Origin of the sequence: Actinoplanes sp. NPDC049598 (assembly GCF_040675435.1) — a bacterium.
In the GTDB taxonomy this organism is placed as follows: Bacteria; Actinomycetota; Actinomycetes; order Mycobacteriales; family Micromonosporaceae; genus Actinoplanes.
Genome location: NZ_JBFAOX010000003.1, coordinates 175,426 through 230,230, shown reverse-complemented (window position 1 = coordinate 230,230; position 54,805 = coordinate 175,426). Strand labels below are relative to the sequence as shown.

Here is a 54,805-nt window from a genome sequence, read left to right as displayed (position 1 = left end):
CGGGCATGGGCGCCTCCTCGCGACTCTGCGGGGCTGGTGAGTAACCCGATCCTCACATGTGCGGACGGGCAAAGTCCCGCGCCGGCGACATGGTTAACAATGGGTGGGTGGAACCAGCCTCGCCCGCACCCGCCTCGTCGGCCCCGTCCGCCTCCTCGGCCGCGCCAGACAAAGAGCCGCCCGCCGCCGCTTCCTCGGAGGCAGCGGCCGCCCCGGCGGCCGGCGCTGCTTCGGAAGATGGCGCGCCCGTCCGGCTCGCCCGGGGGCAGGAGCGGTCGCCCCGGGACATGGCGATGTCGCTGCTGGTCCTCCTGGTGCCGATCGCGCTGCTGCTGATCTTCTACCGGACCGTGCTGAACGGCGACGCGCCGATCACCGTCGACCCGGCCGGGTCCCTGCAGGAGGCCCAGAAGGCCAACGTCTTCACGGTGCTGCAGCCGACCGGCCTGGGCGACGACTGGCACGTGTCCAGCGCCAGCTTCCGCCGCGAGACCACCGGGGCCACGCTGCGGATCGGCTACGTCGACCCTGACAAGGACGCGCTGCAGCTGGTCGAGAGCAACGTGCCGTCGGCCACGCTGCTGCCCACCGAGCTCACCAAGGACGCCAAGCCGGCCGGCGAGTTCCGCTCGGACGCCGGCGTCTGGCGCCTTTACGACGCCCGCCCCGGCGAGAAGGCCCTCGTGCTGGCCGACCAGACCCGCACGGTCATCGTGATCGGCAAGAGCAGCGTCGACGATCTGGAGGATTTCGCCGGCGCGCTGCGCTGATCCGTCAGTCGCCGGCCCGTCTTTAGTCGCCGGCCCGGGCCGCGCGGGCCGCGTCGATGCGCTCGCGGGCGCCGTCGAGCCAGCGCTGGCAGACGTCGGCCAGTTTCTCCCCGCGCTCCCACAGGGCCAGCGACTCCTCCAGGGAGCTGCCGCCCTGCTCGAGCCGCTCCACCACGGTGGCCAGCTCGGTCCGCGCCTGCTCGTAGCTCAGCTTGTCGTCGCTCACTGTTTTTCCTTCACGGTTGCCTGCAGCTCGCCCTCGGCGAGCCGCACCCTCAACAGGTCATCGGTCTTGACGTCGTCGGCCGCGCGCACCACATGGCCGTCCTCGCGCTGCACGATCGCGTAGCCCCGCTGCAGGGTCGCGGCCGGCGACAGCGCGCGCAGCCGGGCCACCGTGTGCCGCAGGTCGTCGTCGGCTCGGCGCAGGCGGTGCTCCAGGTTGCGGACGGCCCGGTCCCGCAGGGCGGTCACGTCGGTCTCGCGCTGGTCGACCAGCAGCTCGGGCCGGGCCAGCGAGGGCCGCGACCGCCACGACTCGAGGCGGTGGGTCTCGCGGTCGACCAGGGTCAGCACCGCCCGCTCGAGCCGGCGGCGGGCCACGTCGATCAGCTGCCGCTCCTCGGCCAGGTCGGGCACGATGCGCTTGGCGGCGTCGGTCGGCGTCGAGGCGCGCAGGTCGGCCACGTAGTCGAGCAGCGGCGCGTCCGTCTCGTGGCCGATCGCGCTGACCACCGGGGTGCGGCAGGCGAAGACGGCCCGGCACAGCGCCTCGTCGCTGAACGGCAGCAGGTCTTCCACGCTGCCGCCACCGCGGGCGATCACGATGACGTCGATCGTGTCGTCGTTGTCGAGGACCTTGAGCGCCTCGATGATCTGCGGCACCGCGGTCGGGCCCTGCACGGGCACGTTGAGAACCTTGATGTCGACCGAGGGCCAGCGGCGGCGCGTGTTCATCAGGACGTCGCGCTCGGCGGCGCTGGCCCGGCCGGTGATCAGGCCGACGCGCCCGGGCAGGAACGGCAGGCGGCGCTTGCGCTCGCGGGCGAACAGCCCCTCGGCGGCCAGCAGCTTCTTGAGGCGCTCGAGCCGGGCCAGCAGCTCACCCAGGCCGACCTGGCGGATCTCGTCGGCCCGCAGGCTGAGCGTGCCCCGGGCCGGGTAGAACTCGGTCTTGGCGTGCAGCGTGACCCGGGCCCCCTCGGCCAGCTCGGGCGCGCCGGCGTCGAGCACGTCGCGGTGGGCGGTGACGGTGAGGCTCAGGTCGGCCGAGGGGTCGCGCAGGGTCAGGAAGACCACGGTCGAGCCGGGGCGGCGGCTGATCTGCGCGACCTGCCCGTCGACCCAGACCCAGCCCAGCTTGGCTATCCACGCGCCGATCTTCTGACTGACGACGCGCACCGGCCACGGCTCGTCGGCGGTGCTCTTGCCCCCTGCTGGCTCACTCACCCGGCCAGATTACGGAAGCCCTCTGACATTCTCCTCGTCCGTGGTCCGCAAGCCGCGGTCCTCGCCGTGGTGGCCGGTCCCCGGCGGCCGGTGGGCCGGAGCCGGCGCGGGCCCGGTCGGGGCCGGGGTCAGGCGGGCCACGGCGATCAGCACCAGCAGCCCGACCAGGGCCCAGAAGAGCAGGTCGATGACGATCCGGCCGCCGTCGGCGTGCCAGCCGCCGGGGTCGCGGGCCAGCATCGTGAAGGGAAAGCCGTGCCGGACCGCGTACGCCGGCGAACAGCACGCGACGGCCGCCGTGGGCACGGTCGAGACGACGAGGCCGAGCACGGCGACGGCCGAGCCGGCCAGCCAGGCGGCGCGCCGCGGGCGGCGGCCGACGCGCGGCAGGCCGAGCAGGGTCAGCCCGGCGATCAGCAGCACGCCGTGGAACAACGCGTACGACACCGAGTCGAGACCCATGGCGAGATTGAGCACGGCCAGGGCGGTGAAGGCCCAGCCGACGATCAGGCGCAGCGTGGTCGCCGCCCCTTCGAGGAGGCCGGGGTCCTCAGGCATGAACCCGAGTATTCCGGCTCGTCGCCCTCTTCATGGCCTTTTCTGCAGGCGGGCCCGCCGGACGAGCACGTAGATCACCGTGAGCAGCAGACCCACGTACGAGAAGAGCAGGAGATCGGCCGCCAGCGGGAGAAAGTTGGCCGACCAGCCCGCGCTGTCCGCGAGGCGGGTCGCGACATCCGGATCGTCGGCCACCGCGCCCTTGGTCGCCCAGGTGAACGGCCAGCCCCGGTCGACGATGAAGGCGAACATGCAGCAGAGCTGGGATTTCGAGACGACCAGGCCGGCCGCCGTCCCGGCCAGCGCGGTGCCGGTCATCGCGATCGCCGTGCCCCGGGGCGGGAGGCTGATGCGATGCGGCATGAGCAGCACCAGGCCGCCCGCGGCGAGCACGGCGCCGATCAGCAGATCCAGCCGGACGCTGGCCGAATGCAGGTTGAGCAGGATCCAGGTGATCCCGAGAACCAGCGACAACGCGCCCAGCGCGAAACGCAGCCCGCTGCCGGCCCTGGCCACTTCCTCCCGCAGAATCACCGGACGAGTATGACTGTGGTGCGGATCGCAGAAAAGCGTGGGTGAGAGGGATCCACGTACCATGGCCGGGTGACTGAGCCCCGGAAGCGTGTGTTGCTGGCCAAGCCGCGCGGCTACTGCGCCGGCGTCGACCGTGCGGTGCAGACCGTCGAGGAGGCGCTGAAGCTGTACGGCGCCCCGGTCTACGTGCGCAAGCAGATCGTGCACAACAAACACGTGGTCAGCACGCTCGAGGCGGCCGGCGCGATCTTCGTCGAGGAGAACGAGGAGGTGCCCGAGGGCTCCACCGTCGTCTTCTCCGCCCACGGCGTCGCCCCCGAGGTGCACGAGCAGGCCCGCCGCCGCAACCTCAAGGCCATCGACGCGACCTGCCCGCTGGTCACCAAGGTGCACCACGAGGCCAAGCGGTTCGCCGCCGACGACTACGACATCCTGCTCATCGGTCACGAGGGCCACGAGGAGGTCATCGGCACCTCCGGCGAGGCCCCCGAGCACATCCAGCTCGTCGACGGCCCCGACTCGGTCGACCAGGTCGTCGTCCGCGACCCGTCCAAGGTCGTCTGGCTGTCGCAGACCACGCTCTCGGTCGACGAGACGATGGAGACGGTGGCCCGCCTCAAGACCCGCCTGCCGCTGCTGCAGTCGCCGCCCAGCGACGACATCTGCTACGCCACGCAGAACAGGCAGCACGTGGTCAAGGAGATCGCCCCCGAGTGCGACGTGGTGATCGTCGTCGGCTCGACCAACTCGTCCAACTCCGTGCGCCTGGTCGAGGTCGCGGTGGACGCCGGGGCCCGCGCCGGCCACCTGGTCGACTTCGCCTCCGAGATCCAGGACGAATGGCTCGAGGGCGCGACCACGGTCGGCGTCTCCTCCGGCGCCAGCGTCCCCGAGGACCTGGTCATGGACGTCCTCGCCCACCTGGCATCCCGCGGCTTCGGCGAGGTGACTGAGTTCACCACCGCCGAAGAGCGCCTCACCTTCTCGCTTCCGCAGGAGCTCCGCCGCGACATGAAGGCAGCGGCCGCAGCTAAGGCCTAATCGACCATCTCTGGCGACTGCGGCTGCCGGGGCGCCACCTCGATCTGGGGTGGCGCCGGCAGCTCGTCGTCGGAGACGCCCATCTCGGCGAGCTTGCGGGCGCTGACCAGCACGCGGGCTTCCAAAGAGCCGACAGCCCGGTTGTACGCGGTGACGGCGCCCCCGAGCGCGGTGCCCACCTTGCCGACGTGGTCGCCCAGCGTGGAGAGCCGGGCGTACAGCTCGCGGGCCAGGCTGTGCACGGCGACCGCGTTGCGGGCCAGGGCCTCCTGCCGCCACGAGTAGGCCACCGTGCGCAGCATCGCGATCAGCGTGGCCGGGGTGGCCAGCACGACGTTGCGCCGGAAGGCGTGCTCCATCAGCGTCGGGTCGTGCCGCAGGGCCACGTCGAGGAACGGGTCGGCCGGCACGAAGAGCACCACGAAGTCGGGCGACTGCTCGAAGGCCGTCCAGTACTCCTTCGCCGCCAGCGCGTCGATGTGCGAGCGCAGGTGGCGTGCGTGCTGGTCCAGGTGGGCGTCCCGGCTGCGCTCGTCGCGGGCTTCCAGGGCCGAGAGGTACGCCTCCAGGGGCGCCTTGGCGTCGACGACGACCGTGCGGCCCCCGTGCATGCGGACCACCAGGTCCGGGCGTACCCCCGAATTGTCGGTCGTGGCCGTGACCTGCTCGGCGAAGTCGCAGTGCTCCAGCAGCCCGGCCGCCTCCACGATCCGCCGCAGCTGGTGCTCACCCCACCGGCCCCGCACCTGAGGCGTGCGCAGCGCCGCGACCAGCTGTTTCGTCTCGGTGCGGAGCTCGCCGGAGACCTCGCTCATCGAGCGCACCTGCTCGCGCAGCTCGGCGTACGCGTCGACGCGCTCGTGCTCGAGCTCGGCCACCCGCTGCTCGTAGCGGCGCAGCGTCTCATGCAGCGGGGCGACGGCCCGGGCGACGGCCTCCTGCGACTGGGCGGTCGCTTCGTACGACAGGGCCCGCATCGACTGCTCGAGGCGTTCCTCCCCGTCGGCGCGGGCCTGCAGGGTCGCCTCGAGACGGGCGATGTCGGTGGCCGCCCGCAGCCGCGCGGCGAACCAGCCGATCGCGGCCCCGGCGGCCAGACAGAGGAGCACCACGGCCAGCGTCGAGACAGTCACATACCGGAGATTGCCAGACCGGTACGACGTGATTCGCGAGGGTACCGTTGGAACATGAGCGTGTTGCTGATTCTGGCCATCATCGTCGTGGTCGCCCTCGTGGCCGTCATCGCGCGGCGTAACGGGGCGGCATCTCAGCAGACGCGTCTGGAGGACGCCAAGGCCGAGGCCCAGCGCTGGTACGAGCGACTGGGCGGGCAACTCATGAACCTGCACGGCAGTGACGCCGCCGCGCAGCAGGCCCTGGCCGACGCGGGCGAGCGGTACAACGCCGCCGGTGGTCAGCTCCAGCAAGCCAACACCATCCGGCAGTACGAGCTGGCCCGCGAGTCGGCCCTGGAGGGCCTGCAGTACGTCCGGGCCGCCCGCGTCGCCATGAACCTCGACCCCGGCCCCGACCTGCCGCCGCTGGCCAGCGCGCAGGGCGTCGGCCAGCTGACCAAGGAGCGCGAGGTCAGCGTGCAGGGCCACAGCTACAAGGCCGGCCCGCAGCCCGGCGCCGACACCCCGTACTACTACCCCGGCGGCCGCGTCCAGGGCCGCCCGGTCCCCGCCGGCTGGTATTCGACACCGGTCTGGAAGACCGCGCTCGGCGCCGGCGCCGGTGTCCTCGGCGGCATGCTCATCTTCGACGCCCTGTTCTCCCCCGGTTTCGGCGACATGGGCTACGGCGACGGCTTCCAGGACGGCTACGCCGACGCCGCCGGCGACTTCGGCGGCAACGACATGGGCGGCGACATGGGCGGCAACGACTTCGGCGGCGGCGACTGGGGTGGCGGCGACTTCGGTGGCGGCGATTTCGGCGGAGGCGACTTCTAGCCCCCCAGCCTCAGCCTTCGGTCTGGCGCAGGTGTTTGGCGAGCTCGCGGCGGAGTCGTCGCGGGCCCGGCCAGATCTCGCTGAGGTCGGCGGTGAACCCCGGCCCGTTCGGCGTCTCGGTCATGGTCGGCCACCCCACCCGCTCACCCTGCACGGGATGCACGGTGTCGAGATCGACCGGGGTGACGTCGAGAACGTTCCGCAGCCGGACCTTGCGAACCTGCACCGACGCGATGTCCTCCCAGGCCAGCAGGATCGGGTCACTGTCCTGCGCGGCCAGCTCGAGCCCACCCGACGACACCCGCACCCACGTCTTCAGCGACCCTCGAGCCGACCAGGCGAAGCAGCCGGCCCCGAGCACGGCCACGGCCCCCGCCTGCAGCGCCGAGTGCCACCACGGATTCCCGGTGCCACCCACCACCACCGCCATGATCGGCGACACCAGAGCAAACGACAGCATCAACAGCACAAAGACGGTGACAAACGTCCGCACCGGCGACGACCGGAACAACACAGCGTCGCGCGCGGGCGCCTCCACCTGATCAGGCGCGATCATGCCTCTCATGCTGCCCTGCCAACGGCCCTCGCTCCGGCTTTTCGCCAGAGCCGCTCCCAAGCGCCCGGCCCCGCCCCGCGCCGTGACGCCTATCGACAAGCCGCAGCCCGACCGCCGACACGATCGAGCGACAGGACTGGCAGCACATTGACCACCGTGACCGTGCGCCTCAAGTTGACTCCGCCGCCAAGCTTCAGAGCCCGAAACGGCAAGATCTTCGATCGATGTGGAGCCATGTCGTCACCGAAGAACGGAGGTTGGCGTGCGATTTCAGAGCAGCCAGGCCGTCATTGCCGAATGCTACGGTGACCCCATGACCACAGTGCCTGAGTGGATGCGTCCGCCTCGCCCTGAGGGTTGGTATGCCGACGACCTCGACCAGATCCCCGAGGCTCCTCGGCACACCGAGCTGATCGATGGAGCACTCGTCTTCATGATGTCCCCCCAGCGCATCTGGCACGCCCGGGTGATCAACGCATTGGTGAATGCCCTGACGGGCCAAGCGCCGGCGGGTATCACGGTGGACCCGGAGATCACCATTCGACTCGACAAATGGAATCGTCCGGAGCCGGACGTTCTGGTGACAACGGAGCCTTCCGACCTGTCCCGCACCTTCTACACGCCGGATGAGGTCCTCCTTGTCGTAGAGGTGGTCTCCCCGGAGTCCGCCCATCGCGATCGGATCGTCAAATCGCGCAAGTACGCGGAGGCCGGCATCGAGAACTACTGGCGCGTCGAAGAAGACGAGGGTGGCTCACCGGTCGTTCACGTCTATGCGCTCGAGGGGCCCACTCGGTTGTACGCACAAACCGGAGTCCACCGCAAGGAGCTGCGCACCACGAAGCCTTTCGAGATCAGCATCGATCTCGACAAGCTCGTGACACCCCGCCGCGAGAGCTGAGCGAGCGCCCACCTCGTCAGAGGTTGTGGCGGAACTTACTCCGGATCCTTGCGAACCAAATGATGCAGTCGTCACTGGGCGGAGCGGGAGCCGGCGGCGCGGCGCATGGCAAGCCAGAGGTGGCCCTGTTCGATCGCGTCGTCGAGGGCGACGTGGGTGTGCCGGGACGGTCCGAACCAGTCGCGTGGCATCGTGCGTTTGGTGGTGGCGCGGAAGTCGCTGCCGAGCACGGCCATCGCGTATGACTTCAGATCCAGGGCCGAGTGGGAGAACGGGCTGCCACCCGTGAACCGGACCAGGTACCAATAGACGAACATGAAGTCGAATGCGGCCGGGTAGCCGACGAACACCGGCTTGCCCGGCAGCGCTTCGAGCCAGCCGCGATAGTCGCTCATCGCCTCGCCCGGGTCGCGCGGGTCGGACCGGCAGTTCTGCCACGCCTCGGGGTTCCGGGCCCACCAGGCCATCGTGTCCGGATCCGCGCCGGCCCCGGGAAGGGTCGTGAGATTGGCGGTGTGGGTGCCGATCATCGTGCCGTCGGACCGGAAAGCCGCCGAACCGAAGCTCAGCAGCGAGTTGCGGCCCGGGATGGGACCGTCGGTCTCGACGTCCGTGCTCACGAAGATCTCGGTCATCCGCCGCCCCGCGGGCGCGGGGCGGCGGGGTGCGTCAGAAGGCACAGGCTATGACCAGCTCCGGAGTGCGGTCGGGCAGGGTGTCGAGCTTGGCGATGCGACCGGCTGACTTCAGGTCGCCTTCGATCTGGGCCAGCTTGTCGAGCAGGTCGGCCGGGCCGAGCGCCTCGGCCAGGGGCACGTCGGCCTTCATCGAGAGCTTGCGGTCGCTCTTGGCCCGCCGCACCTGGCGCAGCGCGTCGCCCGCCAGATCGAGCAGGCTCGCGTCACCCTCGGGGGCGACCCGGGTCAGCTCGTACGTGGTCGGCCAGGTTGCCTGGTGCACCGAGCCGTACCGCCACCACGACCAGACCTCCTCCGTCACATAGGGCAGGAACGGCGCGAACAACCGCAGCAGCACCGACAGCCCGGCCGCCAGCGCCGCCCGGGCCGAGTCGGCGCCCGGCCCGGAGGCGTAGGCGCGCTCCTTGACCAGCTCGATGTAGTCGTCGCAGAACGTCCAGAAGAACGACTCGGTCGCCTGCAGCGCGTCCGTGTGGTCGTACCGCTCGAACGCCTCGGTGGCCGTGGCGACTACCGAGGCCAGCCGGCTGAGCATCGCCCGGTCGAGCGGTTCGGTGACCGGCTGCCGCAACGCCTCGGCCGCGCCCAGCCCGAGCGCGAACTTGGACGCGTTGAGCAGCTTGGTCGCCAGCCGCCGGCCGACCTTGATCTGGGCCGGGTCGAAGGCCAGGTCGGCGCCGGGCCGCCCGTTGGCCGCCCAGTACCGGACGGCGTCGGAGCCGTTCTGCACGAGCAGGTCCATCGGGGTGACGACATTGCCTTTGGACTTGGACATCTTCTTGCGGTCGGGGTCGAGGATCCAGCCCGAGAGGACGGCCGTCTTCCACGGCAGGACGTCGCTCTCCAGGTCGGCCCGCAGGACCGAGGAGAACAGCCAGGTGCGGATGATCTCCTGCCCCTGGGGGCGCAGGTCCATCGGGAAGACCCGCTTGTGCAGGTCTTCGTCGTGCTGCCAGCCGGTGACGATCTGCGGGGTGAGCGACGACGTGGCCCAGGTGTCCATCACGTCGGGGTCGGCCGTGAAGCCGCCCGGGACGTCGCGCTGCGCCTCGTCGAAGCCGGGCGGACACTCCGAGGAGGGGTCGACTGGCAACGACGATTCGTCCGGTATGAGAAGCTGGTCGTAGTCCGGTTCGCCAGCGTTGTCGAGCCGGTACCAGATCGGGATGGGCACGCCGAAGAAGCGCTGACGGCTGATCAGCCAGTCACCGGTCAGCCCGTTCACCCAGTGGTCGTAGCGATGCCGCATGTGCTCGGGGAACCACTTCAGCTCCTGGCCCCGCGCGATCAGCCGCTGCCGTAGCTCCGGCTCGCGACCGCCGTTGCGGACGAACCACTGCCGGCTGGTGACGATCTCGAGCGGCGAGTCACCCCGCTCGTAGAACTTGACCGGATGCGTGATCGGCTTCGGCTCGCCGAGCAGGTCGCCCGACTCGGTGAGCAGCCGGACGATCTCGCGCCGGGCCGCGTTGACGGTCAGCCCGGCGAACTCCCGGTACGCCGCCTCGGAGACGCCGGCCGGGCGGTCGGCCAGGAACCGGCCGTCGCGCCCGAGCACGACCCGGGTCTCGAGCTGCAGGTCGCGCCACCAGGTGACGTCGGTAATGTCACCGAACGTGCAGACCATCGCGATGCCGGTGCCCTTGTCGGGCGCGGCCATCGGATGCGCCTTGACCGGGACCTCGACGTCGAAGAACGGCGTGCGGACGCTGGTCAGCCCCTCGTATCGCTCGTCGCCCGGGTGGTAGACGAGCGCGACGCAGGCCGGCAGCAGCTCGGGCCGGGTCGTGTCGACCTCGACCGGCCCGTCCGGGCTGTGGAAGCGCAGCCGGTGGTACGCGCCCGGGCGTTCCCGATCCTCGAGCTCGGCCTGGGCGACCGCCGTGCGGAACCCGATGTCCCACAGCGTCGGCGCCTCGGACGTGTACGCCTCGCCGCGGGCCAGGTTGTTGAGGAAGGCCCGCTGCGAGACGGCCTGCGAGTGACGCCCGATCGTCGTGTAGGTCAAACCCCAGTCGACCGAGAGACCGAGCGTGCGCCACAGCGCCTCGAACGCCTTCTCGTCCTCGGCGGTCAGCCGGCCGCAGAGCTCGACGAAGTTCCGCCGCGAGATGGAGATCGCCTGCTTGGGTGGGGTGGCCGGCGGCTCCCAGGCCGGGTCGTAGGGCAGCGCCGGGTCGCACCGGACGCCGTACACGTTCTGGACCCGCCGCTCGGTCGGCAGGCCGTTGTCGTCCCAGCCCATCGGATAGAAGACGACCTTGCCGCGCATTCGCTGGAACCGCGCGACCGTGTCGGTGTGCGTGTACGAGAAGACGTGCCCCATGTGCAGCTCGCCCGATACGGTCGGCGGAGGCGTGTCGATCGCGTATACATCCGCCCGCTCCTTCGAGCGGTCGAACGCATACGTGCCCTCCTCCTGCCAGGTGCGCGCCCACTTGTCCTCGAGCCCGTCCAGCGACGGTCGCTCGGGGAGACCGGCGCGCCCGGTCCGTCCCGTATCAGTCATGGCTGCATGCTACGGCGCGTCGCGACCCGGGGCCTGGCAATAAACATCACGCCGCGGCCTCGTGGTCGAGCAGGAACCGCTTGACCGGCAGGCCCCACCGGTAGCCGCCGAGCGAGCCGTCGAGCCGCAGCACCCGGTGGCACGGCGTGAACAGAGCCACCGGGTTGCGGGCGCAGGCGGCCGCCGCCCCGCGGATCGCGGCCGGCCGCCCGGCGAGGCGGGCGAACTCCGAATAGGTCACCGGCGCGCCCGGTTTGATCTCGCGCATGACCTCCCACGCGTGCCGGATGAACTCACCGCCGATGAACTGCTCGACCACCACCGCGTCGAGAGCCGAGCGGTCACCGTCGAGATAGGACCGGACATGGCCGGTGACCGGCCCGACGTCGTCGGCCGGCTCGGCGGCCGCGCGCAGGCTCGGATGGATCAGGCTCACGAGCTCGGCCACGTCGGTCGTGAAGCCGGCGGCGCGCACGGCGCCGGTGGGGCTCACGACGACGGTCAGCGGGCCGGTGGGGGTGTCGAGCGTGCGGTACTTCAGCATGGCGTCCTCCTGCGGTCGCGTTCCAGCCTGGCCCGTTCGGCCCGGCCGGGGGGAAAGATCTTGGTCGGCTGTGGATAACTCTCAGGCCGCTCTCCACAGCCGGATAAGTCCGTATGAGCGCCATGGGCGCCACTTCTCCGCGTGCGCGGCGAGCGCTTTCGGCGTGCTCGGAAGCCCGAGAGCTGCGGCTCCACGTCGGACGGCCAGATCCGTGGGAAGGAAGACGTCCGGATCGCCAATCGCCCGCATCGCCACATATCCGGCGGTCCACGCGCCGATCCCGGGAAGTTCCTGCAGGTGAGCGACGGTCTCGGTCCGATCCGCGCCCGGCTCGAGATCAATCTTGCCGTCGGCCACCGCCGCCGCCAGCCGGCGGATCGTCTCCCGCCGCGCCACCGGCATGCCGAACGCCTGGTCAGGCAGCTCGGCCACCACCGCGGCCGAGGGGAACGCAGAAAGAGGCGCGGTTGGCGAGGCCGTCAGAGATCCGTCCGGAGTGGGAGAGTCGGCCATCGCCGCCGAGGAGGAGAGGTCCGAATGCCCCAGCGTCTGAGCAGCCTTGATCATCCTGACCAGCGTCGTCCGAGCGCCGGCCACGGACACCTGTTGCCCCACGATCGCGCGTACCCCCATCTCGAAGCCGTCGACCGCGCGTGGCACGCGTACCCCCGGCTCCTGTGCGACAGCCGAAGCAAGAGCGACGTCCGCGCCCAGCGTGGCGTCGACGGCATCGGGGTCCGCGTCGAGGTCGAAGAGCCGGCGGCAGCGGGCCACGGCCGGCGCGAGGTCACGGACGTCGCTCAGCCGCAGCGTCGCCGAGACGAAGCGGTCGGCCGGGCTCAGCGCGACGGTCGCGCTTCCGTGCGGCAGGGCCAGACCCCGGCGGTACGTGTTCCCGTCGCGCTCCTCGACGCCGGGCAGCGCCCGCACCTCCAGGAAGTCGAGCAGCGCCGGGACGTGCAACGGCGAGCGGTAGGCCAACCGTACGGTGATGGTCCCGGCCTCGGCGCGCGTGACCTGATGCCGGGCGCGCAGCTGGCCGGGCGCCTGGGCGTAGACCTCTTGAATGGTGTCGTTGAACTGCCGCACGCTGCCGAAGCCGGCCGCGAAGGCGATCTCGGCCAGGCCCAGGCCGGTGGTCTCGATGAGGATGCGCGCGGTCTGCGCCCGCTGGGCCCGGGCCAGGGCGAGCGGGCCGGCCCCGAGCTCCGCGGTGAGCAGCCGGTTGAGGTGACGCTCGGTGTAACCGAGCCGGCTGGCCAGGCCCGGCACGCCCTCGCGGTCGACCACGCCGTCGCCGATCAGCCGCATCGCGCGCCCGACCAGATCGGCCCGCACGTCCCACTCGGGGGAGCCGGGCGCGGCGTCCGGGCGGCAGCGCTTGCAGGCGCGGAAACCGGAGCGCTGGGCGGCGGCGGCGCTCGGGTAGAAGCGCACGTTCTCGCGCTTCGGGGTGATCGCCGGGCAGGACGGCCGGCAGTAGATGCCGGTGCTGGTGACGGCGGTGAAGAACCAGCCGTCGAAGCGCTGGTCCCGGCTGTCCACGGCGCGGTAACACCGTTCGAAGTCGAGTTCCATGCCGATAAGTCTGCGCGCTGGAGGTTCCGAAAAGCTGGCGGGATTCGGACATGGCCATGGTCGTGTCAACTTTGGTTGACGAAGCCGGAAGTGTCAACTACGGTTGACGTCATGAGAACGCAGACGGACATCAGGCATCTGACCGTCGGCGCCGGCGGCCCCAAAGTGGTGCTGCTGCACGGCGGCCTGCAGACCTCGGTCAACTTCACGCGGCTCGCGATCGCGCTCGCGAGCGACTTCCAGGTGTACGTCCCCGATCGGCGCGGCCGGGGGATGGGCGGGCCGGTCGGCGCCGACTACGGGCTGCGCACGGAGATCGACGACCTGGCGGTGTTGCTCGACCAGACGGGGGCGAGCAACGTTTTCGGGTTGAGCTCGGGGGCGGTGGTGGCGCTCCATGCGGCGCTTGAGCTGCCTCGGATCGAGCGGCTGGCCCTCTACGAGCCGCCGCTGCGCCACGGCACGCACGACCCGGTGGCGTGGCGGCCCCGTTACGAGAAAGAGCTGGCCGCAGGCCGGACAGCGGCGGCGATGATCACCGCTACCAAGGGCACGGGCGAGTTCCGGCATGTGCCCCGGCTCGCGCTCAATCCGGTCGTACGGCTGTGGATGCGATCCGACAGCGGCATGCGCGACCTGGTGCCCACCATGCGGCAGGACGCGACCCTGGTCGAGGACGCGACCGGGTCGCTCGGCCGCTATGCGGCCGTGACGGCGGAGACGCTGCTGCTCGGCGGGTCACGCTCACCCGCGTACCTCTCCCGGGTCTTGACCGGTCTGGAACCGGTGCTGCCGAAGGCGCGCCGCGTGACCCTGGACGGGATGGGCCACACCGCGGCCGACAACAGCGGCCACCCCGAGGCGGTGGCGGCCGAACTGCGGAAGTTCTTCCGGTGACGGCTGCGTAGACTGACGTTCCGTGAGCCTCACCATCGGAATCGTCGGCCTGCCCAACGTCGGCAAGAGCACCCTGTTCAACGCCCTGACCAAGAACGACGTGCTCGCCGCGAACTACCCGTTCGCGACGATCGAGCCGAACGTCGGGGTCGTCGGGCTGCCCGACGAGCGACTGGAGAAGCTCGCCGAGCTGTTCAACAGCGAGAAGGTCATCCCGGCGCCGGTCAGCTTCGTCGACATCGCCGGCCTGGTCCGGGGCGCCTCCAAGGGCCAGGGCCGGGGCAACGCCTTCCTCGCGAACATCCGCGACGCCTCGGCCATCTGCCAGGTCGTGCGGGCCTTCTCCGACCCGAACGTGCTGCACGTCGACGGCAAGGTCTCACCCGCCGACGACATCGAGACGATCAACACCGAGCTCATCCTGGCCGACCTGCAGACGGTGGAGAAGGCCCTGCCCCGCCTGCAGAAAGAGGCCAAGCTCAAGAAGGACCGGGCCCCCGCCGTGGCCGCCGCCGAGGCCGCGTTCAAGCTGCTCAACGACGGCGTCACCCTGCACGCGGGCGCGGCCGCGGCCGGCATCGACGTGGAGCTGCTGGGCGAGCTGCACCTGCTCACCACCAAGCCCTTCCTCTACGTGTTCAACGTCGACGAGGACGAGCTCGGCAACGCCGCGTTCCTCGACGAGCTGCGCGCCCTGGTCGCCCCGGCCGAGGCCGTCTTCATGGACGCGAAGATCGAGTCCGAGCTGATCGATCTCTCGCCCGAGGACGCCCAGGAGCTCCTCGAGTCGACCGGCCAGACCGAGCCCGGCCTCAACCAACTGATCCGGGTCGGCTTCAACACCCTGGGCCTGCAGACCTACCTGACCGCCGGCCCCAAAGAGGCCCGCGCCTGGGTCATCCCGGTCAACGCGACCGCCCCCGAGGCCGCCGGCGTCATCCACAGCGACTTCCAGCGCGGCTTCATCAAGGCCGAGATCGTCAGCTACGACGACCTGATGGCCGCCGGCTCCATGTCCGCCGCCAAGGCCGCCGGCAAGGTCCGCATGGAAGGCAAGGACTACATCATGAAAGACGGCGACGTGGTGGAGTTCCGCTTCAACGTGTAATCGATCTTTCGTGGATAGAAGGCCGCCCCGACCCTGATGGTCGCGGGGCGGCCTTCTTGCGTTAGATGGAGACGTACCGGGCGGGGACGCCTACCCGTGCTCCGCGGGCTGAGCATTGACTCTGAGGTGCCATGCCTTGACCTCCGTGGGAATCACATAGTCGGGGAACGGCTCCTCCGCCGGGTCGCTGCCGACCATGGCGCCCATGGCCTAGGCGAGGAGGAGCATCGTTGTCCCGTCGGCGCACGTGATCGAGATGTCGAACGGGCGGCGAGCCACGTTCCGTCGCCGGAGGTTCGCTGCTAGCCGACCCTTCACCTCAGCGGCTATACGCGCGAATACCCCGTGCGTATGCGCGCGTCTACCAGATCACCCAGCGGCGCAACTTCCCGGAGCCCATCGCGCAGCTGGAGATGGGCAACGTCTGGCTGGCGGAGGACGTCGAGGCGTGGATCAAGACGCACCGGCCCGAGATCGCCGAAAGCGCCGAGGGTGAATAGCGAGCGGCCGGCTTAGGGGTTCCGGCCGACGTCGGCGACCGGGAACCGCGGCTTACTTCCTCGCCGCGAGTTCGCGGATCGAGCAGAAGTAGCGAGCGCAAGCAGCAGGAGCGACCCGTCGATGAGTTCAATGTGGCGTGGCGCTTCCGGAAGCTGGTCGAGATCGTCGGCGTACCAGCCCTCGGGCCGAGGTGGTCGCATCCACGCCGGCTTGGCGGTCATGCCGTCACCGTAGCCGGTTATCCCCTCGCCAACGGGGACAGGACGCGCTCGAAGCAGACCGAGACTTTAGAGCCGACGTAGGGGCCGAACAAAGGGATCTCCTTGTAGCCCTCGCGTTCGTAGAAGCGGATGGCGTCGGGCTGGGCGGGGCCGGTTTCCAGGCGCATGGTGGTCCAGCCGCGGGAGAGGGCGGCGTCCTCCAAGGCGCACAGCAGGGCGGTGGCCACGCCGGTGCCGCGGGCGGCTGGGGTTACGTACATCCGCTTGATCTCCGCGCTGGTGGGGGAGAGGCGCCGGAGGGCGCCGCAGCCGAGGGGCTGGTCGTCATCGCCGAGGGCGACCAGGAACAGGTCGATGTCGGCGGCGGAGGGTGGGGGGCCGGGCTCGTGGTCGTCGCAGCCGTAGCGGGCGTCGAGTTCGGCGCGCTGGGCGGCGCGTAGAAAAGAGCCGACAGGGTCGGTCCAGGGGCGTTCCTCGATCGTGATCGTCACAAGCGTTACGGTAACATCTGTTCCCATGGCGAGGACGGCGGACAAGAAGGCGCAAGAGGCGGCGCTGTCGCGCGCGGTCTGGGACGTGCTCGGGCAGCAAGGGCTGGAGCGGCTGACCGTACGGGCGGTGGCCGCGGCCGCTGGATGTACGACCGGGCTCGTCATGCACCGGTTCCCCAACCGGCAGGCGCTTCTGCGGCATGCGCGGCAGTTGCTGCACGAGACGACGCGGGCGCGGGTGGAGGCGCTGGAGAAGGAGGCGCCGACGCCGCGGGAGGCCTTGCGGAACGTGTTGCGGCAAGGGCTGGCGACCGATGCCGAGACGCGTCACGAAAGTGTGGTCTGGATGGGCTTTCTCGCGGCTGCGGTGGCCGACGCCGAGCTGATCGAGATGCATCGGGCCAACAACCGGGCCTGGCGGGAGCGGGTCGAGCGGCTGGTCGGGGCGGCCGCGCCCGGGTGGCCGGCGAGCCGGGTCGCCGAGGTGGCGCTGGGGCTGATCGCGATGGCCGAGGGGGCCGCCGCCTTTGCCGCGGCCGATCCGGCGGCTTATCCCGCTGAGGTTCAGGAACGCATGCTGGACGCCGCGCTGGAGGCCTACTTCTGACGGGGGGCGTCGCCGGCGATCTCGTTGAGGGCGGCGGCCAGCTTGTCCAGGTCGAGGCCGGTGAGGTGGTCGAAGATGTGCCGGCGGACGCTGGCCAGGTGGGTCGGCCAGGCCTCGCGCAGGCGGGCCAGTCCCCGCTCGGTGAGCATCGCGTTCCAGCCGCGCAGGTCGTCCTTGCACTTCACTCTGTTCAGGTAGCCGAGCGACTCCAGCTTGGCCGCCAGCCGGGTCATGCCGCTCAGTGACATGTCGCACGCCTGGGCCAATTCGCTCATCCGCATGTGGCCCCGCGGTGATTCTGAGAGGTGCCGCAGCACCGTGTACTCGCTGGCCGACATCCGCTGCTCGCGCTCCAGATCGGCGTTGAGCTGGCGGGGCAGGAGTTGCAGCATCCGGCCGATGCCCCGCATGACTGCCTCCTCCGGGGCCGTCAGCGGAGTGAGACCCGGCGGCAGGGCCGGGTCGGGCGTTGTGGCGGACATGACATTGATCGTACGGCCGGATCGCAGGAATACTTCGTTGACGCAGCAAGTTTAGTGAGCGTCACATGAGTTCAACAGAAACGAGCGCAACCATGACCACCAAGATCGGCATCATCCTCGGCAGCACGCGTCCCGGCCGCAACGGCGAGGCCGTGGCCAAGTGGGTGCTGGACAACGCGTCCAAGCGCACCGACGCGGAGTTCGAGCTGGTGGACCTTCTCGACTACAACCTGCCCCACCTCGACGAGGCCATCCCGCCGTCGATGGGCCAGTACACCAAGCCGCACACCATCGAGTGGGCCAAGAAGATCGCGTCGTTCGACGGCTTCATCTTCGTCACCCCCGAGTACAACCACTCCACCTCCGGCGCGCTCAAGAACGCGATCGACTTCCTGTTCGCCGAGTGGAACAACAAGGCCGTCGGCTTCGTCGGTTACGGCTCGGTCGGTGGCGCCCGCGCCGTCGAGCACCTGCGCCTCATCGCCGGCGAGCTCATGCTGGCCGACGTCCGCGCCCAGGTCCTGCTGTCGCTCGCGACCGACTTCGAGAACTACAGCACCTTCCTGCCGGGCGCCCACCAGGAGGCGGCCCTGAACACCGTCCTCGACCAGACGGTGGCCTGGAGCACGGCCCTCAAGCCGCTCCGCAACGCCTGATCAAAAAGGACACAAAGCGGGGGGTGCTTGCATCCCCCGCTCCGGGCAGCACAATGCCTAAGGTGCAAAACCAGACAACTAGTGACTCTGTGCAGCAACTGCTTCAAATGCCACGAAAGTCTTGGTGGGCCCGGCTGCCGTTCGGCGTACGGATGGCGGCCGGCGGCGCTGCCCTGCTGGTAGTGACCTCGGCGGCGGTGGGTGGGGTGGCCGCCCTGACAAAGGACGACCCGGCCGCCCCGCGGATCGTCACCGCCGTCGGGCAGGACGCCACCTCTCCGGCCGGAACGAGCCAGGAGCCGGCGGCGCCGCCGCATCAAAGGACCAAGCCGCAGTACGACGCCGCGGCGAGCCTGCCCCGCACGAGTGACCAGGCGGACCGCACCGCCACGCGAGCGCCCAAAGCGGCGGCGCCCAAGAGCACGCGGGCCAAACCTCAGAGGTCCGTGCCGCAGCAGCAACAAAATCACCAGCAACCGCCCGCGGCGCCCGCCCCGCCGCCCGTGGTTGCCGCCGGAGACCCGCGTCCCGTGCTGACCACCCGCACGGAGATCGAGACGCGGCCGATCCCGTTCCAGACCCAGCTCGTCCGCGACCCCTCCCTCCCGCGCGGCGCCAGGAAGATCCGGACCGCCGGGGTGGCCGGCGAGGAGACCCTGCGCTACCTGGTCACCTTCACCGACGGCAAGCAGACCGAGCGCCGCCTGCTCGACAGCACGGTCACCAAGCAGCCGCAGGACCGCGTGATCGCGTTCGGCTCCAGGCGTGGCCCGGCCGGAGGCGGCCACCGCGGCCCGCTCGGTGGCGGTGCGGGTCACCGGCCGCCCAAGGGCTGCGACGACCTCTGCCTGCCGCTCGGCCGCTCGGCCAACTGCCGCCACGAGGAAAGCGAGGAGAGCGCGGTCCAGCTCGGCGGCTCGGTCACGATCCTCGACCAGGACATCGCCCTGCTCAACGCCGAAGCCCTCGGAGATCTCACGTGCCGTTCGAAGTAAGCCGAGCCCTCGGAAATCTCACGTGCCGTTCGAAGTAAGCCGAACCCTCGGAAATCTCACGTGCGGTCCGCGACGGGGCCCCGCAAACTAGGGCGTGGATTTCGACGAACTGCTCGACGAGGCCGCGGCCGTCCCCCTCGAGGGTTGGGATTTCTCCTGGTTCGACGGCCGCGCCACCGAGCAGCGCCCCTCGTGGCATTACGCCGACCGGGTGGCCGAGCGGCTGGCCCACGCCAAGACGGCGCTCGATCTGCAGACCGGCGGGGGCGAGGTGTTCGCGTACGCCATCGGCCGGACCCCCGGAAAGCGCAAGCTGGTCGCGACGGAAGCGTGGCAACCGGAGGTGGCCGCGCGCAATCTGCCGGCGCTGGTCGTGAAAGCGGACGACCGTCTTCCCTTTCGCGATGCCACGTTCGACCTGGTGGTGAGCCGTCATCCGGTGAGCACGCCCTGGGCCGAGATCGCGCGGATCCTGCGCCCCGGCGGCATCTTTCTGTCCCAGCAGATCGGCCCGGGCACCAATCGGGAATTGTCCGAGGCCATGCTCGGCCCCCTTCCGCCTCCGGCGACGAATCACCCCGGGCAACTCGCGGCGGCGGCTGAGGGCGCCGGCTTGGAGCTTCTGGAGGTACGCGCGGAACGCCTGCGGGCCGAGTTCTTCGACATCGCCGCGGTCGCTTATTTCCTGCGGAAGGTGATCTGGACCGTGCCGGACTTCACCATTGCGAAATATCGCGACCGGTTGCGGGCCGTGCACGACGAGATCAGCGTGAAAGGCATGTTCGTCTCGCACGCGCAGCGGGTCCTGATCGAGGCGCGCCGATGAGCCTGACCGACGCCCGGCTGGCCGAGATCGCCGCCGAGCTGATCCGCGTGCCCGGCATCGCCGCGGTGGCGCTGGGCGGCAGCCGGGCCCGCGGCACGCACGGGCCCGACTCCGACACCGACCTCGGGCTGTACTACCGCCGGCCGCTCGACGTCGACCGGCTCGCCGAGGTGGCGAAAACCATCGCCGGGCCGGCGGCGCAGGTCACGGAGCCGGGCGGGTGGGGGCCCTGGGTGGACGGGGGCGGCTGGCTCGACGTCGGCGGTCACGCGGTCGACCTGATCTACCGTGACCTCGACCGGGTCACCGCGGTCTGCGACGACGTCGAGCACGGCCGCTATCGGTTCCACGTGCAGGCCGGGCATCCGCTCGGGTTCGCCGATCACGCGTACGCCGGGGAAGTGGCCCTGGCCCGGGTCCTGACCGATCCGGCCGGGGAGCTGGCCGGGCTGCGGAAACGCCTGCGGGTCTACCCACCCGCGCTGGCCCGGGAGCTGGTCGCCGGGCTGTGGGAGGCCGATTTCCTGGTGATGCTGGCTCGCAAGGGCGTGCCCCGCGGCGACAGCGCGTACGTCTCCGGCTGTCTGTTCCGCCTGGTCGGGGTGTGTGCGCAGGCCCTGCACGGCGCGGCCGGCCACTGGCTGATCAACGAGAAGGGGGCGGTCGCCGCGGCGGCCGCCCTGCCCGGCGCCCCGGCCGGCTTCGCACAACGAGTGGACAAGGCCTTCGCGGCGGTCGACGGCGATCCGTTGCGGCTGCGGGTGGCGATCGACATCGCGGCCGACCTCGTGCTCGACACCGTGGATGCGTGCACGATGATGATGCGATGACGGCCGATGAACCCACCATCCTCGCCACGAGCGCGTTCTTCGAGGTCGGCCGGTTCGGCGACTTCGCCTGGCGCCCCGGCAAGATCCATCGGCTGGCGGCCGAGCTGGCCAACGTGTCCCGGCCCCGGATCTGCTTCCTGACCCAGGCCAGCGGCGACTTCCCGGGCGTGATCGGCGCGCATTACGCCGCCTTCGCGCGGACCGAGTTCGAGGCGTCGCACCTGCAGCTCATCCCGATGCCGAACGTGCCGGACATCCGGGCCCACCTGCTCGAGCAGGACATCATCTGGGTGCACGGCGGCAGCGTGGCCAACCTGTGCGCGCTGTGGCGGGTGCACGGCGTGGACGAGATCCTGCACGAGGCCTGGCAGGCCGGCGTGGTGCTGGGTGGCGTCTCGGCCGGCTCGATCTGCTGGCATCAGGGCGGCAGCACGGACAGCTTCGGGCCCGACCTGCAAGCGTTCACGGACGGGCTGGGCTGGCTTCCGTACAGCAACGGCGTCCATTACGACGCCGAGGAGCAGCGCCGCCCGAAGATGCACGAGCTGATCGCCAACGGGACGCTCGGTGACGGTTACGCCACGGATGACGGTGCCGGCCTGGTCTATCGCGGCACGACCCTGGCCGAGGTCGTGGCCGACCGGCCGGGGCCGCGCGGTTACTCGCTCCGCAAACAGGACGACGGGTCCGTGACCGAGACGCCGCTGCCCACGAGGGTGCTCTAGCTGGCGTAGTGCAGGATCACGTTGTGCACGTGGTGGGTCTTGTCCGAGCCGCGGAACTCGACCTCGTACGTGTGCTGGCCGACGGTGATGGCGATGGTGCCGGTGGAGAAGAACTGGCCGGCCCAGCTCTTGTTGCTGACCACGCTCACGCTGCTGACCTTCGAGTACGGGATGCTGGTGATCGCGAAGCGCTTCCCGACGAAGGACTTGTCCTGGATGATCACGCGGCGGTTGGTGAGCCCGATGAAGCCGGTGCCGGCGCCGATGGCGTCGTAGACGGCGATGATCGTCTCGCCCTCGAGCAGCCCGCTCTGGACCTGCTCGTACTGGCCCTTGCTGTCGTAGATCACTTCACTCATGGGGCCGAGCGTAGCGATGTGGGGCTATTGCGGGGTTGTCACGGTGCGGTAGAAATCCTCGATCCGGGCGGCCAGGGCGACCTCACCGTCGGTGAGGGTGTCGCCGTCTCGATCGCCCAGACAGATCTGTGTGTGACCGTCGGTTCGCCGGATGTTGGGTCGAATGCGCAGTGTGTCCGCCGCCACCTTGATCCGCTCCGTCAATGCGGCATGCTGACTGTCGTCGCATGCCAGCTCGCGCCGGAGCTGGACGCCGTCGCGCGTCCACTCGCTCAGCACGGTCAGAGCGTCGGTTAGGTAGTCGGAGCGGTTCACTCGCTGTCTTCTGGCCCGCATCGCCATCCCCCCAGGCGTCGTTGCCGGCTTGTGGCCAAACTGTCGCCGTGTCGTCATGGTCGGTGCCTCACAGTCTCGCTCGCCGGGACAAGCATGTCCACGCCCACATATATGTGTTTGCGTGACGATCGGGACGGCTCGGGCACCCGGAACGGCAAACTTTTGTGGAAAGCTCTGATCTCATGCGGCCGGAACAGGATGTCAAGTCACCTAAGTCACGCAGAGTCATAGTGGCGGCGGTGATCATCAACGAGGGCCGCGTCCTCGCCTGTGAGCGCTCGGCCCCGCCCGAGGTGGCGGGCCGCTGGGAGTTCCCGGGCGGCAAGGTCGAGCCGGGCGAGACCGAGGAGCAGGCCCTGGCCCGCGAGTGCGTCGAGGAGCTGGGGGTACGCGTCGAGGTCGGCCCCCGGGTCGGCCCGGACGTCTCGCTCGCCCACGGCCGGGCCGTCCTGCGGGTCTTCAACGCGCGGCTGCTCGGGGGCGACATGCCGCGGGCGCTGGAGCACACGTCCATGCGCTGGCTCGGGGTTGACGAGCTGGACAGCGTGCACTGGCTGCCCGCGGACAAGCCGATCGTCGCGGAACTGCCGGGGTTACTGAGCGTCTGAGCCGTACGTCTTGCGCAGCTCCCGCTTGAGGACCTTGAAACTGGGGCCGAGCGGGAGCGTCTCGGCGAACCGGATCTGGCGTGGGTACTTGTGCTTGCCGAGCTTCTCGCGGGACCACTCGATGAGTTCGTCGGCCGTGATGCTGCCCTCGTCGGTCACCACCACCGCGCAGATCTCCTCGCCGTGCACCGCGTCGGGCACGCCGATCACGGCCACCTGATGCACGGCCGGGTGCCGGGCCAGCGCCTCCTCCACCTCGCGCGGATAGACGTTGAAGCCGCCCCGGATCACCAGGTCCTTCTTGCGGTCGACGATCGCGATGAACCCGTTCTCGTCCTTGGTGCCGAGATCGCCCGTACGGAACCAGCCGTCGACCACCGCTTCCCGGGTCGCCGCCTCGTTGTTGAGATAGCCGGCGAACACGTTGTGACCGCGGATGACGATCTCGCCCAGCTCGCCGTCGGGCAGGAACTCGATCCGCTCGTCGATCTCGGGCCGGGCGATCTCCACCTCGACGCCCCAGATCGGGTGGCCGACCGTGCCCGGTTTCGTGCCGAACGCCGGCTGGTTGGTGGTCGCGGTCGGTGAGGTCTCCGAGAGCCCGTACCCCTCGAAGATCTCCGCGTGGAAGGTCTCGCTGAACCGCTCCAGCACGGCGACCGGCAGGGAGGCGCCGCCGGAGACGCAGAGCCGCAGGTCGGGCAGCTTTTCGGCCTTCGGTGCGGCCTCCAGCAGGCCGATGTACATGGTCGGCACGCCGTGGAAGATGGTCACGTTCTCCTTGACCATCAGCTGGATGGCGGCCTCGCCGGTGAAGCGGGCGAGCAGCACGATCGTCCCGCCCAGGCGGAACGTGCCGTTCATCCCGACCGTCTGGCCGAAGGTGTGGAACAGCGGCAGACAGCCCATCACCACGTCGTCGGCGTGCAGGTCATGGATGTCGAAGACGTTGACCATCGTGTTCATCACGAGGTTGAGGTGGGTCAGCAGGGCGCCCTTGGGCTTTCCCGTGGTGCCGCTCGTGTAGAAGATGACCGCGACGTCCTCGGCCTCGCGGCTGACATAGGTCCGCAGCGGTGTCGTGACGGCTTCCTCGAGGCGGTCGATGCCGGGCACGGCCGGCCCCACGGAGACGACGCCGACCTCGGCCAGCTTGGCCGCGGCGGCCGCGTTCTCCAGCTGCGAGGAGTGCGCGACCAGGAGCTTGGCCCCGCTGTCCCGCAGGACGTACGCGTTCTCCTGGGGAGTCAACAGCAAATGCATCGGTACGATCGTCGCCCCGACCGCCAGCGTCGCGTAGTACACGCGGGGGAAGTCGGCGAGGTTGGGGATCTGGATCGCGACGACGTCGCCGGGGCCGATGCCGAGCGCTCGCAGCCCCGAGGCGTACGCCAAGGTCTGTTGCCAGAGATCGCGATAGGTGATCCGTTCCGTGGTGACGCTGTCGATCACGGCGATCTTGTCGGGGTACTTACGAGCCGACTCGGCCAGGACGGTGGCGAGCGACAGTTGGGTCATACTGAGCCCACCTCCGGCATGCCCTTCTGGCCCTCGTCTGCGAGGCCGTCTATATGTGCGGCTGAGTGCCACTCGGTGCAGTCGGTCATGCCAAATGCCCTCCGATCTTGGTGTAACCACGCAGCAGGTCCCGCGAGATGATCAGGCGCTGCATCTCGTCGGTGCCTTCATAGATACGCATAAGTCGCACCTGGCGGTACCACCGTTCGATCGGAAGCTCGCGGGTGTAGCCCATGCCGCCGTGGATCTGCATGACCCGGTCGACGACGTCGTTGACCATCTTCGCGCCGAACAGCTTGGCCATCGAGGAGGAGTGCCGCGGGTCCTCCCCCTGGTCGACCGTCCACGCGGCGCGCAGGATCAGCCAGCGGGCGGCCTCGATCTCGACCTCGGAGTCGGCGATCATCCACTGGATGGCCTGGTTCTCGCCGATCCGCTTGCCGAACGTCTCCCGGGTGTTGGCGTAGTCGATCGCCATGCCGAGCGCCCGCTCGGCGATGCCCAGCGCGTTCGACGGGATCAGGTAGCGGCCCTTGCCGATCCACTTCATGCCCAGCTCGAAACCCTGGCCGATCTCGCCCAGGATGTTGCGCGCCGGCACCCGGACGTCGTCGAAGACCAGCGCCGCCGGCCCGCCCTCGCCCATGGTCTGGATGAACTCGGAGCGCCAGCCCATCGAACGGTCGACCAGGAACGCGGTCGTGCCGCCGCCGCGGACGCCCTTCTCCCTGTCGGTGACCGCGACGACGATGACGAAATCGGCGTCGTTGCCGTTGGTGATGAACGTCTTCTCGCCGTTGAGCACCCAGTCGTCGCCGTCCCGGCGGGCGCTGAGCTTGATGTTGGCCGCGTCCGAGCCGGCGCCGGGCTCGGTGATGGCGAAGCAGGAGATCCGCTCACCCTCGATCGTCGGGATCAGGTACTCCTTCTTCTGATCCTCGTTGGCGTAGTAGAGGATGTTGTCCGCCTCGCCGCCGAACTTGAACTGGACGAAGGTGCGGCCCACCTCGGTCCAGATCAGCGACTGCAGGACGGCCGGGAGGTTCATCCCCCCGTACTCCTCCGGGGTCGACAGGCCCCAGAAGCCGAACTTCTTGGCCTTTTGCTGCAGCTCCCGCAGCTCGCTGAGCTCCAGGCCGGGCTGGTGGCGGCGCTCGCGGAGCAGCGCCTCCTGCTCCAGCGGCATGACCTCGCGGGTGATGAACTGGCGGGCGGTGTCGCGAATCGCGCGTTCCTCGTCGGTGAGCGAGAAGTCCATGTGCTTTAAACTAGCGGTGTAAGTTTTAACACGTCCAGTGCAAGTTTTTCGTGGGGAGACCGACTTGGCGCGGCCGAGACAGGCCTTGTTGACGCGGGACAGGATCGTCGAGGCGGCGTCGGCGCTGATCGACGCCGAGGGGCTCGACGCGCTCTCGATGCGCCGGCTCGCCACTGAGCTGGGGGTCCAGGGGCCGTCGCTCTACAACCACTTCGCCACGAAGGCCGAGATCGTCGACGCCGTGGCCGACGCGGTTGTCTCGAAAGTCGATTTGTCAGCTTTCGGCCGTTGCGAGTGGCCTTACGCGTTGCGGAGCTGGGCCAAGTCGTACCGAGCCGTGCTGGCTGAGCATCCGAACATCGTGCCGGTGCTCGCCCAGGGCCCGGGCCGTCGTCCGGCCGGCCTGGCCATGGCCGAGGCCGTGTACGGAGCCCTGGTCGAGGCCGGCTGGAGCTACGCCCGGGCCACGCACATCGGCGCGCTGATGCGCTATCTGGTCACCGGGTCGGCGCTGGGCTCGTTCGCGCTCGGCTTCGACGTGGATCCACAGCTGTACGAACGTTATCCACACCTGCACCACGCCCCGCGCCTGGCGGAGCATCATGAGGCCGTGGACGAGGGCGCCTTCGAACTCGGCCTGGACCTGCTGATCACCGGACTAGAGATGGAGAGCCGCTGATGACATCGCTCGATCGCCCACACCTCTACCTCGGTGGGGAGTGGGTCGCGCCCGCCTCCACCGAGACCATCGCGGTGGAGAATCCGGCGACCGAGGAGGTCCTGGCCCACGTCCCCGCCGGCACCCCGGAGGACGTCGATCGCGCCGTCGCCGCCGCCCGGGCCGCTTTCGGCGGCTGGGCCGCCACCCCGATGACCAAGCGGGCCGAGGTGCTCGACCGGCTGCACACCTCGCTCGCCGCCCGGGCGGGCGACATCGCCAAAACCGTCGGGCTCGAGCTGGGCACGCCGCTCAAGGTGGCCCAGCGGGTCCAGGCCGGCCTGCCCCTTGCGGTCCTCCGGGGGTACGCGGACACGGCCGCCCGTCCCGTCGAGGAGGAGACGATCGGCAACTCGCTGATCGCGCACGAGCCGGTGGGCGTGGTCGGCGCCATCACCCCGTGGAACTACCCGCTGCACCAGGTCGTGGCCAAGGTCGCCGCGGCCATGGCGGCCGGCTGCACGGTGGTGCTCAAGCCGAGCGAGTTGACGCCCCTGGTGGCCTACCTGCTGTTCGACGCGGCCGAGGAGGCGGGCGTGCCGGCCGGCGTGCTCAACCTGGTCACCGGCACCGGCCCGCGGGTCGGCGCGGCCATCGCCGGACACCCCGATGTGGACATGGTGTCGTTCACCGGCTCGACCGCCACCGGCCGGGCCGTCGCCCACGCCGCGGCCGACCGGATCGCCAAGGTCGCGCTCGAGCTGGGCGGCAAGTCGGCCAACGTCATCCTGTCCGACGCCGACGTGACGAAGGCGGTCAAGGTCGGGGTCGGGAACGCGTTCTTGAACTCGGGCCAGACCTGTACGGCGTGGACGCGCATGCTGGTGCACCGCGACCACTACGACGAGGCCGTCTCGCTCGCCGCCAAGACCGCCGCCGGCTACTCCGTGGGCGACCCGTTCGACGAGTCCACGCGTCTGGGGCCGCTGGTTTCGGCCTCCCAGGCTTCTCGCGTCCGGGGTTTTGTCGAGCGGGCCTCCGCTCGACTGGTGGCCGGCGGACTCGACGCGCCCGTCCCGTCCAAGGGACATTTCGTCGCGCCGACCGTCTTCGCCGACGTGGACCCGGGCAGCGAGCTCGCCCAGGAGGAGATCTTCGGGCCGGTGCTGTCGATCATTCCGTTCTCGTCGGACGACGAGGCGGTCGCGATCGCCAACAACTCGAAGTACGGGCTGGCCGGCGGTGTGTGGGGCTCGGAGGATCGAGCGCTGGCGGTGGCGCGGCGTCTCCGGACCGGCGCGGTCGACGTCAACGGCGGGGCGTTCAACCCGCTCGCGCCCTTCGGGGGTTACAAGCAGTCCGGTGTCGGCCGTGAGCTCGGCGAGTACGGTCTCGCCGAATTCCAGCAGGTGAAGGCGATCCAGCGATGACCAAGTGGTTCAACGGGCTCGTCCTGACCGAGCCGGCCGCCCGGCCCGCGGTGGCCGAGCTGCACCTGCCCGAGGTCGGCCCGGGCCAGGTCCGCATCGAGGTGCGCGCGGCCGGCGTCTGTCACTCCGACCTGTCCATGGTCAACGGCACCATCCGCCCGTCGTACCCCCTGGTCCTGGGTCATGAGGCGGCCGGCGAGGTGGTCGAGGTCGGCGAGCGGGTCACCCGGGCCGCGGTCGGCGACCACGTGGTGCTCAACTGGCAGCCGGCCTGCCGCAACTGCTGGTTCTGCGGCAACGGCGAGCCGTGGCTGTGCTCGACGTCGTCCGGGGTGGCCTCGCTGGAGAACGGCGTGACCCTCGACGGCGTGCCGGTGCACGTCGGCCTCGGCCTGGGCGCGTTCGCCGAGCAGGTCGTCGCCCCGGAGAACGCGGTGATCCGGATCCCCTCCGAGCTCGACTTCGAACGGGCGGCCCTGCTCGGCTGCAGCGTGCTGACCGGCTTCGGCGCCGTCCGCAACACGGCCCAGGTCGCCGCCGGCGAGTCGGTCGTGGTGATCGGTCTCGGCGGGGTCGGCCTGTCGGTGGTGGCGGCGGCCCGCGCGGCCGGCGCCACCGAGGTCATCGCGGTCGACGTCTCCGAGGCCAAGAAGGGCTTGGCCGAGGCGGCCGGCGCGACCGACTTCGTGGTCTCCTCCGAGACTCTCTCCAAGGAGATCCGGGGCCGTACTTCCGGTCGCGGCGCCGACCACGCCTTCGAGTGCGTGGGCCGCGCGGCCACCATCCGGGCCGCCTGGCGGGCCACCCGCCGCGGTGGGAAGGTGACGGTCGTCGGCATGGGCTCGAACGACGACCTCGTGTCGCTGTCGGCCCTGGACATCTTCTCGTCCAACCGCACGCTGCGCTCGTCCGTTTACGGCCAGGCCGACCAGGACGTCGAGATCCCGGCCCTGGCCGCCGACGTGCTGGCCGGCCGGCTCTCCCTCGACCACCTGATCACCGACCGGATCGAACTGGCCGGCGTCCCCGACGCCTTCGACCGCATGTCCCGCGGCGAGGGCGCCCGCTCCGTCGTGGTCATCTGAGGCGTTATTCGGAGGTCTCGGGCGCGTCCATGGGTTAGAACCGGTGGATGCGACCCGAGGCCGGCCAGGTGCTGCACTTCTCCGAGGACCCGACGATCGAGCTGTTCGTCCCGCACGTGGCGCCGACGTCGCGGGAGACCGAGGCGTACGTCTGGGCCGTGAACTATGACCGCGCGCCCGACTACTGGTTCCCACGGCAGTGCCCCCGGGCCATGGCCTGGGTGCGCGACGGCACGTCCGATGTGGACCAGGACCGCATCGTCGGCGCCGGCTGCGGCGACCGGGTGCACGCCATCGAGTACGCCTGGTGGGACGCCATGCGCACCACCAAGCTGTACGCCTACCGGCTCCCGGCCGCGCCGTTCCACCCGATCGGCGAGCCGCCGGCCGATCCGCATGCCGAAGTCGCCACCGAGCCGGTGCGCCCGCTCGGTCCGCCCGAGCCCGTGGGCGACCTCATCGAGTGCCACGCGGCCGCCGGGATTCAGCTGCGCCTGCTGGACAACCTCTGGTCGTTCTGGGACCAGGTCATCACCAGCACGCTCGGCTTCAGCGGCATCCGCCTCCGCAACGCCCGCCCCCGCCCTGGCGGCGGCGCGGACGACACGTCCACCTAGTTCCTCGGCCGCGGCGGCTCACGGTGACGGCGCGGCGGTCAGGAGCGACGTGATGGTGCGGGAGAGGGCGGCCCGGGCGGCCGGCACCGACAGGTTCATCGTCTCGCGCCAGGTGGACCAGGTGGGCCACATGCTGATGGCGGTCAGGGCGTTGAGGAGCTCGTCGTTGCCGTCGACCTCGGCCGCGAAGAGCGTGCTCAGCTCGGCCCGGACCCGCTCCACGTGCAACTGCCGGTAGCGGCGCAGCGTCTCGGAGAACGGCTCCTTCAAAGCGGCCGCCTTGGCCGTGGGCCCGATCTGCTCGAGTAAGCGGGTGCGCTGGCGGCAGTAGGCGTCGATCCGCTCCGGTAGCGGCAGCTCCGGCGAGACCGGCCGGTGCGCCGCGTCCCGGATCTCCAGGACGCGGCGGCCGCTGGCCAGGAACAGCGCCTCCATGTCGGCGAAGTGGCTCCACAGGGCGCGCAGCGACACCCCGGCCTGCTTGGCAATCCGATCCGCGGTCGGCCGCAGGTCACCCTCGCGGATCAGCTGAAGATGGGCGTCGACGATCGCGTTGCGGGTCCGCTCCGACCGGGCGGTGCGCCCGTCGACCCGCTGCGGTGCCTGGCTCACGTGGCGCTCCGGTAGCGGTTCAACTCCCGCCGGGCCAGGGACCGCTTGTGCACCTCGTCCGGGCCGTCGGCCAGGCGCAGCGTGCGCGCGGCCACCCACAGGGCCGCGAGCGGCGTGTCCTGGCTCGTGCCGGCGGCGCCGTGGGCCTGGATGGCCTTGTCGACGATCCACTCCACGGTCGACGGCACGATGATCTTGATGGCCTGGATCTCGGTGTGCGCGCCCTTGTTGCCGACCGTGTCCATCAGCCAGGCGGCCTTGAGCACCAGCAGACGGGCTTGCTCGATGCGCACCCGCGACTCCGCGATCCAATCCTGGATCACGCCCTGCTCGGCCAGCGGTTTGCCGAACGGCGTGCGGCTCAGCGCCCGCGTGCACATCAGCTCGAGGGCCCGCTCGGCCATGCCGATCAGCCGCATGCAGTGGTGGATGCGGCCCGGGCCGAGCCGCGCCTGTGAGATCGCGAAGCCACTGCCCTCCTCGCCGATCAGGTTGGCCGCCGGCACCCGGACGTCCTCGAAGACCAGCTCGGCGTGCCCGCCGTGGTCGCCGTCGGAGTAACCGAAGACCGTCATGCCGCGCTTGACCGTCAGGCCGGGAGTGTCGCGTGGCACCAGGATCATGCTCTGCTGCACGTGCCGGGCCGCTTCGGGGTCGGTCTTGCCCATCACGATGAAGATCCGGCAGTTCGGGTTCATCGCGCCGGTGATGTAGAACTTGTGCCCGTTGATCACGTACTCGTCGCCGGCCCGCTCGATACGGGTGCCGATGTTGGTCGCGTCGGACGAGGCGACCTGCGGCTCGGTCATCGCGAAGGCGGACCGGATCGTGCCGTCCAGCAGCGGCGAGAGCCACTGGCTCTTCTGCTCGGCGCTGCCGAACTCGGCCAGCACCTCCATGTTGCCGGTGTCGGGGGCCGCGCAGTTGAGCGCGGCCGGCGCGATGGCCGGGCTGCGGCCGGTGATCTCGGCAAGCGGGGCGTACTGCAGGTTGGTCAGCCCCGCGCCGTGCTCACCGGGCAGGAAGAGATTCCACAGACCCGCGCTTTTCGCGGCGGCCTTGAGGCTCTCCAGGATCGCCGGCGGCTCCCAGCCGTCGCTGTGGTAGCCCGCCTCGGCCGGGTAGACGTGCTCGTCCATGAAGGCGAGCAGTCGCTTGCGGTAGTCCTCGGTCTGAGCGTCGAAGCCGAAGTCCATCAGTGTCCCTCCAGCGCCTCGTGGCCCCGCATCACCAGCGGGCCGACGAGGTTGCCGATCGTCTCGAAGCCCTCACCCACGGTCTGGCCCTGAACGTAGCGGTAGTGCACGCCTTCGAGAATCACCGCCAGCTTGAAAGCGGCGAATCCCACATACCAGTGAAGATCACTCACATCGCGCCGGCTGCGCTCGGCGTAGCGCGCGCTCAGCTCGGCGATGCTCGGGTGGCCGGGCACGTTCAGCGGCGCGCTCGGCCGGCCGTCGCCGCCGACGTTGAGCGGCAGACCGGCGTAGACGATCATCAGCGCGACGTCGCTGAGCGGGTCGCCGAGGGTGGACATCTCCCAGTCGAGCACCGCGTTGATCCGCAGGTCATCGCCGATCAGCACGTTGTCGAGCCGGAAGTCGCCGTGCACGACCGCGCCCGGGCCGCCGGCCGGGATGTCCACCGCGAGCCGCGCGTGCAGCTCCTCGATGCCGGCCACCTCGCGGCTGCGCGACGCGTCGAGCTGCTTCTTCCAGCGGCTCACCTGGCGCGCGTTGAAGCCTTCCGGCTTCCCGAAGTCGCCGAGGCCGATGGCGTACGGGTCGAGGCCGTGCAGATCGGCCAAAGTGTCCACGAGGGACAACGCCAGGCCGCGCATCGCCTCCGGCCCGAGCGCCCGCAGATCGGCGATGTCGCGGTAGATCCGCCCATCGACGTGCTCCATCAGGTAGAACGGGGCCCCGATGACCTCGGTGTCGGTGCACAGCAGCACCGGCCGCGGCGCCGGGAAGCCGGCCTTGGACAGCGCCTCCAGCACGCGGTGCTCGCGCACCATGTCGTGGGCGGTCGGCAGCACGTGCCCCAGCGGCGGGCGGCGCAGCACCCAGCGGTTCTCGCCGTCGGTGACCGCGTAGGTCAGGTTGGAGCGGCCGCCGGCGAACATCCGGCCGGTGAGCTCGGCCTCCGAGCCCAGATAGGCGCGCAGCTTCTCGAGGTCGAGTCCTTTCACCGGCCGTTCCCTTCGAAGGCCCGCTGCATCTTGTTCATGCCGCCGAGCCAGCGATCGGGGTCGTTGGCCCGCAGGCGATAGAAGTCGGCCACCTCGGGGTGGGGAAGGATCAGGAAGCTGTCGCCCTTCAGGGCCTCGGCCACCACCGAGGCGACGTCGTCCGGCTCCATGGCGGTCTCGGCCAGCAGCGCCGCGCTCGCACTGCCGCGCTCGCCGCCGCGGGTGAGCATGTCGGTGCGTACGCCCTGGGGGCAGAGCGCCTGCACAGTGACCCCGCGGTGGGCGTACGTGGCGCGCAGCCACTCGGCGTACGCCAAGGCCGCGTGCTTGGTCACCGCGTACGGCGCGCTGCCCAGCAACGACAGCAGACCGGCCGCGCTCACGGTGATCACGAGACGCTTCTGTTCGCCCTGGTCGAGCCAGCGGGGCAGCAGGGCCCGGGTGACGTAGACGTGCGACATCACGTTGACATTGAAGTCGCGCAGCCACACCTCGTCCGGTGTGCTCTCGTCACCGGCCGTCAGCACCCCGGCGTTGGCGCAGAACAGGTCGATGCCGCCGAGCTCGGCCCACGCGGTGTCGATCAGGTTGCGCGTGTGGTCCTCGTTCGCCGCGTCGCCCGGCACGGCCAGACCGCCGATCTCGCTCGCCACCGCCTGGGCCGCGTCGGGATCGAGGTCGTTGACGATGACCTCGGCCCCCTCGGCGGCGAACCGCCGGGCCAGGGCGGCCCCGATGCCGCCACCGGCGCCGGTGACCACGACACGCTTCACTGGACCGTCCCCGTCAGGGTCACGCCGCCGTCGATGACGACGGTCTGCCCGGTGATCCAGGCCGAGTCGGGTGAGCAGAGGAACGCGACCGCGCCGGCCACGTCCTCCGGCACGCCGAGCCGGGCCAGCGGGTAGCCCGCCGCGACCTTCTCCTCCCGGCCGTCGTAGAGGGCGCTGGCGAAGCGCGTCTTGACCACGGCCGGGGCGACCGCGTTGACCCGGACCTTGGGCGCGAGCTCGATGGCCAGCTCCTCGGTGAGGTGGATCAGCGCGGCCTTGGTGACCCCGTAGAAGGCGATGCCGGGTGACGGGCGCACGCCGGAGACCGACGAGATGTTGACGATCGCGCCGCCCTCGCCCAGGCCGCCCCGCAGGGCCTCCTGCACCCAGCCCAGCGTCCCGATCACGTTCACCTCGAAGATTTTCCGGGCGGCGTTGAGGTCGATCGTGCCGAGCGGGCCGTACACCGGGTTGATGCCGATGTTGTTGACCAGCGTGGTGACCGGGCCGAACTGCCCGAGCACGGTGTCGATCACCGCGGCCCGGTGGTCGGGATCGTCGCCCTTGCCGGCGACCCCGATCGCCACGTCGGCCCCGCCCAGATCCTTGGCCGCGGTGTCGAGCGCCTCCGCGTCCCGGCCCGTGATGCACACCTTGTAGCCGTCGGCCACGAAGCGTTGCGCGATGGCGAACCCGATCCCTCGACTGGCCCCGGTCACGATCGCCACTTGGTCCGCCATCGCCGCTCCTCATCGTCGCTTTTTGCACTGGTAGTGCGTTGTCCCTGCTGCCCACCTTAGGCAGCGGGGATACCGTTCTGCGGTGGGGTCACCGCCGGCGCCTCATAGACCTCCACCGCTCCGTCCTTGTCGTCCGTGCGGTACGCCTTCCCGAAGTACTGCGCCTTGCCGCCGGCGATCTTGGTGAGCTGCTCGCCCGCGTACCCCGAATGATCCTCGGCCGAATAGCGCACCGGCACCAGCCCGGGGCCGGTGAAGCCGCCCTTCTCCACGGCCGCGGTGATGCCGTCGCGGGTCAGATCCTTGCCCGCGGCCTGCAGCGACTGGACGAACAGGTAGCCCACCGACATGCCGTAGACGACGTTGTTGTCGAACTCGGCGCCGCCGTTGTACTCCTTGTTGACCTTGGTGTAGAGCTGGATCCACGGGTTCGTGTCGTCGTTGGCCAGCGGCAGGTAGTTGGCCGCGATGACGCCCTCCAGCAGCGGCGCGGCGGCGCCGAGGGTCTTGGCCAGGGTGGTCGGGTCGGAGCCGACGTTGCTCACCACGTACTGCGGCTTGAAGCCGAGCTTGGCCCCGGTGCCGATCGACAGCGCGGTGAAGCCGGGCACGGTGGCCAGCATGACGACCTGGCAGCCGGCCGCCTTGAGCGCGCCGATCTGCGGGCCGACGTTCGGGTTGCTCGTCACGTACGACTGCTTGGCCGCGACGGAGCCGAGGACCTTCTCGATGCCGGCCAGGCTGTCTCGGCCGAAGTCGTCGTCCTGGCCGAGGAAGCAGACCTTCTTGCCGGCGTGGTTCTCCTTGACGTACGTGGCCAGGATCTTGCCCTCGACGGTGTAGTCGGGGTTGAAGCCGAACGTGCCCGGATATTTGTCGGGCTGGTTCCAGCTGCGGCTGCCGCTGGCCACGAACAGATCCGGCACCCGGTTGGTCTTCAGGAAGTCGAGCACGCCGCTGTGGGTCGGGGTGCCGAGACCGTTGAGGATCGCGAACACCTTGTCCTGCAGGACCAGCTGGCGTACGACCTGCTGGGTGTTGGCCGGGTTGTAGCCGTCATCCATGATCTTGTAGGTGATCTTGCGGCCGTGCACGCCGCCGTTCGCGTTGACGTAGTCGAAGTAGGCCTTCGTGGCCGGCGCGATCTTGGAATACCCGGCGGCGGCCGGGCCGGTGAGCGGCATGTGCGTGCCCACCACGATCTCCGAGTCGGTCACTCCCGGCGTGTTTCCGCCGCCACTGCTGCCATTGCTGTCGCCCGAGTTGCTGCAACCGGTCGCGGCCAGCAGCACGGAGGCGAGGACGATCGCCGTGGTGCGTTTCATCATCGGCCTTTCTGCGCGCAGATCAGGGTTTCTTGGTGTGTTCAGTGCTTGTTTTTCTGGGGCCTCCGCCAGGAGCGCGGGAGTCTCAGTGATGCCAGGCCGCCCGGGGCGGCGAGCATGACGACGACGAGGACGACGCCGAAGAAGGTGAGCGCGAGGTTGCCCTCGAGCCGTTGAGAACCGGAGGCCTCGCCGATCTCGTGCGCGACCGCGGGCAGCGCCACCAGCAGGACGGCGCCGATCAGGGCCCCGGAGAGCCGGCCGAGCCCGCCGATCACGATCGCCATCAGAAGGAAGAGCGACAGAGTGAGCGGGAAGGCGCCCGGCGACACGCTCTGGGCCATGACGGCGAACAGCGCCCCGGCCAGCCCGGCGCACGCGGCCGAGATCACGAAGGTCCACACCTGCGTACGGGCGATACTGATGCCGGCCAGCTTGGCCGCGGTCTCGTCGTCGCGGACGGCCCGCATGTCCCGCCCGAACCGGCTCCGCGTGACCAGAGCCAGCACCAGCACGGTGACCAGGGCCCCGCCCCAGCAGAGCCAGGCCTGCCACTGCTCGACCGTCATCGACTCGGGCGGCGGGTTCAGCACGACCGACAGCCCCTGATCACTGTTGAACGTCTCGTCGAACGTGCTGGTGACCGAGGGAACGACCACGGCCACGGCGAGCGTGAGACCGGCCAGATAGGGTCCGCGCAGCCGGGCCGCCGCAAGCCCGATGACCAGCCCGGCGACCGTGGTGACCAGGATGGCCACGACGATGCCGACCGCGAGCAGGTTGAACTTGTTCTGCCACAGCGCCAGCGTGTAGGCGCCCGTCGCCATCAGGGCGCCGTGCCCCAGGGAAAGCTGCCCGTTGAGTCCGGTGAGGACGGTCAGGCCGGCGGTGACGCAGAGATAGGCCCCCACGGTCGCCAGCTGGTAGGTCCGGAACGGCGGCAACGTATAGGTCAGCACGACCACCAGCACCGCGCCGACCGCCACCACGAGAAACGGATTGAGCCGCCGCCGCATCACCGGCGCCACCATCCGAGAAGTCACCCGATCCCTCAAAACGGTCATGCTGCGCCTCCCTTGGGCATGCTCTTCTGGCCCTCGCCTGCGACGCCGTCGGTGCAGGCGGTCATGCCGTCCTCGCTTTCGATCGGGCGAACAGACCGTCGGGCCGACCCAGGAGAACGACCACGAGCAGGGCCAGGACGGCCATCGGAGCGACGGTGGCGCCGAGGTAGCCGCTGATGTACGAGAGGACGAGGCCGACGACCAGGCCGCCGATCACCGCGCCGATCGGGCTGTCGAGCCCACCCAGCACGGCCGCGGTGAAGGCCGAGATGAACAGCACGTCCATCGCGGTCGGATGCAACCCGAGCTCGGTCGGGATGACCAGCATTCCCGCGAGCGAGCCGACCGCGGCGGCCAGCGCCCAGCCCAGCGTGAGCATGCCGCCGACCGGCACGCCGAGCAGGCGCGACACGTCCGGTGCGAAGGCCGCGGCCCGCATGCGCAGACCGGTCGGCGTACGGGTGAACAGCAACGTGAGCAGAAGGACGACCGCGCCGACAGCACCGAAGACGAACAGGTCGTACCGCGACAGCAGTGCGACCCCGCCGATGTTGAACGCGTCCCGGCTGAACGGGGCCTCGGCCGGCCGGAACTCGTTGCCGTACAGCATGCCGAGCACGCCCTGAATGATCAGCACCAGGCCGAGCGCCACCACCACCCCGTTGAGCGGCGACGAATGGTCGACGAAGCGCATCACGACGCGCTCGACAGCCGCGCCGAGCAGCAGCCCGGCGACGATCGCCACGGCGAAGCCGACCCAGTACGAGCCGGTCGCGTCGGCCACCGAATAACCCACATAAGCGGTGGCCACCGCCATGGCGCCCTGCGCGAAGTTGACGATCCGGGTGGCCCGCCAGATCAACACCAGGGCCAGCGCGAACGCCGCGTACACGGCGCCCCGGCTGAGCCCGTCGAAGGTGAGGAACAGGAATCTGTCCATGTCAGAACCCCAGGTAGGCGTGCCGGAGATCGGCGTCGCCGGCGAGCGCCGCGGCGTCGTCGCGGGCGGCTATGCGCCCCAGCGACAACACGACACCCTGGTCGGCGATGGAGAGCGCACTGCGCACGTTCTGCTCCACGAGCAGAACCGCGAGACCCGTGCGGTCCCGCAGGTCGCGTAACAACGCCATGATCTGGCCGGTTACCCGCGGCGCCAGCCCGAGCGAAGGCTCGTCGAGCAGCAGCAACCGGGGCTCCGCGGCCAGGGCCCGGCCGATCGCCAGCATCTGGCGCTCCCCGCCGGACAGCTGATGGCCGAGATGGCCGCGGCGCTCGGCCAGCGGCGGGAACAGCTCGTAGATCGGCGCCAGCGACGGCTGCGGCTTACGCCAGAGGCCACCGAGGCGGAGATTCTCGTCGACCGTGAGCTCGGTGACCACGCCCCGCCCCTCGGGCACGTGGGCGATGCCGTGCCGCACCAGCCGCTCGACCTTGATCCCGCGAAGGTCGGCGCCGTCGAACACGACCCGCCCCTTGACCGGCGGCAACAGACCGGACAGGGCCCGCAACAACGTGGTCTTGCCGGCCCCGTTGGCCCCCAGCACCGCGACGATCTGCCCCGGCGCCACGGTGAGGCTGACGTCGTGCAGCACCGGCGCGGCCCCGTAGCCGACCGTGAGACCGTCGACCTCCAGCAGCGCGCTCATGCGGCCGCCCCCAGATAGGCCTCGGCGACCTTGTCGTCGTTGCGGATCTCGCCCGGGGTGCCGAGGGCGATCGGCTTGCCGAAGTCGAGGACGAGGATCTGCTCGCAGACCGACATGACGAGATCCATGTGATGCTCGACCAGCAGGACCGTGCACTCGGCCTCCTGGATCAGCGAGGCCAGCCAGCGGATCTCCTCGGCGTCCAGCCCACCGGCCGGCTCATCGAGCATGAGAATGCGCGGCTTGGCCGCCAGCGCCCGGGCCAGCTCGACCCGCTTGCGTTTGGCATAGGGCAGCGAGGCGGGCAGTGCACCGGCATGCTCGGCGACCCCGCAGCGCTCGAGCGCGGCCCAGGCCTCCTCCTCGGCCCGGCCCGACCGGGCGCCGACCAGCACGTTCTCCAGAACGGTCATGCCGTTGAACTGGCCGACCCCCTGCAGCGTCCGCGCGATGCCGCGCCGGTTGAGGTGGTGCGGCCGGGGCCGGAACGCCCGCCCGTCAAGCGTGATGGCACCGGCCTGCGGTGTCACGAACCCGCAGATCACGTTGAAGAGCGTGGTCTTGCCCGCCCCGTTGGGCCCGATGATCCCGACGACACGCCCCGGCGGCACCCGCAAAGACACGTCATCCAGGGCGAGCAACCCCCCGAAGCGAACGGTTATGTGTTGGAGCGCCAGCCCCTGATCCGCACTCGGATCAGAACCAGCACTGGCGGACGTCGACGAATCCGTTGCCATGGTCACCTCGGCTCGAACCGGCAGAGTGGCCTGTGCAGACGGCACCCGAGGAGGCGCAACCGTCCTCTGTGGAAAGTGAAGGTCAACTATTTACACTAGGAGTGTAACTTTCGCGCCCGACACGTCAACCGTCTGTTTCCATGTTGTTTCAATCCGCATTCCCACCAGGCGGCACCACCCGGGGCGCTTCCACGAGGCGTGGATACCGGCCGGCACCGCCACTGGACGCGCCGGCGCGGAGGGCGGGCACGGGTGGGGGCTGAGCCTGAGAGTGCTCGCGCGGAGGGCGGGCGGCGCGGGTGAGGGCTGAGCCTGAGAGTGCTCGCGCGGAGGGCAGGCGCGGGTGGGGGCTGAGCCTGAGAGTGCTCGCGCGGAGGGCGGGCGCTGGTGGGGGCCGTGTCCGGGCCTCGCGCGGTGCGGTGGGGGCTGTGCCTGGGGCTCTCACGCGGTGCGGTGGGGGCCGTGCCCGGGCACCCGCGCGGCTGGGTGGGCGCTCTGCCTGACGGTGCTCCCGCGGAGGGGCGGGCGCTTGTGGGGCTGTGCCCCGGGGCACTCGCGCGGTGGGGTGGGCGCTTGTTGGGGTTGTGCCGCGGCGCTCGCGCGGTGGGGTGGGGAGGGTGGGTGCCGGTGGTGGGTTGCACCGCCGAGGGTGTTGGCGCGAGGGCCGCTGCTGGCGGCGGCACCGCTCGGGGGTCGTTCGCCCGCGTGGCCGGCTACCGGCGAACGGCACCGGCCGCGAGTGGCCCGCCCGCGGCGGGCGGCACCGCTCGGGGGTTGCTCGTCCGCGGGGTGGGGCGGGGTGGAATCAGGCCACGTTGATCGGGCGGAACTGGACGCTGATGCGTGGGCCGACTGCCTTGGCGGTCTTGAGGATGGCGTGCTCCCAGGTGCGCTGGCACGAGCCGCCCATGACGATCAGGTCGCCGTGGCCGAGGGGGAACCGCAAGGTCTCGTGGCCGCCGGCGCGCGGCCGCAGCGACAGGTTGCGCGGCGAGCCGAGCGAGACGATCGCGACCATGGTGTCGTGGCGGGCCGAGCGGCCGAGCGTGTCGCCGTGCCAGGCGACGCTGTCGCGGCCGTCGCGATAGAGGCACATGCCGGCGGTGACGAACTCCTCGCCCAGCTCGTCGGCGTAATGCCGGTTGAGCTCGGCCTTGGCCTGGGTCAGCGCCGAGTGGGGCAGCTCCTCGTCACCGCCATACCACCGGAGCAGCCGCGGAACGTCGACGACGGAGTCGTACATCTGGCGGCGGTCGGCGCGCCAGTCGATGCCGAGCAGGGTCTCGAAGACCTCGTCGGAACCCTGGAGCCAGCCCGGCAGCACGTCGACCCACGCCCCGGCGGTGAGCTCGTGGCGTTTCAGGCGCCCCGCGAGCGGCCCGGCCTCCGTGGCCGGGCCGCCGCTCTCGCCGGAGAGGTCGAACATCGACGGCTGGTACGTGCTGGTCATGGCCCAAGCTTAGTACGGATGTTCGATGATCGTTTCGGGCCTGTGGATAACTCGCAATGCCAGCTACTCGGCCCAAATTGTCCGTTACGACGCCCCGGCCTCGCGCGACGCCGGGGCCGAAGGGGTTGGCACTGGGATGGAGGGCGCGGCGGAAGGGGGAGACGTCGAGGTGGAGGGGCCGGCCGAGGGGGCGGGGCTGGCCGAGGGGGAGGGGCTGGCCGAGGTGGAGGGGCCGGCCGAGGGGGAGGGGCCGGGCGCGGGGGAAGAGGGAGGTGTCGAGGTGGAGGGGGCGGTCGAAGAAGAAGTAGCCGACGGCTTGGGGCGCAGGACTGCGGCGGCGACCGCCGCGGCCAGGATGCCGCCGGCCACGCCGACCAGGGCGGTGGTCGAGATCGCGTCCACGAAGGAGTCCTGGGCGAGCTTGGCCAGGGCCGTATCCCCCGTCGAGGCCGCGATCCGCAGCGCGTCGCCGATGGAGTTGCGGGCCTCCTCCGCCACGGACGAGGGCATCGCGCTCCGGTAGGCCGCCGTCAGCACACTGCCCAGCACGGCCACGCTCAATGCCGTACCGACCTGCTGCACTGTGTCGTTGACGGCCGACCCCACTCCCACCCGGTCCGGCGGCAGCGCCCCGAGCAGCGTCCCGTACGCGGCCGGGCCCGCCGTGCCGCTGCCGGCGCCGATGACCAGCAGAGCGACCGCGAGGCGGGCGTAAGACGAATCGGGCGTGAGCGATGCGAGCACCGCGAAACCACCCGCCATCAGCAAGAGCCCGGCCGCCAACGCCACCCGCGTACCGAATCTCTTGTCGATGACCACGCCGATCCCGTTGAAGATCACGGCGGTGACCAGTAGCGGAATGAACGCCAGGCCGGCCCGCATCGGCCCGAAGCCCAGGACGAACTGCAGGTACTGGGTCAGCGCGAGCAGCACGCCCCCGGCCGAGAACGACAGCAGCACGATCGACAGGCTGGCGCCACCGAAGTTGCGATCGCGGAACAGTGAGAGTGGCAGCATCGGCTCGTCGACCCGGCGTTCCCACACGGCGAACGCGATCAGCCCGATGGCCGCCACCACGAACCCGCCGATGGTGGTGGCCGCCGACCAGCCGTCCTGGGCGGCCCGGATGATGCCCCAGACCAGCGCTGTCATGCCGATCGTGGAGAACAGCGCGCCCAGCAGGTCGGGTCGTGCGGCCCGGCCGTGCGACTCCGGGATGATGGCCAGCGCGGCCACGATGCCGAGGATGGCGATCGGCACGTTCATCAGGAAGACCGATCCCCACCAGAAGTGCTCGAGCAGCAGGCCGCCGAGGGTGGGCGCGCCCAGCGAGCCGAGCATCAGCACCGAGCTCCAGATCGCGATGGCCTTCTTGCGTTCGGACTCGTCGAAGACCGTGGTCAGGATCGAGAGCGTGCCCGGCATGAGGAAGGCCGCGCCGATGCCCATCACGCCGCGGACGGCGATCAGTTGGCCGGGTGTCTGGCAGAGCGTGGCCAGTACGGAGGCGCTGCCGAAAATGATCAGGCCGGTCACCAGTCCGCGGCGGCGGCCGTGGCGGTCGGACAGGCTGCCCGCGGTGAGCAGGAGACCGGCGAAGACCAGGATGTACGCGTCGATGATCCACTGGATGTCGGCCGACGAGGCGCCCAGATCCCGGATCAGCGACGGGATGGCGATGTTGAGCACCATGTTGTCGATCACGACCACGAGCAGGCTCAGGCAGAGCACGCCGAGGATCAGCCAGCGGCGCGGGTTGCGTTCCATGAGAGGCCCCGTTCTCGAACACTGTGCGATTATCTCGCACACCGTACCAGTCAACTCGAACACTGTGCGAGTGGTTCTAGGATGGGGGCATGACCTCGAAGTTCGCCGACTCGGTGTGGCTGCGGCCGCCGCGCACCCGCAACGGTCAGCCCACCCTGAGCCGGGAGCAGATCCTCCGCGCGGCCATGGAGATCCTCGACGCGGAGGGGCCGGCCGGGCTGAGCATGCGCCGCCTCGGCACGAAGCTGGGTTCGGGCGCGACGTCGCTCTACTGGCACGTGGCGAACAAGGACGAGCTGCTCGAGCTGGCCGTCGACGAGGTGATGGGCGAGATCTACGTGCCCGAGCCAGGCGACACGAGCTGGCGGGTCGGCGTCTCGGTCTGGGCCAACGGCATGCGCTCGGCCCTGCTGCGTCACCCCTGGGTGATCGGGCTGCTCGGTACGCATCCGACGCTGGGCCCGAACGCGATGCGCCTCGGCGAGCGCATCGTGCTGCTGCTGACCCCGGCCGGCTTCACCGGCATGGCCCTCTCCCACGCCAGCTCGCTCGTGAACGCGCACGCCATCGGCGCCGCGACCACCGAGGCGGCCGCCAACACCGCGATCAAGCGCAGCGGCGTCGAGATGGCCGACCTGGCCGATCAAATGCGGCCGTACGTGGAGAGGCTGGCGGCCGAGCATCCCGCCTACGACAAGTGGCGCCAGGACGTCGACATCCTCAACCGTGACCAGCAGCAGCTCCTGGACGAAGGGTTCGCCTTCGGCCTGGAGCGGCTGCTGGACGGCTTGGAACTCTGGTTGACGAAGAGCTAGTGCAGGTTCGGGTCCGAGCCCGAGTCCTTCCTGTCCGCGGGCTGGTGGTAGGTCACCTCGCCCGGCGGCAGCGGGAACGACAGGTCGTCGCCGAACGGTGACGGGCCGCCCTGCGTGGGCAGCGACACCTCGCTGACGTCCAGCTTGCCGTCCGACCGCACCGGCGCGCCCTCGGGCTGACGCGCGCTGGAGAACCGCGTCGTGCCGGAGGCCACGTCGGTCACCCCGGTCGAGGTGCTCGGGGCCATGTTGTCGCCGTCCAGCTGGTCGCGACGGAAGATCTTGCGGCCGAGCCAGACCAGGGGGTCGTATCGACGGTCCACCACGCGCTCCTTCATCGGAATGATCGCGTTGTCGGTGATTTTGATGTGCTCGGGGCAGACCTCGGTGCAGCACTTGGTGATGTTGCAGTAGCCGAGGCCCTGGTGGGCCTGCGCGTATTGCTTGCGGTCCTCCCGGTCGTCGAGCGGGTGCATGTCGAGCTCGGCGGCGCGGATGAAGTAGCGCGGGCCGGAGAACGCGGTCTTGTTCTCCTCGTGGTCACGCACGACGTGACACGTGTTCTGGCAGAGGAAGCACTCGATGCACTTGCGGAACTCCTGGCTCCGCTCGACGTCGACCTGCTGCATGCGGTAGTCACCGGGCGCCACCGCGGGCGGGGGCGCGAAGGCCGGGGTCTCGCGGGCCTTCTCGTAGTTGAAGGACACGTCGGTGACCAGGTCGCGGATGACCGGGAAGGTCCGCAGCGGCGTGATCGTGACCGTCTCGTTCTCCTCGAAGGTGGACATCCGGGTCATGCAGCCGAGCTTGGGCTTGCCGTTGATCTCCATCGAGCAGGAGCCGCACTTGCCCGCCTTGCAGTTCCACCGGCACGCCAGGTCGGGGGTCTGGGTCGCCTGCAGCCGGTGGATGATGTCGAGCACGACCTCGCCGTCGTTGACCTCGACGTCGAAATCCTGGATCTCGCCGCCGGACGAGTCGCCGCGCCAGACGCGGAAGTGACGCTTGGTGCCCATTACTTCGCCTCCGTCTTGCTCTGTGCGTCTGTCCGGGCACCGGGGATGTGGGCCGCGCCGGTCTGGTTCAGTTCCTCGTCGGTCATGTATTTCGCCAGCTCACTGTGCTCGAAGAGCTCGATCAGCTCGTCGCGCATGGTCGGCAGCGCCTTGTGCTCGAGGTGCACGTCGCCCGACTTGTCGAGCGAGCAGACCAGGTTGACCTGGCGCCATTTCGGGTCCATGCCGGGGAAGTCCTCGCGGGTGTGGCCGCCGCGCGACTCCTCGCGCTCGAGGGCCGCCTTGGCCGTGCACTCCGAGACGACCAGCATGTTGCGCAGGTCGAGGGCGAGATGCCAGCCGGGGTTGTAACGCCGGCCGCCGGTCGCGCCCACATTGGCCACCCGCTGCTTGAGGTCCTGCAGGCGCTTGAGCGCGTCGGTCAGCTCGCCCGCGCGGCGGATGATGCCGACGAGGTCGCCCATCACCGCTTGAAGATCTTGCTGCAGGGTGTACGGATTCTCGCCGCTCTGCCGTTCGAGGGGCGCGAGCGCCGTGGTGACCGCGGCCTCGACGTCCGGCGTGTGCACCCGTGGCCGCTTGGCCAGCGCGTCCGCGTACGCCGCGGCGTGCTCACCGGCCCGCTTGCCGAAGACCAGCAGGTCGGACAGCGAGTTGCCGCCGAGCCGGTTGGAGCCGTGCATGCCGCCGGAGACCTCGCCCGCCGCGAACAAGCCGGCCACCGTGCCCAGCGCGGCGCCCGTGTCGGGGTCGACCTCGACCCCGCCCATCACATAGTGACAGGTCGGGCCGACCTCCATCGCCTCCTTGGTGATGTCGACGTCGGCCAGCTCCTTGAACTGGTGGTACATCGACGGGAGGCGCCGGGTGATCGTCTCGGCCGGCATGCGGGTGGAGACGTCGAGGTAGACGCCGCCGGCCGGGGTGCCGCGGCCGGCCTTGACCTCGGAGTTGATCGCGCGGGCGACCTCGTCGCGGGGCAGCAGCTCGGGCGGCCGGCGGTTGTTGTCGGGATCGGTGTACCAGCGGTCGGCCTCCTCCTCGGTGTCCGCGTACTGCTTGCGGAACACGTCGGGGACGTAGTCGAACATGAACCGCTTGCCCTCGGAGTTGCGCAGCACGCCACCGTCACCGCGGACCGACTCGGTGACCAGGATGCCCTTGACGCTGGGAGGCCAGACCATGCCGGTCGGGTGGAACTGCAGGAACTCCATGTTGATCAGCGTCGCGCCCGAGCGCAGGGCGAGCGCGTGCCCGTCGCCCGTGTACTCCCAGGAGTTGGAGGTGACCTTGTAGCTGCGGCCGACACCGCCGGTCGCGAGCACCACGGCCGGGGCCTCGAGCAGGATGAACTCGCCGGACTCGCGGTAGTAGCCGAAGGCGCCGGCCACGCTGTCGCCGTCGAGCAGCAGCTCGGTGATGGTCGTCTCGGCGAAGACCCGGATGCGTGACTCGTAGCTGCCGGTCTCGGCGAAGTCCTCCTGCTGCAGCGAGACGATCTTCTGCTGGAGGGTACGGATCAGCTCGAGGCCGGTCCGGTCGCCGACGTGGGCGAGACGCGGGTACTCATGGCCGCCGAAGTTGCGCTGCGAGATCTTCCCGTCCTTGGTGCGGTCGAACAGCGCGCCGTACGTCTCGAGCTCCCAGATGCGCTCCGGGGCCTCCTTGGCGTGCAGCTCGGCCATCCGGAAGTTGTTGAGGAACTTCCCGCCGCGCATGGTGTCGCGGAAGTGCACCATCCAGTTGTCGCGGCTGTTCGCGTTGCCCATCGCGGCGGCCGCGCCGCCCTCGGCCATCACCGTGTGGGCCTTGCCGAACAGCGATTTCGAGATGATCGCCGTACGCTTGCCGGCCAGCCGGGCCTCAATCGCCGCCCGCAGGCCGGCCCCGCCGGCCCCGATGACGACGACGTCGTAGTGGTGTCGTTCGATGCGAGTGCTCATTGTGCGCGCCGCCCCCTAGCCGACGAACCGCAGGTCGGAGAACCAGTCGGCGGACACGGCCATGACGTAGAAGTCGGTGAGCGCGAGCGTGCCGAGGGTGATCCAGGCCAGTTGCATGTGGCGCGTGTTCAGCTTGGACACGACGGTCCAGAAGCGGTAGCGCACCGGGTGCTTCGAGAAGTGCTTGAGGCGGCCGCCGGCGATGTGCCGGCAGGAGTGGCAGGACAACGTGTACGCCCAGAGCATCACCACGTTGCCGACGAGGATGACGTTGCCGAGCCCGAAGCCGAAGCCGCCGCCGGGGCTGTGGAACGCGATGATCGCGTCCCACGTGTTGATCAACGAGATGATGACGGCGGCGTAGAACGCGTACCGGTGGGCGTTCTGGAAGATCAGCGGGAAGCGGGTCTCACCGGAGTACTTGCTGTGGCCGTCGGGGACGGCGCAGGCCGGCGGCGAGAGCCAGAAGGCGCGGTAGTACGCCTTGCGGTAGTAGTAGCAGGTCAGGCGGAACAGCAGCAGGAAAGGCAGCGTGAAGGCCGCCTCCGGGAGCAGCCAGAAGCTCGGCAGCGGGGTGCCGAACAGGGCCGCCTCGGGCACGCATCGGTCGGTGATGCAGGGCGAGTAGAACGGCGTGAGGTAGTGGAACTCCTCCACGAAATACCACTTGTGCATGAAGACGCGGACGGTCGCGTAAGTGACCCATGCCGCGAGGCCGACGAAGGTGATCAGCGGTGGGAACCACCATCGGTCGGTGCGCAACGTCTTTGCCGCAATGGCCGCGCGCGATCGGCCCGCACCCGGCCTCGTTGCCGTCGTCGTCATTCGATCTCCTGATCGGTGCCTGTCCTAATTGCCCGGCTGCCGACGAGCGCAGCCGCCGTGATGTGGAGCACACGTTACGCCCAGGGGCAGACAGTTTCGCTCTCAGGGATGCGGTCTGGATCACAAAAGTCGACCCCGATCACATCGACAAGATCAAAAGCGTTAATGGATCTTGCGGTACGCCCGTTGATGCGGACAAATAGGACGGACTACAGCTCCGGCGCGGCCAGGCGCCGGATCGAGCCCGCACAGGAGCCCGGCGCCGCGTTCACGAGATCGTCGGCCACCGGGTCGCCGGCATCGTTGCGCGGGGCCACGTAGAACGCCGGAGAGTTGGTCTTGGTCTGCCGGTCGAGAGCGTCGGCGTAGACACCGCGGGCGTCGATCAGCTGCCGCCAGTCGTCCGGGTCGCCGGCCGACGGCGCCGCGCCGACGAAGATCCGTACGGCCTCGTTCTCGTTCCGAATGGCGGTGGCCCGGGCCGCCGGGCTGGTGGTCGCGCCGGGCGGCACCAGCTTGTTGAGGCGGCGCTCCAGCTCGAAGCATCGGTCGTCACGCGACTGCCGCACCTCACGCGCGTCGGAGGCCTGATCCCGTACGTCATCGATCGCGTCGATGACGGAGAGCGCACCCACGCACATCGCGATGACGACGAGCGCCGCCCCGATCGAGATCCCCGCCACGAACCACTGCCGCCGGCGCCGCTGCCGCGGATCAATCGGCCCACCGCCGGCGGGGGTGAGCCCGAACATCCGCCGCCTGCTCCGTCCGCTCCCGCCTGGGGCCGGCGAGGGAAAGGGGGTAGAGGCACCGGCCGGGGAAGAGGCGCCGGCGGAGGAAGAGGCGGGAGAGGAGGAGGCCGGGAAAGGGGCGCCGGCGGAGGAAGAGGCGGGAGAGGAGGAGGCCGGGAAAGGGGCGCCGGCGGAGGAAGAGGTGGGAGAGGAAGAGGCGGAAGAGGCGCCGGCCGAGGAAGAGGCGGGGAAGGCGGCCGGAGAAGTGGGCGCGGCAGCGGGGGAGGTGTGGGCGGAAGGGCCCGGCCCCGGCGCATCGCTGTCGACCGGTCGGCGGCCGAAGCCGTCGTCCGGGTCCGGGTCGCGCGGCGAGTCGCTCACCGACTCAGTGAAACACGCCGGTCAATGCGCCGTCCTCCGGTGAATGCCCGGAGCAGGGCGACGGCCCGCGACGAGCGATCACCCTGCCGCGACGAGCCAATGCCCGGCTCGCGACGAGCCAATGCCCGGCCCGCGCTGAGCCAATGTCCGGCCCGCGACGAGCCAATGCCCGGCCCGCGCCGAGCGATTGCCCGGCGCGGGCGGGCGACTGTCCGGGCCGGCCGCGGCATCAGCCCGAGGCGTTGCCGGTCAGGTTCCAGCTGGCCAGGTGCAGGGCGGGAGCCGCGTAGCGGGTGCCGGACCAGCGGTCGGGCAGCAGGACCGACTCGCTGCCGATGCCGAGGACCGCGCCGGCCGCGAGGGCCTGCGGGTAGGACTGGGTGAAGCGCATGTTGCTCACCGGGCCGACGATCTCGCCGTTCTCCACGAGCCAGACGCCGTTGCGGGTCAGGCCGGTGATGATCAGGGCTTTCTGGTCGAGCACCCGCGTGTACCAGAAGTCGGTGATCAGCAGGCCGCGTTTCATCCGGGCGGCCAGCGGGCGGGCCGACTCGGCGATCGGGTCGGCCGGGCCGGCCGGCGGCAGCGACGGTTCGGTCGCGGGCGGGGCCGCCTCGAGGCGCATGTGGCTGGGCATCGGCCCCCACGAGCGGGAGGCCGGGGACGCGTGGCCGGTGGAGCCCGTGCCCGCGTCGGCCGCCGAGGCCCGGTCGTGCGCCACCGCCTTGGTCACCCCGTCGCGGACCAGCACCAGCGACTCGCGCGGGGTGCCCTCGATGTCGAACGGCAGGCCCGGCGCGGGCTCGCCGCGGCTGCCCAGCGGCTCGTCCACGATGGTCACGGCCGGGTCGAACTGCTCGGCCTCGAGCTCGGCGAACGACTGTTTCTGGGCGAACGCCTTGCCGTTGAAACCGAAGACCGCGAAGTTGTCGAGCAGGTCGGCCACCGCCTCGGGCTCCAGCACCACCTCGTAGCGGCCCGGCGGCAGCTCGACCGGGCTCTGCCCGGCCCGGGCCTTGGCCGCCGCCCGGGCGCCGAGAGCGGCGCCGTCGAGGTCGGCCAGCCGCCCACCGGCCAGCCGGGCCACGCCGTCGGCCCCGTCGAGCCGGGCGATGCCGTCCATCGCGGCCTCGGCCGTCCGGCCCTCCACCGACTGACCGGCGCTGTTGGCGAACGCGGCCGACGTGTACGTCGTACGGCAGTAGCCCGCCGTCTCGAGCCCGTCGGCCGCCCGCACGAAGTCGGCCACCCGCAGGGCCCGCTCGGCCGGGGTGGCCCGGGCCGTCGCCTCGTCGAAACCGAAGTCGAGCCCGGACCGCTCGCCCGAGCCGTGGTAGCCGGCCGAGCCGTGCAGCGGCGACGGCGGCGTGAGGCCGGGCCAGGTGATGTCGGGCGGGCTCAGCCGGGCCGCCTCGACCGTGCGCTCGACCAGGCCGCGCAGGCCGGCCGGGGCCACGACCGTGGTCGAGCTGCTGGCCGTACGCCCCTCGAAGTGCAGCCGGAGCCGGACGGTGGTGGTCGCCTCGGCCACGTTCTGGTGGATCGCCGAGTTGGCGAACCGGGTCAGGGCCTCGGCGTCGTGGCGTACCGTCACCTCGGCCTCCGCGGCCGGGCCGGCGACCTCCCGGACCAGCTCGATGACCCGGGCCGCGAGCGCCAGCTCGGCCCCGCTCCGGACGATGTCGGCGGTCATCCCCGCACCCCCACTCGGACGTTGGTGAACCGGGCCGGCGCGGCCGGATGGCCGGTGTGACCCACCTGGCCGGGCTGGCCCTTGCCACAGTTGGGCGTGCCCCAGGCGACGGTCTCCGAGGAGAGCATGTCCATCGACTGCCAGAACCGGGGGCCGATGCCGGTGTAGGTCGGGTTGCGCAGCATGCGGCCGAGCTTGCCGTTCTTGATCTCGTAGCCGATCTCGCAGCCGAACTGGAAGTTGAGCCGCTTGTCGTCGATCGACCAGGACCGGTTGATGTCCATGAAGACGCCGTCGTCGGTCGACGCGATGATCTCGTCCAGCGTGTGCGGGCCGGGCTCGAGGCCCACATTGGTCATCCGGACCATGGGCAGCCGGGACCACCCGTCGGAGCGGACACTGCCCGCGTAGTCGAGGCCGGCCACCGCGGCCGAGTCGCGGCCGGCCAGCACGCCGACCCAGATGCCGTCGCGCACCGCGTCCCGCTTGGTGGCCGGGGTGCCCTCGTCGTCGAAGCCGAAGCTGCCGAGCGCGCCCGGGATGCCGGGGTCGATGGTGATGTTCATCAGCTCCGAGCCGTAGCGCAGCGAGCCCAGCTGCTTGAGGTCGAGCCAGCTGGTGCCGGCGAACGCGGCCTCCCAGCCGAGGATGCGGTCGAGCTCGATGGCGTGCCCGACCGACTCGTGGATCTGCAGCGCGAGCTGCTCGCCGCCGAGCACCAGGGTGGTCTCGCCGGGCGGGCAGAGCGGGGCGGTGAGCAGGGCACGCGCCTCCTCCGCCATGCGCGGCGCGTTGCCCACCAGGTCGAGGCTGTCGACGAGCTCCCAGCCACTCGTGCCGTACTGCCCGCGATGCGACGGCCAGGACCGGCGCTGGATCTCGCCGTCGCCGTAGACGCTGGCCGTGACCCCGGCCCCGCACTCGCGGATGTGCTGGTCGATGCGGTGGCCGTCGCTCGAGACGAACCATTTGCTGGTGTCCCAGATCTGGTAGATGCCCTCGGCCAGATCGGCCCCGGCCTCCTTGGCGGCGGCGGTCGCCCGCACCAGCAGGTCACCCTTGGTGGAGAGGGCCACGCCGAGCGGGTCGACCTCGCACGCGCTGGCCCAGCTCGCCTCGACGGCGCCGTTGGGCACCAGGTCGACCGGCGGCCCCGGAACCGTGGCGCTGGCCGTGGCGATCTGCGCGGCCCGCCGCCCGGCCGCCCGCGCGGCGGCCTCGGACATATCCGGAACAGCGTAGAAACCCCAGCTCGAACCGACCAGGGCCCGCACGCCCAGGCCGGCGCTCTCGCCCGAGTCCAGCTGCTCCACGTCGCCGTCGCGGGAGGTCATCGCCTCGGTGCGCCGCAGCATGACGCGACAGTCGGCGTACCGGGCACCGGCGTCCAGGGCGGCCTGCACCGCCGTGGCCGCCTCATCGAAGTGGCTCATGAGGCGACCCTAGGGGACACGTGCGACAAATTTCAGGACACGAATGCGAGCTCTTCGTCGAGGGTGGCCGACTCGACCGATCGGAAGCCGGGCAGCGACGCGCCGACCAGCAGCAAGGAGTCCGTGGGCTCGGCGCCGACCAGGCTGTGGTGGCCGTAGACGTCGGCCGAGTCGTGCCGGTCGCCCAGGTAGCGTTCGGCGAAGGCGGACGGCAGGTCGTGCCAGTCGAGCACCGGCGAGCGGGCCACGCCGCGGTGGAAGACGTCGGGCCGGCGCAGCACCGCCATCGCGGCCAGCCAGCCACCGAGGCCGGCGCCGCGCACGGCGACCTTCGACAGGTCGAGGTCGGGATGCTTGCCGACCAGCGCGAACAGGGCGTCCACCTGGTCGGCCAGGGCCACGTCGACCAGCCGGCGATGGACGACCTTCTCAAAACTGGGCGCTGTCCCCGGCGTACCCCGGCCGTCGATCGTGACGACGGCGAAGCCGGAGTCGGCCCACCACTGCCGCTCGGGCCAGGCCGCGGGATCGTGGATCACCTGCTGGTGGCCGGGCCCGTCGCCCAGCGTGACCAGTACGGGGAGCCGGGTCCCGGCGACGAAGGTGGCCGGGTAGCGGACGGTCGCGGGCAGCCGCCGGTCGGTGACGCGTTCGATGACGGGCGGGCTGGTGACCGGCAGCGGCTCGGCCAGGTTGCGCAGCGTGGCGACGTGGGCCTCGCCGCGGAAGACCTCGCCGTCGACGACGAGGACGCCGCCGCCGGCCTCGGCCCGATGCCAGCCGGGGCTTGCGGTGATCTTCTTGGCTTCGGCGCCGCCTCCGCCCAGGGAGGTACGCACGCGGAAGACATCCCGGCTCGACGGGTCACCCTCCGTACCCTCGACGATCAGATCGGGAGCGCCCGACGGCCCGCCGGGACGCGGCACCGAGCCGACCACCCGCCGCACGTACAGACCGGGCGGGGTCAGCAGGCTGCCGTCGGCGAACAGGCAGCGCGCGTCGAAGCCGTCGTGCGCCAGCTCGCCGCCGACCAGCACCCGGCCGTCGGGCAGATGCCGCGGCGTGCCCTCGACCGGTTCGACCCAGCGGGCGTCGGCCAGCTCGGCGTGCACCTGCGTCTCCCCGGTCCGCGGATCGATCGCCAGCACCAGGCCGTGCTGTTGCATCCGGCGCAGCACGGTGATCAACGGGCCGCCGCTGTCGGCCCAGCGCACGTTCACCACGTACGGATAGGTCTCCCGGTCCCAGTGCACGTCGACCCAGCCGTAGTCGAGGTCGAGCAGGTGCAGGCTGGTCGAGGCGGCCGTGCGGGCGGCCAGGATCTGCCGGCCGTCCGGGGCCCACCACCAGCCCCGCTTGCGGCCGAACCGGGCCGCCGCCTCGTCGGCCACGCCCCACGAGACCGACCCGCCGTGCTCCCGCCAGGCGCTGCCCGGCTCCCCGGCCAGCAGACGGTCGCCCTCGGGCCCGGCCACGCGCAGCGACGCCGTACCGTTCTCCCAGGTCACATAGCCGATCGAACGCCCCTCGGGATCGGGCCGGGGATCCTCGGCCGGGCCCTCGGTCGGCACCGGCGTCACCGTTGCGGCGATCAGATCGGCCCGGCACAGCCGGCCCTCGTGGGCGAAGGCGGCGATCCGGCAGTCACGGTCGACGGCGTACGCGGTCACGGGCCCCGCCGCCACGAGAGTCTCCGTGGCGGTGGCGAGATTCAGGACCCAGAGCCCGCTGTACGGATCTTCGGGGCCGGCCGAGCGCAGGAAGGCGACCCGGGCGCCGTCCGCCCCGATCGTCACCGCGTGCGGCGCGCCGTAGCGGAAGTGACCGGTGCGCTCCGCGAGTCCCGGGTAGTCCACCTGGACAGCATCGCTGATCAAGCCGCTTCCGCGCGCCCCAAACCCGCAGCCCGGCATGCCGAAAGCTGTCGGAGGTCCCGCGTAGAGTTGCGGCCGTGACTGACGCCCTGCCCGCACGCCGGCTCCTCCTCGTGCACGCCCATCCCGACGACGAGGTCACCGGCACCGGCGCCACCATGGCCCACTACGCCGCCTCCGGCGCCCACGTGACCCTCGTGACCTGCACCCTGGGCGAGGAGGGGGAGATCCACGTCCCGGCCCTGGCGCAGCTCGAGGCGGCCCAGGCCGACCAGCTCGGCGGCTACCGCATCGCCGAGCTCCAGCGCGCCTGCGCCGCGCTCGGCGTGACCGACCACCGCTTTCTCGGCGGCGCCGGCCGTTACCGCGACTCCGGGATGATGGGGCTGCCGACCAACGAGCATCCCCGCGCCTTCTGGCAGGCCGACCTCGACCAGGCGGCCGGGCTGCTGCTCGAGATCATCCGCGAGATCAAGCCCCAGGTCATGATCACGTACGACCCGAACGGCTTCTACGGCCACCCCGACCACATCCAGGCCCACCGCGTGGCCATGCGGGCGGCCGAGCTGGCCGGCGACGAGGGCCCGCAGAAGATCTACTGGACGGCCATGCCGCTCAGCGTCCTGCGCGACGGCATGGAGGCGTTCCGCGAGCTCTCCGACAACCCGTTCGCCGACGTCGAGCGGGTCGAGGACCTCCCGTTCGGCCACCCCGACGACGAGATCGCGGCCCGGATGGACGGCACCGACCACTACCAGCAGAAAGTCGCGGCGATGCGCGCGCACGCCACCCAGATCCCCGACAACTCCTGGCTGTACGGCATCGCCGGCGACTTCGGCGGCGAGTTCATGGGCGTGGAGTACTACACGCTGGCCAAGGGCGAGCGCGGCCCCGGCGAGGGCCCCCACGGCTGGGAGAGCGACCTGTTCGGCGGCCTCGGCCTCGAGCAGCCGGCCGCGGCCGCGGCCGCGGAGGGCACGGCCTGATGAGCCGCGCCGACACGGGCGCCCGCCGGGTGCCGGCGCCCCGCACCGCCGCGGAGCAATCGCCTGGCCCCGCCCGCGCCGCGGCGGAGCCGGGGGCCGGCGCGGCGGCCGATAGCCAGATGGCCGGCCCGGTGGCCGGCAGTGAGACGGCCGGCGTGGCAGCCGGCGGTGGGAAGGGCGGCTCGGTGGCCGGCGGCGAGGAGATCGCGGTGAGCGCACCGCAGACGGACGGCACGGTGGGTGAGCCCGCCGGGTCCGGCCACGAGGACGCCGGCACTGGTCGCTCGGATGCCAGTCCCGATCGCGGGGGTGCTGGTCAGGCAGTCACGGCCGGTGCGGCTTCGGTGAGCGGCGACGAGCGGCCGAGCATCGAGGTGGCGGCGCGGCGGGAGCCGTGGGCCGGGGCCGAGCCGCTGATCCGCTGGGGCGGGCTGGTGGTGGCGATCGTGGCCTCGTTCGTGAGCGGGGTGTTCGAGCTGCTGCTGTCCACGCTGCGGGCCGGTGACGTGGTGTCGGTCTGGGGCGGCGACGCGATCGGATCGGGGGGCGGCCCGCTGCTGGGGCTGTCGGTGGTGCTGGCCGCGGTGCTCAACTACGCCATCGCCTGGTTCGCCGTCACGACCACCCGGCGCAAGTGGGCGCTCGGGCCGCCGTGGGCCCTGTGGACCCTGATGATGCTGCTCGCGGCCGGTGTGCGCACGAGCGAGGGCGACTACCTGCTCGGCGGCGAGAACTGGATCGCCCTGGTGATGATCCTGGTCGGCAGCCTGACGTACGCGGTGTACTCCTATCGCTTGATCTTGAAGCGCACCCTTCCCTGACCACTCCCGCACCCGCCATCCTGATCCCGCCCGGTCCGCCGGGCGGAGCCGGTGAACCGGGAACCGCCCCATGGCGTAAGAACGAATCGAGACCGGCTGATCCCAGCGGCCGGCCCCGATTCGCGGGGCTTCCCGCGCCGAGTGGTGAGGTGAGCCCGCGTGAAGCCCAGCCCGGAGACCCCGTCTGCAACCCCGGACCCGGCCCCGCCCACCCAGCCACCCGCCCCTGAGGCAGCGCCCGCTCAGCCCGCTGCCGAAACCGGGCCTACACAGCCCGTGCCCGTTCAGCCTGCGCCCGCCCACCCCGTGGCCGGGACCGGGTCTGCCCAGCCCGCGCCCACTCGCCCGCCGGCCGGAACCGCGCCTGCCCAGCCCGCCCCCGTCCGGCCCACACCCACTAACCCCGCAGCCGGAACCGCGCCTGCCCAGCCTGCGCCCGTCCAGCCCGCGGCCGAAACCGGGCTCGCCCACCCTGCGCCCGTCCAGCCCGCCGCCGAAACCGGGCCCGCCCACCCTGCGCCCGTCCAGCCCGCCGCCCGAACCGCGCCGGCTCACCCCGCGCCGGCTCACCCCGCGCCGGCTCACCCCGCGCCGGCTCACCTCGCGCCGGCTCACCTCGCGCCGGCTCACCTCGCGCCGGCTCACCTCGCGCCGGCTCACCTCGCGCCGGCTCACCTCGCGCCG

The 54,805-nt window shown here is 70.7% G+C and carries 57 protein-coding genes (1 of these 57 cut by a window edge); 21 read left to right on the top strand and 36 right to left on the bottom strand.

The annotated features are described in order from the left end of the window. On the bottom strand, positions 1-7 hold the beginning of the coding sequence (gene glpX / locus AB0J66_RS09760) for a class II fructose-bisphosphatase (protein WP_364657930.1). Its footprint begins 1,037 nt before the window's first position; 7 of the gene's 1,044 nt are visible here — the first part of the coding sequence; its start codon is at positions 5-7; its stop codon lies beyond the left edge, outside the window. Between the two features lie 100 nt (positions 8-107). Between glpX and AB0J66_RS09755 the strand changes: the two genes are divergently transcribed. After that, positions 108-770 (top strand): DUF4245 domain-containing protein, encoded by a 663-nt coding sequence (locus AB0J66_RS09755; RefSeq protein ID WP_364657928.1) that lies wholly within the window; start codon positions 108-110, stop codon positions 768-770. A 22-nt stretch (positions 771-792) separates the two neighbouring features. Here the strand turns inward: AB0J66_RS09755 and AB0J66_RS09750 are convergent, their stop codons facing one another. From AB0J66_RS09750 to AB0J66_RS09735, 4 genes are read right to left on the bottom strand one after another with little or no spacing between them, the layout of a single operon-like run. Continuing rightward, positions 793-996: an exodeoxyribonuclease VII small subunit gene (locus AB0J66_RS09750; protein ID WP_364657925.1), complete on the bottom strand. Its 204-nt coding sequence runs from the start codon at positions 994-996 to the stop codon at positions 793-795. After that, positions 993-2,219 carry an exodeoxyribonuclease VII large subunit gene (gene xseA / locus AB0J66_RS09745; RefSeq protein ID WP_364657922.1) on the bottom strand — a complete coding sequence of 409 codons (1,227 nt, stop codon included), beginning with the start codon at positions 2,217-2,219 and terminating at the stop codon, positions 993-995. The genes AB0J66_RS09750 and xseA overlap by 4 nt, the downstream gene beginning before the upstream one ends. A gap of 9 nt (positions 2,220-2,228) precedes the next feature. Further along, positions 2,229-2,777: a hypothetical protein gene (locus AB0J66_RS09740; RefSeq protein WP_364657919.1), complete on the bottom strand. Its 549-nt coding sequence runs from the start codon at positions 2,775-2,777 to the stop codon at positions 2,229-2,231. Between the two features lie 30 nt (positions 2,778-2,807). After that, positions 2,808-3,311: a hypothetical protein gene (locus AB0J66_RS09735; protein WP_364657917.1), complete on the bottom strand. Its 504-nt coding sequence runs from the start codon at positions 3,309-3,311 to the stop codon at positions 2,808-2,810. A gap of 69 nt (positions 3,312-3,380) precedes the next feature. Between AB0J66_RS09735 and AB0J66_RS09730 the strand changes: the two genes are divergently transcribed. Continuing rightward, a complete protein-coding gene (locus tag AB0J66_RS09730; protein WP_364657914.1) occupies positions 3,381-4,352 on the top strand; it encodes a 4-hydroxy-3-methylbut-2-enyl diphosphate reductase in 972 nt (323 codons plus the stop codon). Here the strand turns inward: AB0J66_RS09730 and AB0J66_RS09725 are convergent. Beyond that, a complete protein-coding gene (locus AB0J66_RS09725; protein ID WP_364657912.1) occupies positions 4,349-5,485 on the bottom strand; it encodes a DNA recombination protein RmuC in 1,137 nt (378 codons plus the stop codon). The two genes, AB0J66_RS09730 and AB0J66_RS09725, sit on opposite strands and share 4 nt — an antisense overlap. Positions 5,486-5,539: 54 nt before the next feature. On the opposite strand from AB0J66_RS09725, the gene AB0J66_RS09720 reads away from it, so the two are divergent. Further along, positions 5,540-6,304: a hypothetical protein gene (locus tag AB0J66_RS09720; protein WP_364657909.1), complete on the top strand. Its 765-nt coding sequence runs from the start codon at positions 5,540-5,542 to the stop codon at positions 6,302-6,304. Between the two features lie 10 nt (positions 6,305-6,314). Here AB0J66_RS09720 and AB0J66_RS09715 read toward each other — a convergent pair whose 3' ends face one another. Continuing rightward, positions 6,315-6,860, bottom strand: coding sequence for a hypothetical protein (locus AB0J66_RS09715; protein ID WP_364657906.1), 546 nt, complete (start codon positions 6,858-6,860; stop codon positions 6,315-6,317). A gap of 313 nt (positions 6,861-7,173) precedes the next feature. On the opposite strand from AB0J66_RS09715, the gene AB0J66_RS09710 reads away from it, so the two are divergent. Beyond that, positions 7,174-7,761 carry a Uma2 family endonuclease gene (locus AB0J66_RS09710; protein ID WP_364657903.1) on the top strand — a complete coding sequence of 196 codons (588 nt, stop codon included), beginning with the start codon at positions 7,174-7,176 and terminating at the stop codon, positions 7,759-7,761. A 71-nt stretch (positions 7,762-7,832) separates the two neighbouring features. On the opposite strand, the gene AB0J66_RS09705 is transcribed toward AB0J66_RS09710, so the two are convergent. The 4 genes from AB0J66_RS09705 to AB0J66_RS09690 all read right to left on the bottom strand — a co-directional run bounded on the left by AB0J66_RS09705 (position 7,833) and on the right by AB0J66_RS09690 (position 13,090). Further along, positions 7,833-8,396 carry an exonuclease gene (locus tag AB0J66_RS09705; RefSeq protein WP_364657901.1) on the bottom strand — a complete coding sequence of 188 codons (564 nt, stop codon included), beginning with the start codon at positions 8,394-8,396 and terminating at the stop codon, positions 7,833-7,835. Between the two features lie 34 nt (positions 8,397-8,430). Further along, positions 8,431-10,968, bottom strand: a complete 2,538-nt coding sequence (valS, locus tag AB0J66_RS09700; protein WP_364657898.1) for a valine--tRNA ligase — start codon at positions 10,966-10,968, stop codon at positions 8,431-8,433. A gap of 46 nt (positions 10,969-11,014) precedes the next feature. After that, positions 11,015-11,512 (bottom strand): methylated-DNA--[protein]-cysteine S-methyltransferase, encoded by a 498-nt coding sequence (locus tag AB0J66_RS09695; protein WP_364657895.1) that lies wholly within the window; start codon positions 11,510-11,512, stop codon positions 11,015-11,017. An 81-nt stretch (positions 11,513-11,593) separates the two neighbouring features. Further along, positions 11,594-13,090 carry an AlkA N-terminal domain-containing protein gene (locus AB0J66_RS09690; protein ID WP_364657893.1) on the bottom strand — a complete coding sequence of 499 codons (1,497 nt, stop codon included), beginning with the start codon at positions 13,088-13,090 and terminating at the stop codon, positions 11,594-11,596. 111 nt (positions 13,091-13,201) lie between these two features. Here AB0J66_RS09690 and AB0J66_RS09685 point away from each other — a divergent pair, with 111 nt between their 5' ends. Continuing rightward, positions 13,202-13,987: an alpha/beta hydrolase gene (locus AB0J66_RS09685; RefSeq protein WP_364657891.1), complete on the top strand. Its 786-nt coding sequence runs from the start codon at positions 13,202-13,204 to the stop codon at positions 13,985-13,987. Between the two features lie 22 nt (positions 13,988-14,009). After that, a complete protein-coding gene (ychF, locus tag AB0J66_RS09680; protein WP_364657888.1) occupies positions 14,010-15,095 on the top strand; it encodes a redox-regulated ATPase YchF in 1,086 nt (361 codons plus the stop codon). A gap of 739 nt (positions 15,096-15,834) precedes the next feature. Here ychF and AB0J66_RS09675 read toward each other — a convergent pair. Continuing rightward, positions 15,835-16,308 carry a GNAT family N-acetyltransferase gene (locus tag AB0J66_RS09675; RefSeq protein WP_364657886.1) on the bottom strand — a complete coding sequence of 158 codons (474 nt, stop codon included), beginning with the start codon at positions 16,306-16,308 and terminating at the stop codon, positions 15,835-15,837. Positions 16,309-16,333: 25 nt separating this feature from the next. Here AB0J66_RS09675 and AB0J66_RS09670 point away from each other — a divergent pair, with 25 nt between their 5' ends. Beyond that, positions 16,334-16,915, top strand: a complete 582-nt coding sequence (locus AB0J66_RS09670) for a TetR/AcrR family transcriptional regulator (RefSeq protein WP_364657883.1) — start codon at positions 16,334-16,336, stop codon at positions 16,913-16,915. Here AB0J66_RS09670 and AB0J66_RS09665 read toward each other — a convergent pair. Continuing rightward, complete coding sequence (locus tag AB0J66_RS09665; RefSeq protein ID WP_364657880.1) at positions 16,906-17,397, bottom strand: MarR family winged helix-turn-helix transcriptional regulator; 492 nt, start codon at positions 17,395-17,397, stop codon at positions 16,906-16,908. The two genes, AB0J66_RS09670 and AB0J66_RS09665, sit on opposite strands and share 10 nt — an antisense overlap. Before the next feature lie 92 nt (positions 17,398-17,489). Here AB0J66_RS09665 and AB0J66_RS09660 point away from each other — a divergent pair, with 92 nt between their 5' ends. The 5 genes from AB0J66_RS09660 to AB0J66_RS09640 all read left to right on the top strand — a co-directional run bounded on the left by AB0J66_RS09660 (position 17,490) and on the right by AB0J66_RS09640 (position 21,429). Continuing rightward, complete coding sequence (locus tag AB0J66_RS09660; protein WP_364657878.1) at positions 17,490-18,053, top strand: NAD(P)H-dependent oxidoreductase; 564 nt, start codon at positions 17,490-17,492, stop codon at positions 18,051-18,053. 107 nt (positions 18,054-18,160) lie between these two features. Then, positions 18,161-19,048 carry a G5 domain-containing protein gene (locus AB0J66_RS09655; RefSeq protein WP_364657875.1) on the top strand — a complete coding sequence of 296 codons (888 nt, stop codon included), beginning with the start codon at positions 18,161-18,163 and terminating at the stop codon, positions 19,046-19,048. Positions 19,049-19,142: 94 nt separating this feature from the next. Further along, entirely contained in the window at positions 19,143-19,874 is a 732-nt protein-coding gene (locus tag AB0J66_RS09650; protein WP_364657872.1) for a methyltransferase domain-containing protein, read from the top strand. Then, complete coding sequence (locus AB0J66_RS09645) at positions 19,871-20,704, top strand: nucleotidyltransferase domain-containing protein (protein WP_364657870.1); 834 nt, start codon at positions 19,871-19,873, stop codon at positions 20,702-20,704. The genes AB0J66_RS09650 and AB0J66_RS09645 overlap by 4 nt, the downstream gene beginning before the upstream one ends. After that, positions 20,701-21,429, top strand: coding sequence for a peptidase E (locus AB0J66_RS09640; protein ID WP_364657868.1), 729 nt, complete (start codon positions 20,701-20,703; stop codon positions 21,427-21,429). Before AB0J66_RS09645 ends, AB0J66_RS09640 begins: the two co-directional genes overlap by 4 nt. On the opposite strand, the gene AB0J66_RS09635 is transcribed toward AB0J66_RS09640, so the two are convergent. After that, positions 21,426-21,788, bottom strand: a complete 363-nt coding sequence (locus AB0J66_RS09635) for a PH domain-containing protein (RefSeq protein ID WP_364657865.1) — start codon at positions 21,786-21,788, stop codon at positions 21,426-21,428. The genes AB0J66_RS09640 and AB0J66_RS09635 overlap by 4 nt on opposite strands. Before the next feature lie 24 nt (positions 21,789-21,812). Beyond that, positions 21,813-22,124 (bottom strand): pterin dehydratase, encoded by a 312-nt coding sequence (locus AB0J66_RS09630; RefSeq protein WP_364658671.1) that lies wholly within the window; start codon positions 22,122-22,124, stop codon positions 21,813-21,815. A 182-nt stretch (positions 22,125-22,306) separates the two neighbouring features. On the opposite strand from AB0J66_RS09630, the gene AB0J66_RS09625 reads away from it, so the two are divergent. Further along, the gene (locus tag AB0J66_RS09625) at positions 22,307-22,732 is read left to right on the top strand and encodes a (deoxy)nucleoside triphosphate pyrophosphohydrolase (RefSeq protein ID WP_364657862.1); all 426 of its coding nucleotides are present in this window, start codon (positions 22,307-22,309) and stop codon (positions 22,730-22,732) included. Here the strand turns inward: AB0J66_RS09625 and AB0J66_RS09620 are convergent. Both AB0J66_RS09620 and AB0J66_RS09615 read right to left on the bottom strand, forming a co-directional pair. Then, a complete protein-coding gene (locus AB0J66_RS09620) occupies positions 22,718-24,250 on the bottom strand; it encodes a long-chain fatty acid--CoA ligase (protein WP_364657860.1) in 1,533 nt (510 codons plus the stop codon). The two genes, AB0J66_RS09625 and AB0J66_RS09620, sit on opposite strands and share 15 nt — an antisense overlap. Positions 24,251-24,335: 85 nt before the next feature. Beyond that, entirely contained in the window at positions 24,336-25,508 is a 1,173-nt protein-coding gene (locus AB0J66_RS09615; RefSeq protein ID WP_364657857.1) for an acyl-CoA dehydrogenase family protein, read from the bottom strand. 64 nt (positions 25,509-25,572) lie between these two features. Between AB0J66_RS09615 and AB0J66_RS09610 the strand changes: the two genes are divergently transcribed. From AB0J66_RS09610 to AB0J66_RS09595, 4 genes are read left to right on the top strand one after another with little or no spacing between them, the layout of a single operon-like run. Continuing rightward, entirely contained in the window at positions 25,573-26,187 is a 615-nt protein-coding gene (locus AB0J66_RS09610) for a TetR/AcrR family transcriptional regulator C-terminal domain-containing protein (RefSeq protein WP_364657855.1), read from the top strand. Beyond that, positions 26,187-27,596 carry an aldehyde dehydrogenase family protein gene (locus AB0J66_RS09605; protein ID WP_364657852.1) on the top strand — a complete coding sequence of 470 codons (1,410 nt, stop codon included), beginning with the start codon at positions 26,187-26,189 and terminating at the stop codon, positions 27,594-27,596. The genes AB0J66_RS09610 and AB0J66_RS09605 overlap by 1 nt, the downstream gene beginning before the upstream one ends. After that, the gene (locus tag AB0J66_RS09600; RefSeq protein ID WP_364657849.1) at positions 27,593-28,681 is read left to right on the top strand and encodes an alcohol dehydrogenase catalytic domain-containing protein; all 1,089 of its coding nucleotides are present in this window, start codon (positions 27,593-27,595) and stop codon (positions 28,679-28,681) included. Before AB0J66_RS09605 ends, AB0J66_RS09600 begins: the two co-directional genes overlap by 4 nt. A gap of 47 nt (positions 28,682-28,728) precedes the next feature. Then, the gene (locus tag AB0J66_RS09595; RefSeq protein WP_364657846.1) at positions 28,729-29,298 is read left to right on the top strand and encodes a DUF6886 family protein; all 570 of its coding nucleotides are present in this window, start codon (positions 28,729-28,731) and stop codon (positions 29,296-29,298) included. An 18-nt stretch (positions 29,299-29,316) separates the two neighbouring features. Here the strand turns inward: AB0J66_RS09595 and AB0J66_RS09590 are convergent, their stop codons facing one another. From AB0J66_RS09590 to AB0J66_RS09535, 12 genes are all read right to left on the bottom strand, one after another. Further along, positions 29,317-29,910, bottom strand: coding sequence for a helix-turn-helix domain-containing protein (locus AB0J66_RS09590; protein ID WP_364657843.1), 594 nt, complete (start codon positions 29,908-29,910; stop codon positions 29,317-29,319). Further along, positions 29,907-31,106, bottom strand: coding sequence for an acyl-CoA dehydrogenase family protein (locus tag AB0J66_RS09585; protein ID WP_364657840.1), 1,200 nt, complete (start codon positions 31,104-31,106; stop codon positions 29,907-29,909). The genes AB0J66_RS09590 and AB0J66_RS09585 overlap by 4 nt, the downstream gene beginning before the upstream one ends. Beyond that, positions 31,106-32,101 carry a phosphotransferase family protein gene (locus AB0J66_RS09580; RefSeq protein WP_364657837.1) on the bottom strand — a complete coding sequence of 332 codons (996 nt, stop codon included), beginning with the start codon at positions 32,099-32,101 and terminating at the stop codon, positions 31,106-31,108. Before AB0J66_RS09580 ends, AB0J66_RS09585 begins: the two co-directional genes overlap by 1 nt. Then, on the bottom strand, positions 32,098-32,874 hold the full coding sequence (locus AB0J66_RS09575; RefSeq protein ID WP_364657834.1) for an SDR family oxidoreductase: 777 nt from the start codon (positions 32,872-32,874) through the stop codon (positions 32,098-32,100). Before AB0J66_RS09575 ends, AB0J66_RS09580 begins: the two co-directional genes overlap by 4 nt. Continuing rightward, positions 32,871-33,614: an SDR family oxidoreductase gene (locus AB0J66_RS09570; protein WP_364657831.1), complete on the bottom strand. Its 744-nt coding sequence runs from the start codon at positions 33,612-33,614 to the stop codon at positions 32,871-32,873. Before AB0J66_RS09570 ends, AB0J66_RS09575 begins: the two co-directional genes overlap by 4 nt. A gap of 56 nt (positions 33,615-33,670) precedes the next feature. Beyond that, on the bottom strand, positions 33,671-34,939 hold the full coding sequence (locus AB0J66_RS09565) for an ABC transporter substrate-binding protein (protein WP_364658669.1): 1,269 nt from the start codon (positions 34,937-34,939) through the stop codon (positions 33,671-33,673). 41 nt (positions 34,940-34,980) lie between these two features. After that, positions 34,981-35,970 (bottom strand): branched-chain amino acid ABC transporter permease, encoded by a 990-nt coding sequence (locus AB0J66_RS09560; protein ID WP_364658667.1) that lies wholly within the window; start codon positions 35,968-35,970, stop codon positions 34,981-34,983. A 94-nt stretch (positions 35,971-36,064) separates the two neighbouring features. Further along, a complete protein-coding gene (locus tag AB0J66_RS09555) occupies positions 36,065-36,943 on the bottom strand; it encodes a branched-chain amino acid ABC transporter permease (RefSeq protein ID WP_364657828.1) in 879 nt (292 codons plus the stop codon). A gap of 1 nt (position 36,944) precedes the next feature. Next, positions 36,945-37,649, bottom strand: a complete 705-nt coding sequence (locus AB0J66_RS09550) for an ABC transporter ATP-binding protein (protein ID WP_364657826.1) — start codon at positions 37,647-37,649, stop codon at positions 36,945-36,947. After that, positions 37,646-38,386, bottom strand: coding sequence for an ABC transporter ATP-binding protein (locus AB0J66_RS09545; RefSeq protein ID WP_364657823.1), 741 nt, complete (start codon positions 38,384-38,386; stop codon positions 37,646-37,648). The genes AB0J66_RS09550 and AB0J66_RS09545 overlap by 4 nt, the downstream gene beginning before the upstream one ends. A gap of 805 nt (positions 38,387-39,191) precedes the next feature. Continuing rightward, on the bottom strand, positions 39,192-39,836 hold the full coding sequence (locus AB0J66_RS09540; protein ID WP_364657820.1) for an alpha-ketoglutarate-dependent dioxygenase AlkB: 645 nt from the start codon (positions 39,834-39,836) through the stop codon (positions 39,192-39,194). 84 nt (positions 39,837-39,920) lie between these two features. Further along, entirely contained in the window at positions 39,921-41,603 is a 1,683-nt protein-coding gene (locus tag AB0J66_RS09535) for an MFS transporter (RefSeq protein WP_364657817.1), read from the bottom strand. Positions 41,604-41,692: 89 nt separating this feature from the next. On the opposite strand from AB0J66_RS09535, the gene AB0J66_RS09530 reads away from it, so the two are divergent. After that, complete coding sequence (locus AB0J66_RS09530) at positions 41,693-42,418, top strand: TetR/AcrR family transcriptional regulator C-terminal domain-containing protein (RefSeq protein WP_364657814.1); 726 nt, start codon at positions 41,693-41,695, stop codon at positions 42,416-42,418. On the opposite strand, the gene AB0J66_RS09525 is transcribed toward AB0J66_RS09530, so the two are convergent. From AB0J66_RS09525 to AB0J66_RS09510, 4 genes are all read right to left on the bottom strand, one after another. Continuing rightward, positions 42,415-43,434, bottom strand: coding sequence for a succinate dehydrogenase/fumarate reductase iron-sulfur subunit (locus tag AB0J66_RS09525; protein ID WP_364657811.1), 1,020 nt, complete (start codon positions 43,432-43,434; stop codon positions 42,415-42,417). The two genes, AB0J66_RS09530 and AB0J66_RS09525, sit on opposite strands and share 4 nt — an antisense overlap. Next, complete coding sequence (locus tag AB0J66_RS09520; protein WP_364657809.1) at positions 43,434-45,377, bottom strand: fumarate reductase/succinate dehydrogenase flavoprotein subunit; 1,944 nt, start codon at positions 45,375-45,377, stop codon at positions 43,434-43,436. The genes AB0J66_RS09525 and AB0J66_RS09520 overlap by 1 nt, the downstream gene beginning before the upstream one ends. Before the next feature lie 15 nt (positions 45,378-45,392). Continuing rightward, entirely contained in the window at positions 45,393-46,202 is an 810-nt protein-coding gene (locus tag AB0J66_RS09515; RefSeq protein ID WP_364657807.1) for a hypothetical protein, read from the bottom strand. A gap of 209 nt (positions 46,203-46,411) precedes the next feature. Beyond that, on the bottom strand, positions 46,412-46,954 hold the full coding sequence (locus tag AB0J66_RS09510; protein WP_364657804.1) for a hypothetical protein: 543 nt from the start codon (positions 46,952-46,954) through the stop codon (positions 46,412-46,414). Between AB0J66_RS09510 and AB0J66_RS09505 the strand changes: the two genes are divergently transcribed. Further along, positions 46,941-47,357: a hypothetical protein gene (locus tag AB0J66_RS09505; protein WP_364657802.1), complete on the top strand. Its 417-nt coding sequence runs from the start codon at positions 46,941-46,943 to the stop codon at positions 47,355-47,357. The two genes, AB0J66_RS09510 and AB0J66_RS09505, sit on opposite strands and share 14 nt — an antisense overlap. A 186-nt stretch (positions 47,358-47,543) precedes the next feature. On the opposite strand, the gene AB0J66_RS09500 is transcribed toward AB0J66_RS09505, so the two are convergent. The 3 genes from AB0J66_RS09500 to AB0J66_RS09490 are packed head-to-tail and all read right to left on the bottom strand — an operon-like array spanning position 47,544 to position 52,296. After that, positions 47,544-49,007 (bottom strand): TldD/PmbA family protein, encoded by a 1,464-nt coding sequence (locus AB0J66_RS09500; protein WP_364657799.1) that lies wholly within the window; start codon positions 49,005-49,007, stop codon positions 47,544-47,546. Continuing rightward, positions 49,004-50,440: a TldD/PmbA family protein gene (locus tag AB0J66_RS09495; protein ID WP_364657796.1), complete on the bottom strand. Its 1,437-nt coding sequence runs from the start codon at positions 50,438-50,440 to the stop codon at positions 49,004-49,006. The genes AB0J66_RS09500 and AB0J66_RS09495 overlap by 4 nt, the downstream gene beginning before the upstream one ends. 32 nt (positions 50,441-50,472) lie before the next feature. Continuing rightward, positions 50,473-52,296, bottom strand: a complete 1,824-nt coding sequence (locus AB0J66_RS09490; protein WP_364657794.1) for a prolyl oligopeptidase family serine peptidase — start codon at positions 52,294-52,296, stop codon at positions 50,473-50,475. 95 nt (positions 52,297-52,391) lie between these two features. Between AB0J66_RS09490 and mshB the strand changes: the two genes are divergently transcribed. Together mshB and AB0J66_RS09480 are read left to right on the top strand one after the other, a co-directional pair. Continuing rightward, positions 52,392-53,300 carry an N-acetyl-1-D-myo-inositol-2-amino-2-deoxy-alpha-D-glucopyranoside deacetylase gene (mshB, locus tag AB0J66_RS09485; RefSeq protein ID WP_364657791.1) on the top strand — a complete coding sequence of 303 codons (909 nt, stop codon included), beginning with the start codon at positions 52,392-52,394 and terminating at the stop codon, positions 53,298-53,300. Next, complete coding sequence (locus AB0J66_RS09480) at positions 53,300-54,121, top strand: hypothetical protein (protein ID WP_364657789.1); 822 nt, start codon at positions 53,300-53,302, stop codon at positions 54,119-54,121. Before mshB ends, AB0J66_RS09480 begins: the two co-directional genes overlap by 1 nt. Positions 54,122-54,805: the final 684 nt, after the last annotated feature.

Coding starts and splice junctions, on each gene's coding strand:
- AB0J66_RS09540 (WP_364657820.1), bottom strand. CDS start 39,836: ATGACCAGCACGTACCAGCCGTCGATGTTCGACCTCTCCGGCGAGAGC.
- AB0J66_RS09585 (WP_364657840.1), bottom strand. CDS start 31,106: ATGGACTTCGGCTTCGACGCTCAGACCGAGGACTACCGCAAGCGACTG.
- AB0J66_RS09685 (WP_364657891.1), top strand. CDS start 13,202: ATGAGAACGCAGACGGACATCAGGCATCTGACCGTCGGCGCCGGCGGC.
- AB0J66_RS09520 (WP_364657809.1), bottom strand. CDS start 45,377: ATGAGCACTCGCATCGAACGACACCACTACGACGTCGTCGTCATCGGG.
- AB0J66_RS09645 (WP_364657870.1), top strand. CDS start 19,871: ATGAGCCTGACCGACGCCCGGCTGGCCGAGATCGCCGCCGAGCTGATC.
- AB0J66_RS09615 (WP_364657857.1), bottom strand. CDS start 25,508: ATGGACTTCTCGCTCACCGACGAGGAACGCGCGATTCGCGACACCGCC.
- AB0J66_RS09630 (WP_364658671.1), bottom strand. CDS start 22,124: ATGCGGGCCAGAAGACAGCGAGTGAACCGCTCCGACTACCTAACCGAC.
- AB0J66_RS09600 (WP_364657849.1), top strand. CDS start 27,593: ATGACCAAGTGGTTCAACGGGCTCGTCCTGACCGAGCCGGCCGCCCGG.
- AB0J66_RS09515 (WP_364657807.1), bottom strand. CDS start 46,202: ATGACGACGACGGCAACGAGGCCGGGTGCGGGCCGATCGCGCGCGGCC.
- AB0J66_RS09595 (WP_364657846.1), top strand. CDS start 28,729: ATGCGACCCGAGGCCGGCCAGGTGCTGCACTTCTCCGAGGACCCGACG.
- AB0J66_RS09565 (WP_364658669.1), bottom strand. CDS start 34,939: ATGAAACGCACCACGGCGATCGTCCTCGCCTCCGTGCTGCTGGCCGCG.
- AB0J66_RS09670 (WP_364657883.1), top strand. CDS start 16,334: ATGGCGAGGACGGCGGACAAGAAGGCGCAAGAGGCGGCGCTGTCGCGC.
- AB0J66_RS09550 (WP_364657826.1), bottom strand. CDS start 37,649: ATGAGCGCGCTGCTGGAGGTCGACGGTCTCACGGTCGGCTACGGGGCC.
- AB0J66_RS09665 (WP_364657880.1), bottom strand. CDS start 17,397: ATGTCCGCCACAACGCCCGACCCGGCCCTGCCGCCGGGTCTCACTCCG.
- AB0J66_RS09480 (WP_364657789.1), top strand. CDS start 53,300: ATGAGCCGCGCCGACACGGGCGCCCGCCGGGTGCCGGCGCCCCGCACC.
- AB0J66_RS09570 (WP_364657831.1), bottom strand. CDS start 33,614: ATGGCGGACCAAGTGGCGATCGTGACCGGGGCCAGTCGAGGGATCGGG.
- AB0J66_RS09495 (WP_364657796.1), bottom strand. CDS start 50,440: ATGAGCCACTTCGATGAGGCGGCCACGGCGGTGCAGGCCGCCCTGGAC.
- AB0J66_RS09705 (WP_364657901.1), bottom strand. CDS start 8,396: ATGACCGAGATCTTCGTGAGCACGGACGTCGAGACCGACGGTCCCATC.
- AB0J66_RS09545 (WP_364657823.1), bottom strand. CDS start 38,386: ATGGCAACGGATTCGTCGACGTCCGCCAGTGCTGGTTCTGATCCGAGT.
- AB0J66_RS09635 (WP_364657865.1), bottom strand. CDS start 21,788: ATGAGTGAAGTGATCTACGACAGCAAGGGCCAGTACGAGCAGGTCCAG.
- AB0J66_RS09710 (WP_364657903.1), top strand. CDS start 7,174: ATGACCACAGTGCCTGAGTGGATGCGTCCGCCTCGCCCTGAGGGTTGG.
- AB0J66_RS09525 (WP_364657811.1), bottom strand. CDS start 43,434: ATGGGCACCAAGCGTCACTTCCGCGTCTGGCGCGGCGACTCGTCCGGC.
- AB0J66_RS09740 (WP_364657919.1), bottom strand. CDS start 2,777: ATGCCTGAGGACCCCGGCCTCCTCGAAGGGGCGGCGACCACGCTGCGC.
- AB0J66_RS09530 (WP_364657814.1), top strand. CDS start 41,693: ATGACCTCGAAGTTCGCCGACTCGGTGTGGCTGCGGCCGCCGCGCACC.
- AB0J66_RS09640 (WP_364657868.1), top strand. CDS start 20,701: ATGACGGCCGATGAACCCACCATCCTCGCCACGAGCGCGTTCTTCGAG.
- AB0J66_RS09720 (WP_364657909.1), top strand. CDS start 5,540: ATGAGCGTGTTGCTGATTCTGGCCATCATCGTCGTGGTCGCCCTCGTG.
- valS (WP_364657898.1), bottom strand. CDS start 10,968: ATGACTGATACGGGACGGACCGGGCGCGCCGGTCTCCCCGAGCGACCG.
- AB0J66_RS09535 (WP_364657817.1), bottom strand. CDS start 41,603: ATGGAACGCAACCCGCGCCGCTGGCTGATCCTCGGCGTGCTCTGCCTG.
- AB0J66_RS09660 (WP_364657878.1), top strand. CDS start 17,490: ATGACCACCAAGATCGGCATCATCCTCGGCAGCACGCGTCCCGGCCGC.
- AB0J66_RS09500 (WP_364657799.1), bottom strand. CDS start 49,007: ATGACCGCCGACATCGTCCGGAGCGGGGCCGAGCTGGCGCTCGCGGCC.
- AB0J66_RS09625 (WP_364657862.1), top strand. CDS start 22,307: ATGCGGCCGGAACAGGATGTCAAGTCACCTAAGTCACGCAGAGTCATA.
- AB0J66_RS09655 (WP_364657875.1), top strand. CDS start 18,161: ATGCCACGAAAGTCTTGGTGGGCCCGGCTGCCGTTCGGCGTACGGATG.
- AB0J66_RS09605 (WP_364657852.1), top strand. CDS start 26,187: ATGACATCGCTCGATCGCCCACACCTCTACCTCGGTGGGGAGTGGGTC.
- AB0J66_RS09510 (WP_364657804.1), bottom strand. CDS start 46,954: ATGTTCGGGCTCACCCCCGCCGGCGGTGGGCCGATTGATCCGCGGCAG.
- AB0J66_RS09695 (WP_364657895.1), bottom strand. CDS start 11,512: ATGCTGAAGTACCGCACGCTCGACACCCCCACCGGCCCGCTGACCGTC.
- AB0J66_RS09555 (WP_364657828.1), bottom strand. CDS start 36,943: ATGGACAGATTCCTGTTCCTCACCTTCGACGGGCTCAGCCGGGGCGCC.
- AB0J66_RS09560 (WP_364658667.1), bottom strand. CDS start 35,970: ATGGTGGCGCCGGTGATGCGGCGGCGGCTCAATCCGTTTCTCGTGGTG.
- AB0J66_RS09690 (WP_364657893.1), bottom strand. CDS start 13,090: ATGGAACTCGACTTCGAACGGTGTTACCGCGCCGTGGACAGCCGGGAC.
- AB0J66_RS09620 (WP_364657860.1), bottom strand. CDS start 24,250: ATGACCCAACTGTCGCTCGCCACCGTCCTGGCCGAGTCGGCTCGTAAG.
- AB0J66_RS09715 (WP_364657906.1), bottom strand. CDS start 6,860: ATGATCGCGCCTGATCAGGTGGAGGCGCCCGCGCGCGACGCTGTGTTG.